The 56911-nt window shown below is 65.6% G+C and carries 53 protein-coding genes and 1 tRNA gene (2 of these 54 only partly in view); 34 read left to right on the forward strand and 20 right to left on the reverse strand.

What is annotated here, in order from left to right; genetic code table 11:
- The 8 genes from polA to cysK all read left to right on the forward strand — a co-directional run.
- On the forward strand, positions 1-1722 hold the 3' portion of the coding sequence (polA, locus tag FYJ91_RS13660; RefSeq protein ID WP_149522820.1) for a DNA polymerase I. Its footprint begins 1056 nt before the window's first position; 1722 of the gene's 2778 nt are visible here — the last part of the coding sequence; its start codon lies off the left edge, out of view; its stop codon occupies positions 1720-1722.
- A gap of 35 nt (positions 1723-1757) precedes the next feature.
- A complete protein-coding gene (locus FYJ91_RS13665) occupies positions 1758-3230 on the forward strand; it encodes a lipopolysaccharide biosynthesis protein (protein ID WP_181008544.1) in 1473 nt (490 codons plus the stop codon).
- Complete coding sequence (gene folK, locus FYJ91_RS13670; protein WP_149522822.1) at positions 3227-3709, forward strand: 2-amino-4-hydroxy-6-hydroxymethyldihydropteridine diphosphokinase; 483 nt, start codon at positions 3227-3229, stop codon at positions 3707-3709. Before FYJ91_RS13665 ends, folK begins: the two co-directional genes overlap by 4 nt.
- Positions 3710-3726: 17 nt before the next feature.
- Positions 3727-3802: transfer RNA gene (locus FYJ91_RS13675), tRNA-Lys, on the forward strand.
- A 346-nt stretch (positions 3803-4148) separates the two neighbouring features.
- A complete protein-coding gene (locus FYJ91_RS13680) occupies positions 4149-6434 on the forward strand; it encodes an ATP-dependent helicase (RefSeq protein WP_246152626.1) in 2286 nt (761 codons plus the stop codon).
- 67 nt (positions 6435-6501) lie between these two features.
- A complete protein-coding gene (locus FYJ91_RS13685; protein WP_149522824.1) occupies positions 6502-7863 on the forward strand; it encodes an MFS transporter in 1362 nt (453 codons plus the stop codon).
- An 80-nt stretch (positions 7864-7943) separates the two neighbouring features.
- Entirely contained in the window at positions 7944-9233 is a 1290-nt protein-coding gene (locus FYJ91_RS13690) for an MFS transporter (protein ID WP_149522825.1), read from the forward strand.
- Positions 9230-10147, forward strand: a complete 918-nt coding sequence (gene cysK / locus FYJ91_RS13695) for a cysteine synthase A (RefSeq protein ID WP_149522826.1) — start codon at positions 9230-9232, stop codon at positions 10145-10147. Before FYJ91_RS13690 ends, cysK begins: the two co-directional genes overlap by 4 nt.
- Here cysK and FYJ91_RS13700 read toward each other — a convergent pair whose 3' ends face one another.
- On the reverse strand, positions 10148-11071 hold the full coding sequence (locus FYJ91_RS13700) for a LysR family transcriptional regulator (RefSeq protein WP_149522827.1): 924 nt from the start codon (positions 11069-11071) through the stop codon (positions 10148-10150).
- Positions 11072-11180: 109 nt separating this feature from the next.
- Here FYJ91_RS13700 and FYJ91_RS13705 point away from each other — a divergent pair, with 109 nt between their 5' ends.
- The 3 genes from FYJ91_RS13705 (at position 11181) to FYJ91_RS13715 (ending at position 13353) form a co-directional block, all read left to right on the forward strand.
- The gene (locus FYJ91_RS13705) at positions 11181-11492 is read left to right on the forward strand and encodes a hypothetical protein (RefSeq protein ID WP_149522828.1); all 312 of its coding nucleotides are present in this window, start codon (positions 11181-11183) and stop codon (positions 11490-11492) included.
- A 23-nt stretch (positions 11493-11515) separates the two neighbouring features.
- A complete protein-coding gene (locus FYJ91_RS13710; protein WP_149522829.1) occupies positions 11516-12214 on the forward strand; it encodes a pirin family protein in 699 nt (232 codons plus the stop codon).
- Between the two features lie 218 nt (positions 12215-12432).
- Positions 12433-13353, forward strand: a complete 921-nt coding sequence (locus tag FYJ91_RS13715) for a pirin family protein (RefSeq protein ID WP_149522830.1) — start codon at positions 12433-12435, stop codon at positions 13351-13353.
- Between the two features lie 38 nt (positions 13354-13391).
- Here FYJ91_RS13715 and FYJ91_RS13720 read toward each other — a convergent pair whose 3' ends face one another.
- The 3 genes from FYJ91_RS13720 to FYJ91_RS13730 form a co-directional block, all read right to left on the reverse strand.
- Entirely contained in the window at positions 13392-14729 is a 1338-nt protein-coding gene (locus FYJ91_RS13720) for an MFS transporter (RefSeq protein ID WP_149522831.1), read from the reverse strand.
- 202 nt (positions 14730-14931) lie between these two features.
- Positions 14932-15384 carry a nuclear transport factor 2 family protein gene (locus FYJ91_RS13725; RefSeq protein WP_149522832.1) on the reverse strand — a complete coding sequence of 151 codons (453 nt, stop codon included), beginning with the start codon at positions 15382-15384 and terminating at the stop codon, positions 14932-14934.
- Positions 15385-15412: 28 nt separating this feature from the next.
- Complete coding sequence (locus tag FYJ91_RS13730) at positions 15413-16300, reverse strand: Coq4 family protein (protein WP_181008512.1); 888 nt, start codon at positions 16298-16300, stop codon at positions 15413-15415.
- Between the two features lie 202 nt (positions 16301-16502).
- Between FYJ91_RS13730 and FYJ91_RS13735 the strand changes: the two genes are divergently transcribed.
- The 4 genes from FYJ91_RS13735 (at position 16503) to FYJ91_RS13750 (ending at position 20392) form a co-directional block, all read left to right on the forward strand.
- Positions 16503-17357, forward strand: coding sequence for an SDR family NAD(P)-dependent oxidoreductase (locus FYJ91_RS13735; protein WP_149522834.1), 855 nt, complete (start codon positions 16503-16505; stop codon positions 17355-17357).
- Positions 17358-17464: 107 nt separating this feature from the next.
- Positions 17465-18319, forward strand: a complete 855-nt coding sequence (locus FYJ91_RS13740; protein ID WP_149522835.1) for a helix-turn-helix domain-containing protein — start codon at positions 17465-17467, stop codon at positions 18317-18319.
- A 128-nt stretch (positions 18320-18447) separates the two neighbouring features.
- Positions 18448-19608, forward strand: coding sequence for an LLM class flavin-dependent oxidoreductase (locus FYJ91_RS13745; RefSeq protein WP_149522836.1), 1161 nt, complete (start codon positions 18448-18450; stop codon positions 19606-19608).
- Between the two features lies 1 nt (position 19609).
- Positions 19610-20392 carry an SDR family NAD(P)-dependent oxidoreductase gene (locus tag FYJ91_RS13750; protein WP_149522837.1) on the forward strand — a complete coding sequence of 261 codons (783 nt, stop codon included), beginning with the start codon at positions 19610-19612 and terminating at the stop codon, positions 20390-20392.
- A gap of 138 nt (positions 20393-20530) precedes the next feature.
- On the opposite strand, the gene FYJ91_RS13755 is transcribed toward FYJ91_RS13750, so the two are convergent.
- Complete coding sequence (locus tag FYJ91_RS13755; RefSeq protein ID WP_149522838.1) at positions 20531-21097, reverse strand: HNH endonuclease; 567 nt, start codon at positions 21095-21097, stop codon at positions 20531-20533.
- Positions 21098-21269: 172 nt separating this feature from the next.
- Between FYJ91_RS13755 and gluQRS the strand changes: the two genes are divergently transcribed.
- The 3 genes from gluQRS (at position 21270) to pheT (ending at position 25753) form a co-directional block, all read left to right on the forward strand.
- The gene (gene gluQRS / locus FYJ91_RS13760) at positions 21270-22112 is read left to right on the forward strand and encodes a tRNA glutamyl-Q(34) synthetase GluQRS (RefSeq protein WP_149522839.1); all 843 of its coding nucleotides are present in this window, start codon (positions 21270-21272) and stop codon (positions 22110-22112) included.
- 177 nt (positions 22113-22289) lie between these two features.
- On the forward strand, positions 22290-23381 hold the full coding sequence (gene pheS, locus FYJ91_RS13765) for a phenylalanine--tRNA ligase subunit alpha (protein WP_149522840.1): 1092 nt from the start codon (positions 22290-22292) through the stop codon (positions 23379-23381).
- Positions 23378-25753 carry a phenylalanine--tRNA ligase subunit beta gene (pheT, locus tag FYJ91_RS13770; RefSeq protein WP_149522841.1) on the forward strand — a complete coding sequence of 792 codons (2376 nt, stop codon included), beginning with the start codon at positions 23378-23380 and terminating at the stop codon, positions 25751-25753. Before pheS ends, pheT begins: the two co-directional genes overlap by 4 nt.
- Before the next feature lie 15 nt (positions 25754-25768).
- On the opposite strand, the gene FYJ91_RS13775 is transcribed toward pheT, so the two are convergent.
- Positions 25769-26089 (reverse strand): DUF6481 family protein, encoded by a 321-nt coding sequence (locus FYJ91_RS13775; RefSeq protein ID WP_149522842.1) that lies wholly within the window; start codon positions 26087-26089, stop codon positions 25769-25771.
- A gap of 145 nt (positions 26090-26234) precedes the next feature.
- Here FYJ91_RS13775 and FYJ91_RS21035 point away from each other — a divergent pair, with 145 nt between their 5' ends.
- The 3 genes from FYJ91_RS21035 to FYJ91_RS13785 all read left to right on the forward strand — a co-directional run bounded on the left by FYJ91_RS21035 (position 26235) and on the right by FYJ91_RS13785 (position 28382).
- Positions 26235-26357 (forward strand): hypothetical protein, encoded by a 123-nt coding sequence (locus tag FYJ91_RS21035; protein ID WP_281290615.1) that lies wholly within the window; start codon positions 26235-26237, stop codon positions 26355-26357.
- Positions 26358-26366: 9 nt separating this feature from the next.
- A complete protein-coding gene (locus tag FYJ91_RS13780) occupies positions 26367-27071 on the forward strand; it encodes a spermidine synthase (protein WP_149522843.1) in 705 nt (234 codons plus the stop codon).
- A gap of 126 nt (positions 27072-27197) precedes the next feature.
- Complete coding sequence (locus tag FYJ91_RS13785) at positions 27198-28382, forward strand: aromatic ring-hydroxylating oxygenase subunit alpha (protein WP_149522844.1); 1185 nt, start codon at positions 27198-27200, stop codon at positions 28380-28382.
- Positions 28383-28391: 9 nt separating this feature from the next.
- On the opposite strand, the gene FYJ91_RS13790 is transcribed toward FYJ91_RS13785, so the two are convergent.
- Positions 28392-29588, reverse strand: coding sequence for a cytochrome P450 (locus FYJ91_RS13790; RefSeq protein WP_149522845.1), 1197 nt, complete (start codon positions 29586-29588; stop codon positions 28392-28394).
- Positions 29589-29775: 187 nt separating this feature from the next.
- Here FYJ91_RS13790 and FYJ91_RS13795 point away from each other — a divergent pair, with 187 nt between their 5' ends.
- Positions 29776-30204 (forward strand): hypothetical protein, encoded by a 429-nt coding sequence (locus tag FYJ91_RS13795; RefSeq protein ID WP_149522846.1) that lies wholly within the window; start codon positions 29776-29778, stop codon positions 30202-30204.
- A gap of 97 nt (positions 30205-30301) precedes the next feature.
- The gene (locus FYJ91_RS13800) at positions 30302-31000 is read left to right on the forward strand and encodes a Crp/Fnr family transcriptional regulator (protein WP_149522847.1); all 699 of its coding nucleotides are present in this window, start codon (positions 30302-30304) and stop codon (positions 30998-31000) included.
- Between the two features lie 49 nt (positions 31001-31049).
- On the opposite strand, the gene FYJ91_RS13805 is transcribed toward FYJ91_RS13800, so the two are convergent.
- On the reverse strand, positions 31050-31466 hold the full coding sequence (locus tag FYJ91_RS13805) for a hypothetical protein (protein ID WP_149522848.1): 417 nt from the start codon (positions 31464-31466) through the stop codon (positions 31050-31052).
- A gap of 104 nt (positions 31467-31570) precedes the next feature.
- On the opposite strand from FYJ91_RS13805, the gene FYJ91_RS13810 reads away from it, so the two are divergent.
- The gene (locus FYJ91_RS13810; protein WP_149522849.1) at positions 31571-32020 is read left to right on the forward strand and encodes an EF-hand domain-containing protein; all 450 of its coding nucleotides are present in this window, start codon (positions 31571-31573) and stop codon (positions 32018-32020) included.
- Here the strand turns inward: FYJ91_RS13810 and FYJ91_RS13815 are convergent, their stop codons facing one another.
- Entirely contained in the window at positions 32021-32449 is a 429-nt protein-coding gene (locus FYJ91_RS13815; protein ID WP_149522850.1) for an acyl-CoA thioesterase, read from the reverse strand.
- Positions 32450-32563: 114 nt separating this feature from the next.
- Between FYJ91_RS13815 and FYJ91_RS13820 the strand changes: the two genes are divergently transcribed.
- The 4 genes from FYJ91_RS13820 to FYJ91_RS13835 all read left to right on the forward strand — a co-directional run bounded on the left by FYJ91_RS13820 (position 32564) and on the right by FYJ91_RS13835 (position 37242).
- Entirely contained in the window at positions 32564-33391 is an 828-nt protein-coding gene (locus FYJ91_RS13820; protein WP_149522851.1) for a Type 1 glutamine amidotransferase-like domain-containing protein, read from the forward strand.
- A 4-nt stretch (positions 33392-33395) separates the two neighbouring features.
- Positions 33396-34697 carry an aminotransferase class V-fold PLP-dependent enzyme gene (locus tag FYJ91_RS13825; RefSeq protein ID WP_149522852.1) on the forward strand — a complete coding sequence of 434 codons (1302 nt, stop codon included), beginning with the start codon at positions 33396-33398 and terminating at the stop codon, positions 34695-34697.
- Between the two features lie 90 nt (positions 34698-34787).
- Complete coding sequence (locus FYJ91_RS13830; RefSeq protein WP_181008513.1) at positions 34788-35624, forward strand: DUF3667 domain-containing protein; 837 nt, start codon at positions 34788-34790, stop codon at positions 35622-35624.
- 19 nt (positions 35625-35643) lie between these two features.
- Positions 35644-37242, forward strand: a complete 1599-nt coding sequence (locus FYJ91_RS13835; RefSeq protein WP_149522854.1) for a TPM domain-containing protein — start codon at positions 35644-35646, stop codon at positions 37240-37242.
- Between the two features lie 147 nt (positions 37243-37389).
- Here FYJ91_RS13835 and prfB read toward each other — a convergent pair whose 3' ends face one another.
- Entirely contained in the window at positions 37390-38517 is a 1128-nt protein-coding gene (prfB, locus tag FYJ91_RS13840; protein WP_149522855.1) for a peptide chain release factor 2, read from the reverse strand.
- A gap of 120 nt (positions 38518-38637) precedes the next feature.
- Here prfB and FYJ91_RS13845 point away from each other — a divergent pair, with 120 nt between their 5' ends.
- Positions 38638-39123, forward strand: a complete 486-nt coding sequence (locus FYJ91_RS13845; RefSeq protein WP_149522856.1) for a hypothetical protein — start codon at positions 38638-38640, stop codon at positions 39121-39123.
- A 33-nt stretch (positions 39124-39156) separates the two neighbouring features.
- Here the strand turns inward: FYJ91_RS13845 and FYJ91_RS13850 are convergent, their stop codons facing one another.
- From FYJ91_RS13850 to FYJ91_RS13870, 5 genes are all read right to left on the reverse strand, one after another.
- Positions 39157-41631, reverse strand: a complete 2475-nt coding sequence (locus tag FYJ91_RS13850) for a penicillin-binding protein 1A (protein WP_149522857.1) — start codon at positions 41629-41631, stop codon at positions 39157-39159.
- Positions 41632-41696: 65 nt separating this feature from the next.
- Positions 41697-42437, reverse strand: a complete 741-nt coding sequence (locus FYJ91_RS13855) for a class I SAM-dependent methyltransferase (protein WP_149522858.1) — start codon at positions 42435-42437, stop codon at positions 41697-41699.
- Positions 42438-42474: 37 nt separating this feature from the next.
- Entirely contained in the window at positions 42475-43239 is a 765-nt protein-coding gene (locus FYJ91_RS13860) for a DsbA family protein (RefSeq protein WP_246152628.1), read from the reverse strand.
- Positions 43236-44615, reverse strand: coding sequence for a M48 family metalloprotease (locus FYJ91_RS13865; RefSeq protein ID WP_149522859.1), 1380 nt, complete (start codon positions 44613-44615; stop codon positions 43236-43238). Before FYJ91_RS13865 ends, FYJ91_RS13860 begins: the two co-directional genes overlap by 4 nt.
- Before the next feature lie 84 nt (positions 44616-44699).
- Positions 44700-47330 carry an Rne/Rng family ribonuclease gene (locus FYJ91_RS13870; RefSeq protein ID WP_149522860.1) on the reverse strand — a complete coding sequence of 877 codons (2631 nt, stop codon included), beginning with the start codon at positions 47328-47330 and terminating at the stop codon, positions 44700-44702.
- A gap of 455 nt (positions 47331-47785) precedes the next feature.
- Here FYJ91_RS13870 and FYJ91_RS13875 point away from each other — a divergent pair, with 455 nt between their 5' ends.
- From FYJ91_RS13875 to FYJ91_RS13895, 5 genes are all read left to right on the forward strand, one after another.
- Positions 47786-49027, forward strand: a complete 1242-nt coding sequence (locus FYJ91_RS13875; protein ID WP_246152629.1) for an N-acetylmuramoyl-L-alanine amidase — start codon at positions 47786-47788, stop codon at positions 49025-49027.
- Between the two features lie 134 nt (positions 49028-49161).
- Complete coding sequence (locus FYJ91_RS13880; RefSeq protein WP_149522861.1) at positions 49162-49377, forward strand: DUF5818 domain-containing protein; 216 nt, start codon at positions 49162-49164, stop codon at positions 49375-49377.
- Between the two features lie 65 nt (positions 49378-49442).
- Positions 49443-51254 (forward strand): ABCB family ABC transporter ATP-binding protein/permease, encoded by a 1812-nt coding sequence (locus tag FYJ91_RS13885; protein WP_149522862.1) that lies wholly within the window; start codon positions 49443-49445, stop codon positions 51252-51254.
- Between the two features lie 48 nt (positions 51255-51302).
- Positions 51303-53069 carry a DNA helicase RecQ gene (gene recQ / locus FYJ91_RS13890; RefSeq protein ID WP_149522863.1) on the forward strand — a complete coding sequence of 589 codons (1767 nt, stop codon included), beginning with the start codon at positions 51303-51305 and terminating at the stop codon, positions 53067-53069.
- A 14-nt stretch (positions 53070-53083) separates the two neighbouring features.
- A complete protein-coding gene (locus FYJ91_RS13895; RefSeq protein ID WP_149522864.1) occupies positions 53084-53500 on the forward strand; it encodes a protein tyrosine phosphatase family protein in 417 nt (138 codons plus the stop codon).
- Positions 53501-53533: 33 nt separating this feature from the next.
- Here FYJ91_RS13895 and FYJ91_RS13900 read toward each other — a convergent pair whose 3' ends face one another.
- The 5 genes from FYJ91_RS13900 to FYJ91_RS13920 form a co-directional block, all read right to left on the reverse strand.
- The gene (locus FYJ91_RS13900) at positions 53534-54229 is read right to left on the reverse strand and encodes an endonuclease/exonuclease/phosphatase family protein (RefSeq protein ID WP_149522865.1); all 696 of its coding nucleotides are present in this window, start codon (positions 54227-54229) and stop codon (positions 53534-53536) included.
- A gap of 107 nt (positions 54230-54336) precedes the next feature.
- Positions 54337-55686, reverse strand: coding sequence for an ammonium transporter (locus FYJ91_RS13905; protein WP_149522866.1), 1350 nt, complete (start codon positions 55684-55686; stop codon positions 54337-54339).
- Positions 55687-55699: 13 nt separating this feature from the next.
- Positions 55700-56038 (reverse strand): P-II family nitrogen regulator, encoded by a 339-nt coding sequence (locus FYJ91_RS13910; protein ID WP_149522867.1) that lies wholly within the window; start codon positions 56036-56038, stop codon positions 55700-55702.
- A 223-nt stretch (positions 56039-56261) separates the two neighbouring features.
- Entirely contained in the window at positions 56262-56810 is a 549-nt protein-coding gene (locus FYJ91_RS13915; protein WP_149522868.1) for a DUF924 family protein, read from the reverse strand.
- A protein-coding gene (locus FYJ91_RS13920; protein WP_149522869.1) for a patatin-like phospholipase family protein crosses the window boundary here: on the reverse strand, positions 56807-56911 show its 3' portion. It continues 732 nt past the right edge of the window; only the last 105 of its 837 coding nucleotides appear in the window; its start codon lies beyond the right edge, outside the window; it ends in the stop codon at positions 56807-56809. The genes FYJ91_RS13915 and FYJ91_RS13920 overlap by 4 nt, the downstream gene beginning before the upstream one ends.

Consider the following 56911-nt stretch of genomic DNA (forward strand, 5'->3'; position numbering starts at 1 on the left):
TCGACCGACCCGGTCCGTGCACGCCTGGTCGGCGTCAGCCTTGCCACCGCACCGGGCAAGGCCTGCTACATCCCGCTCGCGCATATCGGCGACGGGCTGCTATCCGAAACACCCCGGCAGATCGCCAAGGCGACCGCGATCGCGAAGCTGAAACCGCTGCTCGAAGATCCGTCGATCCTGAAGATCGGCCAGAACATGAAGTACGACATGGTCGTGTTGGCACGCGAGGGCATCGCGATCGCCCCCTATGACGATACGATGCTGCTCAGTTACGATCTCGACGCGGGTCTTGGCGGGCATGGCATGGACGATCTCGCGCAGCGCCACCTCGACCATGCCTGCATCGAATTCAAGACGGTGTGCGGCACCGGCAAGGCGCAGATCACCTTCGACAAGGTCACGCTCGAACGCGCGACCGAATATGCCGCCGAAGACGCCGACGTTACGTTGCGGCTGTGGCAGACACTCAAAGGCCGGCTGGCCCGCGAAGGCGCGACGCGGGTCTATGAACTGGTCGATCGCCCGCTCGTCCCCGTCCTCGCGCGGATGGAGCAGGCAGGCATCAAGGTCGATCGCGAGGAGCTCGCGCGTCTCTCCGCCGAATTTGCGGGCGAGGCCGCGCGGCTTGAGGGCGAGATCCACCAGGAGGCTGGCGGCCCCTTCACTGTCGGCAGCCCCAAGCAGTTGGGCGACGTGCTGTTCGACCGCATGGGCCTGAAGGGCGGGCGCAAGGGCAAGTCGGGGGTCTATTCGACCGACGTCAACGAACTGGAGCGGCTTGCGGGCGAAGGCGTGACGATCGCGCGGATGGTCCTCGACTGGCGCCAGCTCACCAAGCTGCGATCGACCTATACCGAAGCGCTGCAAGGGCAGATCAACCCGGCGACAGGCCGTGTCCACACCTGCTTCTCTATGGCGGTCGCGCAGACCGGCCGTCTGTCGTCGACTGATCCGAACCTGCAGAACATTCCGATCCGCACCGAAATGGGTCGCCGCATCCGCGACGCCTTCGTGGCCGAACCGGGCAAGGTCATCCTGTCGGCGGACTATTCGCAGATCGAACTGCGCCTCGCCGCACACATGGCCGACGTCCCCGCGCTCAAGGAAGCGTTCGCCAAGGGCGACGACATCCACTCGCTCACCGCGCAGGAGGTTTTCGGCGAAGTCACCCGCGATACCCGCGCGCGCGCCAAGACGATCAACTTCTCGATCCTCTACGGCATCTCCGCCTTCGGCCTCGCCAACCGGCTGGAGGTGCCGCGCGCCGAGGCGCAGGCGATGATCGAACGCTATTTCGCGCGCTTTCCCGGCATCAACCACTATATCGCCGCGACCCTTGCCGAAGTGCGCGAGAAGGGCTTCGTCACCACCCTGTTCGGCCGCAAGACCCATCTGCCGTGGATCCGATCGTCCAAGCAGGGCGAGCGCCAGTCGGCGGAACGCCAGGCGATCAACGCGCCGATCCAGGGCACGAGCGCCGACATCATCAAGCGCGCGATGCTGCGCATGGAGCCTGCGTTGGCGGCGGCGGGCCTGGCCGACGTGCGTATGCTTCTGCAGGTGCATGACGAACTGGTGTTCGAGCTTGCCCCCGATCAGGTCGAGGCCGCGAGCGTCGTGATCCGCGACGTGATGGCGGGCGCGTGCGAACCCTATGTGACGTTGTCGGTGCCGCTGGGCGTCGAAATCGGCACCGGGCCGAGCTGGGGCGCCGCGCATTGAGCCTGCCCCCCGAGATCGCCCCCGAAAAGGGCGAGATGCCAGTCAAATCCGGTGACGACATTCAGGCGCTCGCCAAGGGCGGACGCACCAATTTCTTCGGCTTCCTGCTGCGCCTTGCCGCGCGGCTGCCGTTCCTGTTCATCGCGGGCCGCTGGTACGGCGCCGACGCGCTGGGCCGCTTCGCTTATGCGATCATCATCGTCGAGTTCGTGGCGACGCTCGCGACGCTCGGCCTGAAACGCGGCCTGGCCGAACAATTGTCGGCGACCGATCGGCCGCACGTCCATGTCGTGTGGGATGCGCTGCTGCTCGGCGCGATCGCGTCGGCGATCACCGCGACCACGCTGGGCATGCTGCCCGAGCTGATGTTCCCCAACAGCGGGATCAACGGGCTCGAATGGCTTCTGCCGCTCACGATCTTCGCGCTCGCCTGGTCGGACATATCGCTGGCGGCGCTCGCCTATCGTCTCGATATCGGCGCGACGGTACGCGCGCGATCGATCATCGAGCCTTGGACGATCAGCATCGCCGCATTCGGCCTGGCTTTCTATTCGCTGCGCGACGGCCTGATCATCGCCTATGTCGTCTCGATGGGTGCGGCATTGATTGCGTCGATCATCCCGCTGATGCGCAGCTTCGGCTGGCCCCGCGGCTGGCGCCCGCGCCCTGCCGGGCTGCTCTACATCGTCAAGCGCAACGTGCCGCTGGCTGCCGCCGATGCGATCGAATGGGGATCGCGCCGGCTCGACATCGCGATCCTCGGCCTGTTCTTCTCGCCCGCGATCGTCGGCGTCTATTATGTCGCACAACAGGTCGCCTCGCTGCCGCAAAAGCTCAAGACCAGCTTCGATCCGATCCTGGGCCCGGTCATCACCCGCAATCTGGAAGCGGGCAACAAGGCGGCGGTGGCGCAGCAGGTGCGCCAGGTCGGCTTCTGGATCATCGCCGCGCAGGCGGGGATCGGCCTTGCGCTGGGCATCACCGGCGAGGGCGTGATGGGTCTGGTCGGCCCGAACTTCGTCGGCGGCGCGATGGCGCTCTCCTTCCTCCTGCTCGCCGAAGTGGTGGCGGCAACGGCGGCGGTGTCCGAATCGGCGCTGATCTATGTCGCGCGCCACATGAACCTGATGATCTCGCTCGGCATGATCGGCATCCAGATCGCGCTCAGCTTCGCCTTCGTGATGGTGATGCGCGACGAGCTTCATTTGCCGATCTTGTGGCAGGCGGCGGCGCCGGCGATGGCGCTGGCGGCAGCCCTCGGCATCGCATCGGTGATGAAGTCGACGTTGCTCTCACGGCTGCTCGGCGCGCCGGTTTCGGGCTGGCGCTGGCCGCTGATCTGGGCGGCGGTGGCGGGCGGTACGGTCGGCATCGTGGCGGTGCGGTTGCCCGAATGGGTCGAACTCGCCTTCGGTATCCCGCTGATCCTCGCGGCCTTCGGCGCGGTCATCTGGCGCTTCGGCTTCACCAAGGAAGACCGAACCCTGTTCCGCCTCAAGGAGGCATGACCTACCGATACGCGATCGCGCTCGGCTCCAACCGGCGCCACGGCCGCCACGGTTCGCCGGCAGCCGTGCTGCGCGCCGCAATCGCCGCGCTGGAGACCGAAGGGCTGAGGATCGTCGCGACCTCGCCGATCCTCGCAACCCCCGCACTCGGCCCCGCCGGCCGCGCCTTCGCCAACGCCGCGATCCTTGCCGAAACGCCGCTCGATCCCCCGGTGTTGCTCGCCCTCCTCAAGCGGATCGAGCGCAGCTTCGGCAGACGGCCGGGGCGGCGTTGGGGGCCGCGCGTCCTCGATCTCGATGTCATCCTCTGGTCGGGCGGAATATTCCGCACCCGCCGACTGTCGATTCCGCACCGGGAAACCGCGAAGCGCGCCTTCGTCCTGAAGCCGCTCGCCAGGATCGCCCCGCGCTGGCATCTCGGCGCGGGGCGCGTAGCACACGCCCTCGCACGCCTTGACCGCGCCCGCCCTCGCTCCTAGAGACCCCAGCCTTGGTCGAGCTCGTAGCTCAGTCGGTAGAGCAACGGACTTTTAATCTGTAGGTCATGGGTTCGAATCCCATCGAGCTCACCAAGCACCCGGCACCGTCCATTTCGGCACAGATTGTTATCGCACTGCAACGTGCGCGTAACGCAATTGTCTCGCGGCGCAGCGTTCAAACTTCGCACTGGCAAAAGTCACGGAAGTCTCACATTTGAGATGAGCCGTTGTGTCGTAGCGTTCAAAAAACAAATCTCCCCGGAGTGCAGGATGCTGACGATGTCCCCCGCCACCGCTGTCGCGCCGCAACTCGTTCTGAACGTGCGCCATGCAGCCGGTTTCGCTCTGTCGACCATGTTGTGGCTCGCGATCGGCGCCGCCTTCCTGTGATGCAAAGACGGGGTTGCCCGGCGCTGCTCCGTTCCCTACCTGTTCGCGGGTGACTGACAGCGTACCTGCCCCCGAACCCGGCTATATCCAGGGCCTGAACCCGCCCCAGCGTGAGGCGGTGCTCACCACCGAAGGCCCGGTCCTCGTTCTCGCAGGTGCCGGCACCGGAAAGACCGCCGCACTGACCGCCCGCCTCGCGCATCTCGTTGCCACGCGCCGTGCCTGGCCTTCGGAGATCCTGGCCGTCACCTTCACCAACAAGGCCGCGCGCGAAATGCGCGAGCGGGTGGGCCGGCTTCTCGGCGAAGCGGTCGAGGGCATGCCCTGGCTCGGCACCTTCCATTCGGTCGCGGCGCGGATGCTGCGGCGACATGCCGAACTGGTGGGCCTCACCCCTACCTTCACCATCCTCGACACCGACGATCAGCTGCGCCTGATCAAGCAGATCCTGGCCGCCGCCGATCTCGACGAGAAGCGCTGGCCCGCGCGCCAGTTCGCGGGCGTGATCGATCGCTGGAAGAATCGTGGCCTCACCCCGGCGGATATCGACGCGGGCGAATCCGAACAATTTGCCAACGGGCGCGGCGGCGAGCTTTACGAGCAATATCAGGATCGCCTGCGTGCGGTGAACGCCTGCGACTTCGGCGACCTGCTGCTCCACATGCTCACCATCCTGAAGACGCATCGCGACGTGCTGGAAAGCTATCAGGAACGCTTCCGCTATGTGATGGTCGACGAATATCAGGATACGAACAGCGCCCAATATCTGTGGCTCCGCCTGATCGCGCAGCGCCGCAAGAATATCTGCTGCGTCGGCGACGACGATCAGTCGATCTATTCGTGGCGCGGTGCCGAAGTCGCCAACATCCTGCGTTTCGAACGCGACTTTCCGGGCGCCGCGGTCATCCGCCTCGAACAGAATTACCGATCGACCCCACACATCCTGGCCGCCGCATCGGGCGTGATCGCGAACAATGGCGGGCGGCTGGGCAAGTCACTGTGGACCGAGGCGGCCGAGGGCGAGAAGGTGCGCGTCGTCGGTGTCTGGGATGGGCCCGAGGAAGCCCGCCGGGTCGGCGAGGAGATCGAGGCGCATCAGCGAAATGGCGGCGGGCTCGACGACGTCGCGATCCTCGTGCGTGCGCAGTTCCAGACGCGCGAGTTCGAAGACCGCTTCATCGCGATCGGCTTGCCCTATCGCATCGTCGGCGGCTTCCGCTTCTACGAGCGCGCCGAAATCCGCGACGCGCTCGCTTATCTGCGCGTCATCAGCCAGCCGGCCGACGACCTAGCCTTCGAACGCATCGTCAACACGCCGAAACGTGGGCTGGGTGACAAGGCGGTGTCGAAGCTGCACATGCTGGCGCGCGCCGAGGGAATCCCGCTGACGCTCGCCGCCGCGCGCATCTTGGGCACGGATGAACTGACCCCGCAGGCGCGCCGCGCGCTCGGCAACCTCGTCGGCGACATCGCGCGCTGGCGCGACCGGATGAACGACCTTCCCCATGCCGAACTGACCCGGCTGGTGCTGGAGGAATCGGGCTATACCGCGATGCTGCAGGCGGAAAAATCGACCGAGGCCGACGGTCGGCTCGAAAACCTTTCCGAACTGGCGCGCGCGATGGAGGAGTATGAAAACCTCCCCGCCTTCCTCGAACATGTCAGCCTGGTCATGGACAATGATGCCGATGCCGACGCGGCGAAGGTGACGATCATGACGATCCACGCCGCCAAGGGGCTGGAATATGGCACGGTTTTCCTGGTCGGTTGGGAGGAGGGCGTCTTCCCCTCGCAACGCGCCCTAGACGAAGGCGGCCTCGCCAGTCTCGAAGAGGAACGCCGCCTCGCTTATGTCGCGATCACGCGCGCGCGACGGAAATGCACGATCGTCCACGCCGCCAACCGCCGCATCTACGGGCAGTGGACCTCGTCGATCCCGTCGCGCTTCGTGGGCGAATTGCCCAAGGAGCATGTCGATGCCGAGACAACGATGTCGGGCGGCGAATCCTTGTGGCGTGCGCAATGGTCCGAACAGTCCGATCCGTTCGCGCATGTCGCCCGCGCGCAGGGGCGTGGCCCCGGCTGGCAGCGGGCGGCGGCGGTCGGGCCGATCCCCAAATCGCCGGGCGCCAGCGGCCGCGTCCTCGAATCGCGCGCTTCGGCGGTCAGCATCGCGCAGCCCTCACGCAAGGACATCGCGCTGGGCACCCGCGTCTTTCACACCAAGTTCGGCTATGGCGCGGTCGTCGAGATCGAAGGCAACAAGCTTGAGATCGATTTCGAGCAATCAGGACGCAAGCGTGTGCTGGACAGCTTCGTGAGCGTACCGGGCTGATTTCCGCGCGTCTGGGCAAAGTGCATACGCTTGCATGCTTGCCCTGTCCCTCTAAGGCTGGCCGCCCATGAACGAGGACGGCCTTCCCCAGCCCCGGCGCCTGCTCGCGATCATCGCATTGTCGATGGGCACCGCGCTGACGACGATCGACGGCGCGATCGCAACGGTCGCCCTGCCGACGATCGCGCGCGATCTGCATGTCGACGGATCGGCGGCGGTGCTGGTGGTCACGGTCTACCAGCTGACCCTGTTGATGACGATGCTGCCTTGCGCGGGGATCGGCGACCGGATCGGCCTGAAGCGCTTCTATCAATATGGGCAGTTGCTGTTCACCGTCTCGACGATCCTGTGCTTCTTCGCAAAGAGCCTGCCCTTCCTGCTGGTGGTGCGTGCGATGCAGGGGCTGGGGGCGGCCGCGACGCTCAGCATGATGGCGGCGACGATCCGCAACATCTATCCGTCCAGCCATCTCGGCCGCGGGCTGGGCGTCAACAGCGTGGTCGCATCGAGTTCGGCGGCGCTGGCGCCGACGCTGGGCGGCTTCATCCTGCTCTATGGCCAATGGCCCTGGGTGTTCGCCGCCGCAGTGCCCTTCGCGATCCTGTCGCTGATCCTCGGTCGCCACGCCCTTCCCGATGTTCCGCCGTCGGGGGGCAAGTTCGATCTGATCGGATCGGTCTATAACGTCATCGTCTTCGGGCTGCTGATCTTCGGCCTCGAGGGGCTGGTGCACGGCGATTCGCCGATCGTGTCGCTCGCGGTGATGGGCGCGGGCGCGCTGCTGGCGGTCCGCTTCGTCCAGCATGAACTGCGGGAGGAGCGGCCGATCCTGCCGGTCGATCTGTTTGCCAGCAAGCTGATATCGCTGTCGATCGCGGGCGCGCTGCTCGTCTTCATGGCGAATGTCAGCCTGACCCTGTCGATGCCCTTCCGTCTCCAGCATCTCTACGGCTTCACCCCGGCTCAGGTGGGCGCGGTGATGACGCCGATGCCACTGGCCCTGATGGTTATGGCGCCGATTTCGGCCACGCTCGCCGACAAGCTCAATGCCGGGATATTGGGCGCGAGCGGCATGTTCGTGTTCGTGATCGGCCTGTTGCTGATGGCCTTCCTGCCGATCCACCCGACCTCGTTCGATGTCGCCTGGCGGATGGCGGTATGCGGTGTCGGCGTCGCGCTATACCTTCCCACCAACGTCCGCCTCGTCATGGCAGCCACCCCGCGCGATCGCGCCGCGGCGGCTGGCGGACTGACATCCACGACGCGCATGACCGGGCAGACGCTGGGCGCGACGATGGTCGCCGCACTCCTTGCGCTCGGCATCGGTGACGGGCGCATCCCCGTCCTCATCGCGGCATGCTTTGCGATGATCGGCGGCCTGTTCAGCGTCGGCCGGATCAGGCTCGGCAAGCCCGGCCAATCTCTCTAATCTACCGATATAGTAGAATTATGGCCACGCGCCCAAGCGTGGGGTTGCGAGGGCGGGCTCGTCGCGCCTAGGACAATGCCATGTTCCGGTCGACCTCCCCCTTTTCGATTCCGGCCTTCCGCTATTATTGGTTAGGCCGCCTCGCATCGACACTCGCGCAGAACGGGATGGTCGTGATCATCGGCTGGCAGGCCTATGACATAGCCCGCCGCACGATGGCCCCGCGCGACGCCGCGCTCCAGCTCGGGTGGATTGGCGTCGCCCAGTTCCTGCCGCTGATGGCGCTGACGCTGATTACGGGGTGGACCGCCGATCGCGTCGACCGCCGCTTCATCGCGCGGCTGACCGCCTTCCTCGAAATCCTCTGCGCGGGATCGCTCGCCTGGATGGCATTCCAGGGCACGACGACCCTGCCCGCTTTGTTCACGGTCGCCGCGCTGCTGGGCGTCGCGCGCGCCTTCGCGGCGCCCGCGCTCCAGGCGCTCTCGCCCAACCTCGTCCCGCGCGCGATATTGCCCTCGGCGATCGCGATGAGCTCGATGGCGTGGCAGACGGGCGCGGTCCTCGGCCCCCCGCTCGGCGGCTTCCTCTACGCGTTGGGGCCGGCCGCGCCCTATATGTCGAGCACGATCCTGTTCGGCGTCACGCTGACGATGCTGCTGCTGATCGGCCCGGTGCCGCGCACCGCGCTCGATCGCGGGCGGCATCCGTGGGCGCAGATGATGGACGGCTTCTCCTATCTCGGGCGCAATCGGCTCGTGCTGGGCGCGATCTCGCTCGATCTGTTCGCGGTGCTGCTGGGTGGTGCCACCGCGATGCTGCCGGTCTATGCCAAGGACGTCCTTCACGTCGGATCGGAAGGATTGGGCGCCTTGCGCGCGGCCCCGGCCGTCGGCGCGGTGCTGACCGCGATCTGGCTCGGCCGCCGTCCGCTCAAGGTCAATGTCGGCCTCAAGCTTCTGATCGCGGTCGGCCTGTTCGGAATCGCGACGATCGCCTTCGGCTATTCGCGCATCCTGCCGCTGTCGCTCGTCTGCCTGGCGGCGCTGGGCGCGGCCGACATGGTGTCGGTCTATGTGCGCCAGACGTTGATCCAGCTCTATACGCCGGATTCGATGCGCGGCCGCGTCGGCGCGGTATCGACCCTGTTCGTCTCGGGATCGAATGAACTGGGTGAGGCGGAATCGGGCTTTCTCGCCGCCGCGATCGGCCCGGTGGCCGCGGTCGTCGCGGGCGGGGTCGGTACGATCATGGTCGCCGTCATCTGGGCGAAGCTGTTCCCGGAGATATTGCGCGCACGCACATTCGATCCGCCCCAGACGTTGGAAGACGCCCCCATCGACACACCAGCCACGGAGAAGGCCGCATGACCAAGGCAGCTTCGGTTCTCGAAACCATCGGCAACACGCCGCACATTCGCATCAACCGCCTGTTCGGCGATGCCGAAGTGTGGGTGAAATCCGAGCGATCCAACCCCGGCGGATCGATCAAGGATCGCATCGCGCTCGCGCTGATCGAGGATGCGGAGAAGAGCGGCAAGCTCCAGCCCGGCGGCACGATCATCGAGCCGACCAGCGGTAATACCGGCATCGGCCTCGCACTCGTCGCGGCGGTGAAGGGTTACAAGCTCGTCCTCGTCATGCCCGAGAGCATGTCGATCGAGCGCCGCCGCCTGATGCTGGCTTATGGCGCCACCTTCGATCTGACCCCCAAGGAAAAGGGCATGAAGGGCGCGATCGAACGCGCGCTGGAACTGCAGTCGCAGACCCCGGGATCGTGGATCCCGCAGCAGTTCGAAAATCCCGCGAACATCGACATCCATGTCCGCACGACGGCCGAGGAGATCTACGCCGATTTCAAGGACACGCCGATCGACATCATCATCACCGGCGTCGGCACCGGCGGCCACATCACCGGCGTCGCGCAGGTGCTGAAGGAGCGCTGGAGCAACCTCAAGGTGTTCGCGGTCGAACCGACCCTGTCGCCGGTCATCTCGGGCGGCCAGCCGGGTCCGCACCCGATCCAGGGCATCGGCGCAGGCTTCGTCCCCGCCAATCTCCACACCCAGTTGCTCGACGGCGTGATCCAGGTCGATCCGGCCGACGCCAAGGACTATGCGCGTCGTTCGGCGCGCGAGGAAGGTCTGCTGGTCGGCATCAGTTCGGGCGCTACGCTGGCGGCAATCGCGCAGAAGCTGCCCGATGCGCCGGGCAAGCGCATCCTCGGCTTCAACTACGATACCGGGGAGCGTTATCTGTCGGTGCCGGATTTCCTGCCCGAATAATCAGACCTTCGCGAACCCCACCCCGCCGTCCTCCGCGCTCGCCACGAACTGGTCGAGCAACCAGGAGGCGGCCGGGCCGGGCGGCGTGTCGCGGCGCCAGATTCCCGCGAAGCCATAGCTGCCGCCCGTCGAATCGGGCATCTGGAGGCGGACGAGCGTGCCCGCGACCAGATCGCCTTCGATCATGGGGAGCGGCATGTTTCCCCAGCCGATCCCCTCGCGCAGCAACTGATGCTTCGCGCCGAGATCGGCGAGCCGCCAGGTGCGCGGCGACGACACCGCGAAGTCGCGCCCTGCCGTCAGCGGCGAACGATCGGTCAGCACCAACTGGATATGATCGCGCCCCGCCCCCGGCGGCAGCGGGTGCTGGCGCGCCAGCGGATGATCGGGGGCCGCCACCGGCACCATCAGCACCGTGCCCGCCTCGACATGGTCGATCCCCTCCATCCCGAAGGACAGCGGCCCGCTGATCCCGACGACGGCTTCCTTGTCGAGCACCAGGGCCGCGATCGCGCCCAGCGCCTCGACGTGAAGACGCAACGTCACCGTAGGGAACTGCGCTGAGAAGGCGCGCAGCACGCGACCCAGCCGTTCGGACGGCAGCATGACATCGACGGCGATGCTCACCTCGGCTTCCAGCCCGTCGAGCAGCCCCTTCACCTTCGCGCGCAGCCCGTCGATCCCCTGCGACACCGCACGCGCCTCGGCCAGCACCGCGCGGCCCGCGACCGTCAGCTTCGGACGCCGCGTCCCCTCGCGATCGAACAGGCTGAGGCCGAGCTGCGCCTCCAGATTGGCGACGCCGTAGCTGATCACCGAAACCGCGCGGTTGAGCTTGCGCCCCGCCCCCGCGAAGCTCCCGGTTTCCACCACGGCGAGGAAGATTCGCAGCTGATCGAACGTCGGCATCCCCGGATTCGCCATCACGGCCCCCATTTCAACTTCATCGAATAGTTGGAACGATTTTATCCGTCTGATCCGAGAAGTCGAGAGTGGGTAGAAGCACCTCAACAGCAAGGATCAGGAGGACGAGATGGGACAGCAACTAGCAACGATGCCGATGCTCAGCACCGCCGAATGGCGCGCTGTCTCGGTGGCCTTCAACGATGCGGCGGATGTCCGCTGCGGGGTTTCGGGCCAGCCCGGCAAATTGTCGCGGATCTTTTCCGCGCTGACCGGGATCGAACCGAAGCGGCCGCTGGCCGATGCCCGGCTCGAGGCGCTGCGCGGCTTCGTCTGCCAGACCCGCACGACCCGCAAGGAAGCGGCTGAGCTGGTCCCAACCTTGATCGAGCAGGGTTTCAACCGCGCCCAAATCCAGGCGCTCGCCCTGCTCGCCGCCTGATCCGAACACGAGGAGTAAGAAAGATGATCGAACTGCGTCCCTTCAACAGCCTCGGCGGCGAAAATCATGGCTGGCTGAACGCCAAGCATCATTTCTCCTTCGCGGGCTATCATGACGCGGCCCGGATGGGCTGGGGCAATCTGCGTGTCTGGAACGACGACGTGATCGCAGCAAACACCGGCTTCCCGCCGCACCCGCACCGCGACATGGAGATCATCACCTATGTCCGCGAAGGCGCGATCAGCCACCAGGACAATCTGGGCAACAAGGGCCGCACCGAGGCCGGCGACGTTCAGGTGATGTCGGCCGGCACCGGCATCACCCACGCCGAATATAACCTCGAGGACGTCGAGAGCCGGATCTTCCAGATCTGGATCACGCCGACCCGCAGCGGCGAAAAACCCAGCTGGGGCGCAAAGCCCTTCCCCAAGGGTGATCGCGCCGGGCAGTTCGTGGTGCTCGCTTCGGGCTTCGCGAACGACAATGATGCGCTGCCGATCCGCACCGATGCCCGCGTGGTGGGTGCGACGATCAAGGCCGGCGAAACGGTCGAATATCGCCTCGGCAAGGACCGCCGCGGCTATCTCGTCCCCGCCACCGGCAAGATCGAGATCGACGGTGTCACCATCAACGCCCGTGACGGCGCCGCGATCAGCGAGATCGAGGTGCTGAAGGTGACCGCGATCGAGGACAGCGAGATCGTCCTCGTCGACGCGGCGTAAGTCCCCGAAGGCCGGGCGGCCTGCCCCTCCCCCGCCCCCGGCCCAGGCTGCCGGACCCGACGTCCCCCACAGGGGTCCGGCAGCCGCCCTTTCCCCCCACCCGAACGGAGCCGCAGGCTCCGCAAGGCCGAACGGCCGCCCGAGCTTATTGCGAGGAAGCCAAGCCGAGTGGATACTCGGCGCCCGGCGTTTGAGGGCTCAAACCAAAGGACTCATCAATGACCATCCGAACTTCCGATATCGACGGCGTCGACATGGTGATCCTGCCCCCGGTCCGCGACCTGGGCGACGGCTTCACGGTGCGCCGCGCTTTGCCCTCCGCGCATCGGCGGATGGTCGGCCCGTTCATCTTCTTCGATCAGATGGGTCCCGCGGCCTTCACCGGCGACGAAGGGCTGGACGTGCGCCCGCACCCGCATATCGGCCTGGCGACGATCACCTACCTGCTCGAAGGGGAGATCATGCACCGCGATTCGGTAGGCAGCGTTCAGCCGATCCGTCCGGGCGAGGTCAACTGGATGACGGCCGGATCGGGCATCGTCCATTCCGAACGCACGCCCGATGCGCTGCGCCCCACGGGCAGTCGCCTCGCTGGCCTGCAGACCTGGGTCGCACTGCCGACCGCGCATGAGGAAACAGATCCCAGCTTCGCGCATCACAAGGCCGATACGATCCCGGCGATCGAGGATGCGGGCACGAAGCTGACCCTGATCGTCGGCACGTCGGATGGGTTGAAGTCGCCCGTCAAAACCTTCTCCGACATGGTCTATGCCGACATCGTCCTCGCCCCCGGCGCCCGCTACCAGCTGAAGGGCGAGCATGTCGAACGCGCGGTCTATGTCGTGTCTGGCGAGGTCGAGGTAGTCGGCCAGTCGGGCAGCTTTGCGGCCAACGAACTGGTCGTGTTCAAACCCGACGCCGAGATCGTGCTGCGATCGACCGCAGGTGCCCGCCTGATGCTGATCGGCGGCGAGCCTTTCCCCGAGAAGCGCAACATCTACTGGAACTTCGTCTCGTCCTCACAGGACCGGATCGAGCAGGCGAAGGCTGACTGGCGCGGCCAGCGTTTCCCGAAGGTGCCTGCGGAGAGCGAGTTCATCCCGCTCCCCGAAGACCCCAAGCCCGTCCGTTATCCGTAACCTTAGATCCTCCTCCGGAGGGAGAGGATCTAGTTCGATCAATCTCCCGCCAGTGCCTGCCGCTCCGTCATCCGGCGGGCGGCAGGGATCGAGAGGATGAAGCAGAGCAGCGCCAGCGGCACCGAGACCGCGAAGACCGTGGTGAGGCCCGCGCCGACATGCTGCGGCCCGCCGAACACCTTCTCGGTAAACAGGGCGACCGAACTCGGCCCCGCCATCATGCCGACCATGTTGATTGCCAGCGTGTAGATGGCGATCGTACGGCTGTGGAAACGACGCGGGGCGACGATCTGCACCAGCGCGATCGCCGGCCCGGTAAACGGGATCGTCAGGTAGAACAGCGCCAGCCATACCAACAAAGCGTTCAGGGTATCCGCGAACAGGAAGGCGCCCAGCCCCGAAATCCCCGCCAGCGCCAACGCACCGATCAGGTAGCGCAGGTGCGCGTCGCGCACCCCGCGCGACACCATCCAGTCGACGAACCATCCGCCCGCGACGAAGCCGACGATGCCGAGCAGCTGGATCGACCCGATCGTCAGGCCGACCTTGCTGACATCGACCCCCATCGTGCGCGTCAGATAGGCCGGCAGCCACGCGCCCAGCGCATAGGAGATGATTCCGGCGAAGGAGATGGCGGTGAAGAAAGGCACGACGAACGCCCAGTTCTGGCCGATCCAGGGAAAGAAGCCCTGATCCACCTGCGCGTGGGTGGAAACGTGCGCGCGGCGCTTTTCGGGAACGATAAAGATCAGCGGGGCGATGAGCAGACCCGGCAGGCCCACGAGCATGAATACGACCTGCCATGTCGCAAACCCCGAAATTCCGCCGACATGATCGACCCAGGCAATGATCGGACCGCCGATGAGGAAAGCGATTGCCGATCCGGCAGCTGTTCCCATCGCAAGGATACCAAGCGCGAGGCCGAGCCTGCGGCGCGGGAACAATTCGCCGACAATAGCATAGGCGGCCGGGGTGAGAGCCGCCTCACCGATCCCCACCGCGAAACGCGCGACCGCCAATTGCCCGAAGCTGCCCGCGAAACCGCAGGCCGCCGTCGCGAGCGACCAGCCGCCGACGCCGAGAAAGATCACCCAACGGCGCGGAAAGCGATCCGCCGCCCAGCCCATCGGCACGCTGAACAGCGCATAGAAGAGGGCGAAGGCGAAACCGAGCAGCAGGCTCATCTGGATGTCATCGAGGCCCAGATCGGCTTTGATCGGATCGACCATCAGCGACATGATATTGCGATCGATGTAGGACAGGATCGTCATCATCAGCAGGATGCCAATCGCAATCCAGCTGATCGTCGTGACGATCGGTTCGGGCCGTCCGCTCTTGTCCGCTTCGTTCAGGTCGGTCGCTGCACCTTCGAGCACGATGATCTCCAATCAGGCCGCACCATCCGGCCGCTTCGCTTGTTAGACGCCATTTTCGCACAAGCGAAAACGAAAATGGCCCCGCCGCCCGAAGGCGACGGAGCCTAGCGTCCTCTGGAGAGAGGAACCCGTTACGCGAACAGGATCGCGTTCCCGGCCTCTCAATGTCGACACCATTTGATCGCGTTCCGGCTATCCGGGGTCAGCGCTTGTCGACGCGCGAGCGCTGCAGGTTGGTGAAGCTGATCTTCCAGCCCTTCTCCGTCTTGCGATAGCGGTCGTGATAATTACCCCAGCCGTGGAGATATTCGAAGCCGACGCCCTTGGCGCCTTCGTTCAGCCACAGCCGATCCTCCATCGGCCAGTTGCCGGTCGCTTCGGTCGGCGAGAGGATGTCGATCTCCGGATTATGGCCGTGATGCGCGGTCGTGTAGTCGGCCAGCGCGCGCAGGCAGTTCTTGCTGAAGGCGTCGGGATCGTGGACCACCGCGCCGCCGGTGTTCGGGCCGGTCGGGTTGCGCATATCGATTTCGCAATCCTCGTCGGCGAACACGCTGCGCAGCAGTTCCAGATCCTTGCTGTCGACCGCGCGCCAGTAACGCGCCTTGAGCGCCTTGATCTCCTCGATCGCCGCCAGCTTTTCGATCAGGTCCATTTGCATCTCTCCGTTGTCGTTTTCTGGTTCAGGCCGGGTTTGCGAGGTCGGGCCGCCCGATGCGCGTGAGTTCGTCCAGCGTCGGCTGGCGCTGCTCGATGAACACCTCGTCATCGTGCCAGCTGTCGATGTCCTCGGCGTTACGCACGCCCAGCATCTCCCGCGCCTCGGGCAGCGGAAGGTGCAAGGCATCCTCGTAGCGCGCCATGATGATCGAATCCGACGTGAGGCCGATCTTGATGCCCCGCTGCATCAGATCGAGCGTGGTCAGCCAGCTGGTCGGATAATGCAGCCCCGCGCGCATCACCATGCGGAAGCCGCCAAAGACGTAGAGTTCGGTCAGCTCCTTTGCCAGTTCGGCGCTCATGTGCTGATAGGTGTTCGACATCCGCACGAAATAGGGGAGCAGCTCGCCCAGCGAGTTGAACCCGCCGCCAGTGATCAGATGCTCGAAATCGTGCGTCAGGCCGAAGCGCTGGAAGATGAATTCGAAATCGCTGCACGGCAGTTTCACCGCGCGCCCGAAATTGACCTCATAGCCATATTTGACGAGGTAGGAGTGGAAGATGCCGCCAAGCGAATTGGGCGGAAACTTCGCGAAGTCCTCCTTCGTCATGCTGGGAAGGTGGCGTTCCTCGACCCAAGCCTTGAACTTCGGATTGATCTCCTTTTCGCGATCGATCAGCGCCTGCAGACGGGCGGGATCGCGGATCTTCATCAGCTCCTGGCTCAGCCCGAGCGTCGTATCGGGCGGCACTGGCTGATCCTGCCCGTTGCGGCGCAGATAATGGCTGGTCAGCCAGTCGCGGATCACCGGGCTGTTGAGATATTTCGACGAGCTGATCAGCAGGCTGCTCTCGGTCGTCTGTGGCGTGATGCCTTTGTGGAAATAGGAAACGTCGCGATCTTCGAGCATCTGGCCTCTCCTCATCCAGCCGCACTCATGGCGCGCGCCATGCCGTTCGCCTTATCCCGATTTGCATAGGCCGCGGCCGCCCGATCTTTGCCCGGACCTGCCAGAATGATGCGAAACCGCCACAGGCTCGGAAAAGGCGCGGGCGTGCTTGGCAGGTGGCAAAGTGCGCGAAAGACCTGAGCAACGTCAGACGGAGAGCGAGATGCAGATCAGCCTGGAGGGCAAGGTTGCCCTGATCACGGGCGGCGGCGCCGGGATCGGCAAGGCCACCGTCGAAGCCTTCGCCGCAATCGGCGCGCAGCTTGCGATCGCCGAGATCGATGCCGACAAATGCGCGGCCTTGGCGCAGCAATTTCCCGACGCGCTGGTCGAACCGTGCGACGTGCGCGATGTCGCCGCGGTCGAAGCCCTGCTGGACAAAGTCGCCGATCGCTTCGGTCGGCTCGACGTGCTGGTCAACAATGTCGGCCATCATCTGAGCATACGCTGCGACTTCGAGCACTCGACCGAAGATCAGTGGCAGGCGATGTACGACATCAACCTTCGCCAGATGATGATCGTCACCCGCGCCGCCATCCCCCTGATGAAAGCCGGAGGCCGCGGCGGCAGCATCATCAACGTCTCGTCGGTCGAGGGCTTTCGCGGTTTTCCGTACAATATCGTCTATACGACGTTCAAACATGCCGTGACCGGCTTCACCCGCGGTCTCGCGGTCGAGTTGTCGACCCACGCCATCCGCGTGAACCTGATCGCGCCCGAGACGACCGACAGCGAGCAGGTGCCGCTCGACAAGATCCTCGCTTCACCCGAGATGCGCGCGCAGGCCGACGGCACGATCCCGCTCGGCCGCTTCGGCACCCCGCAGGATCACGCCAACGCGGCGGTCTATCTGGCGACCGATCTGTCGAGCTGGGTGACCGGCCATTCGCTGTTCGTCGATGGCGGCGCGATGGCCGCCGGGGTGTTCCAGCGGACGCCCGACGGCCAATGGACCAACATGCCGATCGTTTCGGGGCGCTGCACCGCAGGCGTGACCGGTGCGAAGCAGCGATCTTGAAAAGAGATAGCGGATTTGAACGAGCGGCCGTTTTTCGCTAAATCACGTGACGCGAACCGTCGACAGAAGCGGCCGCAGCGAGTCGGCGTATTTGAGGACCGGGTTGGATGGCACTGATCGAAGCAGACATCGAAGTCGAAGGCATGCGGCTGCAATTGCTGCGTGAAAACTTTCCCGCGCCCAGCCATCACCACACCTGCGACACCGATCACACCGTCACCCTGTTCCTGCCGCCGGTGGGTTTTTCGGGCCAGATCCGCTTCGTCGATCGCAATGACGGGGAATATCGGCCGATCTCGCCGCTCTACTTCCGCGCGGCCGGCGTGGGGATCCATTCGGTCGGCACCGGTGGCGATGCGCGCTGGGTGCGCCTCAGCTTCAGCCACGATCATTTCGTCGAACTGCTCGATCATGAGGTCGACTGGACCTGGGCGAAGCTCGAGGCGGGCCTCACCTTGTCGGGTACCCCGGTCGAGCCGCTGATGATGCGGCTGGGCCGCGAGGCGATGGCGCCGGGCCTTGCCAGCAAGACGCTGATCCACGCTCTCGGCACCGCCGCGATCATCGAAGTCGCCCGTCTGCTCGACGGCAGCGAGGAACAACCGCGCAAGGGGCAGCTCAGCGCCGGCCAGCTCAATGTCATCCGCGAACGCGCCGCATCGCTCAGCGAACCCGCGCCCAGCCTCGCCGAACTCGCGCGGCTGTGCGGGATGAGCGAGCGCAACCTGCTGCGCCTGTTCAAGCAGACTACGGGGGAATCGGTCGCTGCCTTCGTGCGCAACATCCGCTGCGATCGCGCGCGCGAGCTGCTGGCGCAGACCGAATTGCCGCTCAAGGAAATCGCCTACCGGCTGGGCTTTGCGAGCCATTCGAGCTTCACGGCCGCCTTCCGTCGCGAAACCGGCATCAACCCCACAGACTTCCGCCGCGACCACGCCATCCGCCGCGCCCGGACGCACTAAAGCGGCCTTCCGTCGCCGCGATGGCGGCGGCACGAAAGCATGGCAGCTTTTCGACAGGTTCGGCGGCTGCGAACCCGTCCCCTTTGGCTATCCTCCCCGCGAACGCCGATTGAGCGGAGGAGGATGCCATGAAATTCTCGATGATCTTCGAAGCGCAGCTTTCGAACCCCACGCCCGAGCGCGAACATCAGCTGATCCACGATTGCATCGAACAGTGCGTCGTCGCCGAAGAGGTCGGCTTCGACGGCGTCTGGGCGGTCGAGCATCATGCGCTCAAGCGCTATTGCCACATGAGCGCGCCCGAGATCTTCCTGACCGCGGTCGCCGCGCGCACCAAGCGGATCCGGATCGGCCACGGCGTCGTCTGCATGCCCTTCGGCTACAACCATCCGGTGCGCGTTGCCGAGCGCGCGGCGATGCTCGACATCATCTCGAACGGCCGGCTCAATCTCGGCGCGGGCCGTGGCGGCACCTTGCAGGAGCGCACGCTCTGCCAGGTCGACGAAGAGCTGATGTACGCGCAGGTCGAAGAGGGCCTGAAAATCCAGTCGAACATCTGGCGCAAGGACAGCTTCGAGTGGGAAAGCGATCTGATCACGATCAAGCCCGCCCCCGGCATGCCCCCGCACGAGATCGTGCCCCGCCCCGTCCAGCTGCCGCACCCGCCCTTGTTCATGGCATGCACCAACCCCGAAACGGTGAAGCGTGCGGCCGAATATGGCGTCGGCGCCCTGATCTTCGGCTTCGGTGGCCTCGACAGCATCCGCGAACAGAAGGAAATGTATGACGAGGCGGCGAAGACCACCGACGGCAGCCGTTTCGTATCGACCGAGGTCAACCACTACATGTCGGCGCTCTGCCCGACCGTAGTGATGGACGACGCCGACGAAGCCCGCCGTGTCGGCGCGCGCGGTCAGCGATATTTCGCGGAATCGATCGGCCAGTGGGCGCGTCCCAACCAGCCGCTGCCCAACGAAGATACCGGGGGCGAGGACAATTACGCCTATATGAAGGATCATGTCGCCCGGATCCTCGATCAGGCGAAGCATGATCCGGTACTTGCCGCGCAAGCGACACTCGCGGTCAAAAGCTTCAACATCGACCACGCCTACGGCAACGCGCAGGACGCGATCGCCTATGTCGAGGAGATGGAGAAAGCCGGCGTCGACGAGGTGATGTGCCTGATCCAGATGGGCACGATCACCCAGGAACAATGCCTCAACACCATCCGCCAGTGGGGCGAACATGTCATCCCGCACTTCCGCGCCAAGAAGAAGGTAGCCGCCTGAAATGCACGACGCCGTCGACACCATATTGCCCACCGGTCCGCGCCTGGCGGGTCGCAAGATCCTGATCACCGGCGCGGCCTCGGGCATGGGCCGCGCGATCGCCGAACTGTTCGCGCATGAGGGCGCGGCGACGGCCCTGCTCGACGTGCAGGAAGGCCCGCTGAACGACATCGCCGGCAGGACCGGCGGCACCGCGATCAAGGTCGATCTGCTCAGCGAAACCGATGTCGTCGCGGCGGTTCATGCTGCCGAAAAGGCGCTCGGCGGGCTCGACGGCGTGGTCAACGCCGCCGGCATCCTGCGAACCCTGCCGCTTGCGGATACCAGCCCGGACATCTGGCGCCAGATCCACACGATCAACCTGTTCGCGCCCTACCTCATCGCCAACACCGCCCTGCCCGCACTGCGGCGCTCGGGCGCGGCGACGATCGTCAACATCGCCTCGATGGGCGGGATCGAGACGCCACCGATGATGGCGTCCTACGGCGCGTCCAAGGCGGGGCTGATCGGGCTGACGAAGGGGCAGGCGACCGAATGGTCCCCCGTCATCCGCGCCAACGCGATCTGCCCCGGCTCGATCAAGACGGCGATGACCGACGCGATCCCCGGCTACAATACCCCGGAGCAGATCGAGCGCCGCCGCGTCACGATCGGCATGGAGCGCCAGGGCACATCGCTCGAAATCGCCTATCTCGCGCTTTTCCTGACCAGCAGGGAATCGGGTTTTGTGAATGGCTCGATCTACGAGATCAACGGCGGCCGGACGTACGCGGGGAAAGCGTAGGATACATCCTCCCCCGCCAGGGGGAGGTGTCAGCGCAAGCTGACGGAGGGGGAGGGCGACGACTGACGGTAGGTCTCGCATCCTCCCCCTCCGTCGCCTCCCGGCGCCACCTCCCCCTGGCGGGGGAGGATTTAGGAGTTACGCCTCCAGTTCGATGTCCCAGTAGAGCCAGTCGCGCCAGCTCTGGTGGAGATAGTGCGGCGGGAAGCTGCGGCCATGTTCCTGCAACTGCCAGCTCGTCGGGCGGATCGGCTGTTCGTATAGCCGCATCTGCGCCTGCTTGGGCGTGCGCCCGCCTTTGCGCAGGTTGCACGGCGCGCAGGCGGTGGAGACATTCTCCCACGTCGTTCGCCCGCCCTGCGAGCGCGGGATGACATGATCGAAGGTCAGATCCGCACCCGATCCGCAATATTGGCAGGTGAAGCGATCGCGCAGGAACAGGTTGAAGCGCGTGAACGCCGGATGTTCGGACTGGCGCACATATTGGCGCAGCGCGATCACCGACGGCAGCTTCATCGCGAAGGTCGGGCTGTGGACCTCGCGCTCGTAATTGGAGACGATGTCGACGCGTTCCAGGAAGACCGCCTTGATCGCGGTCTGCCAGGACCAGACGCTCAGCGGATAATAGCTGAGCGGTGTGTAGTCGGCGTTCAGGACGAGCGCCGGACAACTGTCAGGATGACGAATGAGATCGGGGTGGTACATGAACGAACCAGAGCCTCCCGCACGCGATGGTCGAGCCCCGCCTGCCTGCCCTGACTTCCGTTCGCACACCGGAACGCCAACGCCTGTCGGCTGCGCCCTGTGATCACCCATTGGCTGCAATTGGTGACGGGGGCATGACAGCATTATCATTGACTCCCCGTCAAGAGTCCGCATCGCACAAATCGTGATTTCCCGATTCGCGCCGAGCCCCACCGGGCGCCTCCATCTGGGCCACGCTTTCTCCGCGCTTGCCGCGCATGATGCCGCGCGCGCTGCGGGCGGGCGCTTTCTGCTGCGGATCGAGGATATCGATACGACGCGCAGCCGGCCTGAACATGTCGCGGGTATTTTCGACGATCTGGCGTGGTTGGGCCTGACGTGGGACGAGCCGCCGCTGTTCCAGTCGCAACGCATGCCGCTCTACGGCAAGGCGCTATCCGATCTGAAGGCGTTGGGCGTCCTCTATCCGTGCTTCTGCACCCGTGCCGAGATCGCAGCCGAAGTCGCGGCGAGTGGCTTTGCGCCACATGGCCCCGACGGCCCGCTCTACCCGGGCACCTGCCGCGCCCTCACTCCCGACGATCGTGCCGCGCGCCTAAGCCGCGACGCGCATAGCTGGCGGCTCGATGTCGACGCCGCGCTCGCGCTGACCGGCCCGCTCGTCTGGCATGAGGGTGATCGCGCGATCCCCGCCGATCCGCGCATCCACGGCGATGTCGTCCTCGCCCGCAAGGATCTGGGCACCAGCTACCACCTCTCGGTTACGGTCGACGATGCCGCGCAAGGCATCACCGACGTCGTCCGCGGGGTCGATCTGTTCGATGCCACCCACGTCCACCGGCTGCTGCAGGCGCTCCTGAACCTCCCCACCCCGCTCTATCACCACCACCCCCTCCTCACCGCCCCGGATGGCGCGCGCCTCGCCAAGCGCCACGGCGCCCCGAGCCTCGCGTCGATGCGTGCGGAGGGTGTCGATCCGGTCACGCTTGTGGCCGATTTGCGGGCGCGACGCTGAATTTCCTCCGTTCGTGTCGAGCAAAGTCGAGACATGTTGGCTGGGCGCTCCTGAACGTGTCTCGACTCCGCTCGACACGAACGGTTTGGATTAGACCGCAGCATCACTTGATCCCGCACCGCTCCACCCGCTAACGGGTCCACGCCGGCCGGATCGCCGGCCTCCCAAGGGAATATCATGTCGGACGTAGAGCAGCTTCAATCGGGCCTCCTGGCCGAGATCGCCGAGGCCGGTGATCTGGGCGCGGTCGAGGCGATCCGCGTGAAGGCGCTCGGCAAGGCCGGCACCGTCACCGGGCTGCTCAAGACGCTGGGCGGCATGAGCCCCGAGGAGCGCCAGATCGCAGGCCCGCGCATCCACGGCGCGCGCGAGGCGATCACCGCCGCGCTGGCCGAGCGCAAGGGCACGCTCGAAACCGCCGCGCTCGACGCCCGCCTCGCCACCGAGAAGCTCGACATGACCCTGCCGGTCTCGACGGGTGCGCAAGGTTCGGTCCACCCGGTCAGCCAGGTGATGGACGAACTCGCCGAAATCTTCGCCGATCTCGGCTTCGCGGTCGCGACCGGCCCCGAGATCGAGGACGACTGGCACAATTTCACGGCGCTCAACATTCCGGAGACGCATCCGGCGCGCGCGATGCACGACACATTCTACTTCCCCGACGAACAGGCGCGGGATGGCAAGAAGATGCTCCTGCGCACCCACACGTCGCCGGTCCAGATCCGCACGATGATGAGCCAGCAGCCGCCGATCCGCATCATCGCGCCCGGCCGCACCTATCGTTCGGATTCGGATGCGACCCACACGCCGATGTTCCACCAGGTCGAAGGGCTCGTCATCGATCGCGGCATCCATATGGGCCACCTCAAGTGGACGCTGGAGACCTTCGTGAAGGCGTTCTTCGAGCGCGACGACATCGTCCTGCGCCTGCGCCCCAGCTTCTTCCCCTTCACCGAGCCTTCGGCCGAGGTCGATGTCGGCTATACGCGTGACAAGGATGGCCGCCGCATCATCGGCGGTGCCGAGCCCGACGGCTGGATGGAGATCCTGGGGTCCGGCATGGTCCACCCGCGCGTGATCGCGGCGTGCGGGCTCGATCCGGACGAATGGCAGGGCTTCGCCTTCGGCTGTGGCATCGATCGGCTCGCGATGCTCAAATATGGGATGGACGATTTGCGCCCCTTCTTCGACGGCGATCTGCGCTGGCTTAAGCATTACGGCTTCGCCGCGCTCGACGTACCCACGCTTTCGGCGGGAGTCGGCGCATGAAGTTCACCCTCGGCTGGCTCAAGGAGCACCTGGAAACCGAAGCGACGCTCGACGCGATCCTCGATGGGCTGACAAAGGTCGGTCTCGAGGTCGAAGGCGTAGAGGATCCCTCGGCGAAGCTCGGCATGTTCAAGGTCGCGCGCGTGCTGACGGCTGCGCCGCATCCGCAGGCGGACAAGCTGCAGGTTCTGTCGGTCGACGTCGGCGGCCCCGAGCCGCTCCAGGTCGTGTGCGGTGCGCCCAATGCGCGTGCGGGGCTGATCGGCGTGCTGGGGCAGCCGGGCGACTATGTCCCCGGTCTCGACGTCACGCTCAAGATCGCGGCGATCCGCGGAGTCGAATCGCGCGGCATGATGTGTTCGATGCGCGAGCTCGAACTGGGCGAAAGCCATGACGGGATCATCGAGCTTCCGGCCGATGCCCCGATCGGCACGCCCTTCATCGACTATGCCGGCCTCGCCGATCCGGTCATCGACATCTCCGTCACGCCGAACCGGCAGGATTGCATGGGCGTGCGCGGCATCGCGCGCGATCTTGCCGCCGCCGGCCTCGGCACGCTCAAGAACCTCGTCGTGCCGTCGATCAAGGGCAGCGGCGATTGCCCGATCGCGATCGAGATCGTCGATCCGGACGGCTGCCCCGCCTATTTCGGTCGCGTCGTGAAGGGCGTCGTCAACGGCGACAGCCCCGAATGGATGGCCAAGCGCCTCAAGGCGGTCGGCCAGCGCCCGATCTCCGCACTCGTCGACATCACCAACTACGTGATGTTCGATCTCGGCCGTCCGCTGCACGTCCATGATCTCGCCAAGCTCAGCGGCCCGATCACCGTCCGCAAGGCGAAGGCGGGCGAGACCGCGCTGGCGCTCAACGGCAAGAGCTATGCGCTCGACGAGACGATGACCGTCATCGCCGACGCGACCGGGGTCCACGATATCGGCGGCATCATGGGCGGCGAACATTCGGGGGCGACCGGCGCCACCAGCGACGTCCTGATAGAATGCGCCTATTTCACGCCCGAGGCGATCGCCCGCACGGGCCAGAAGCTCGGCCTGACCAGCGACGCGCGGGTCCGCTTCGAACGCGGGGTCGATCCGGCTTTCCTGGCGGATGGCCTCGCGATCGCGACCAAGCTCGTCACCGACATTTGCGGCGGCACGGCCACGTTGGCGATCGAGGCGGGCACCCCGCCGTCGGGCGGCAAGGCGCTGCGCTATGATCCCTCGCTCACCGAAAAGCTGGCGGGCCTCAAGGTCGCGCCCGAAAAGCAGCGCGCGATCCTCACCTCGCTCGGCTTCGGCATCGATGCGGTGTGGAACGTCTCGGTCCCCAGCTGGCGCCGCGACATCGACGGCACCGCCGATCTGGTCGAGGAAGTCATCCGCATCACCGGCATCGACGAAGTGCCATCCACCCCGCTGCCCCGCGCAGAGGGTGTCGCCAAGCCGACCGCGACGCCGCAGCAGGCGATCGAGCGCAAGGCGCGCCGCACGGCCGCAGCGCGCGGCCTGAACGAAGCCGTGACGTGGAGCTTCATTTCCGAGGCAGAAGCCGCCCCCTTCGGCGGCGGTGACTGGAGCCTCGCCAATCCGATCAGCGAAGACCTCAAGGTCATGCGCCCCTCGCTGCTGCCCGGCCTGATCGGCGCGGCGGGGCGCAACGCCGATCGCGGCGCGGACAGCATCCGCCTGTTCGAGATTGGCCGCCGCTATCTCGCCAACAGCGAGGGACTGACCCTCGGCCTGCTATTGGCCGGCGACAAGGCACCGCGCGACTGGCGCACCGGCAAGGCCCAGCCGTTCGACGCGCTCGACGCGAAGGCCGAGGCGATCGCGATCCTCGCCGCCGCCGGCGCGCCGGTCGATCGGTTGCAGGTGTTCGAAGCGGTATCGGCGGGGGTCTATCATCCCGGCCGATCGGCGACCTTGCGCCTCGGCCCCAAGACGATCCTCGCCGAATTCGGTGAGCTTCACCCCGCCGCCGCGCGCGCCTTCGATATCGATGGCACCGTGATCGCGGGTGAGATCTACCTCGATGCCATCCCCGCCAAGCGCGGCGGCAACGATCATATCCGCGTCGCTTATGCCCCGCCGCCACTCCAGCCGGTCCGCCGCGACTTCGCGTTCCTCGTCGCCGCCGACAAGCCCGCCGACGATCTGCTCCGCGCGGTCCGCGGCGCCGACAAGGTGACGATCGTCGACGCCAAGCTGTTCGACATCTTCACCGGCACAGGTGTTGCCGAGGGCGAGAAATCGGTGGCGATCGAAGTGACGCTGCAGCCCGCCGACAAGAGCTTCACCGACGCCGACCTGACCGCAATCTCGGACAAGGTCGTCGCGGCGGCAACCAAGGCGGGCGCGCGCCTGCGGGGCTGACGCCCCCGGCGCGTGTCAGCCCTTGCGCTGCTTGCGCGCGGCGTAGCGGGCGTCGCGGATCGCCTTGGCCTCTTCCTCGGTCAGCGCGGGGCGCGGTGGAGCCTTGCCAGCCGCCGCCTTCTCGGCGCGGGCGGCCTTGGCCTCTTCCTGTGCGATCTTCTTGGCAGCGCGCTTTTCGGCCTCTGCCTGTTCGCGTGCAGCCTGCGCGGCCTGGCGCGCGGCGACGGTCGCCTCGTCCATCACCGGCCGCGCCTTGAACTTGTCGAGCATGCGCTCCTTGGCCGCGCGGGCGGCTGCCGTGCGCTCGTTGAAGTCGGGGGCTTTGAAGCCTGGCATTGTTGGATATCCTTCGATTTGTGTCGCGTTGCCTATAATCGCGCCTTGCCACCGGAGCCAAAACATGAGCTTGGAAAAGGTGATCAACGCGTGACGGGTGCCAATCCGGCCGACAACGCCGTGATTTTTCTGACAGGACACCCCCATGGCCCAGCTGCGCACCGCCAACAAGCGGCATAAACGCGTCATCGCGATCTCCGCTGCCCGCGCCAAGGCGGACAAGGCTGCATCGTCGACGAGCGCCAAGCCCGCGAAGACGGCGGACTGACCCCCTGCGATGAGCACCAACTACGTCGAAGCCGACGCCGAGCGAGAGCGCCCGCACCTCGTCGATGTCGCCCCAATCCCGGGCGGCGGCGAATTGAAGCTCATGCGCCGCGGGGAGGATTATGCGATCCTCTTCTGCGGCGACGAGCTGATGGGCAGCCAGGTTCGCCATTCCGAAGAAGCGCTCGCCAGCATCGCTTGCGCCCGACTCGGCCCCGGCCCCAAGCGCGTCCTGGTCGGCGGGCTGGGAATGGGCTTCACGCTCGGCGCCGCGTTGAAGGCCCTGCCGGACGACGCCGAAGTCGTGGTAGCCGAACTGGTGCCAAAGGTGGTCGAATGGGCGGGCGGCACCCTGTCGCATCTGTTCGGCGACTATCTGGTCGATCCGCGCACGACATTGGAGCTTGCCGACGTGCACGACGTGATCGTGCGCGAGGTGGGCGGCTTCGACGCCATCCTGCTCGATGTCGATAACGGGCCGGACGGGATGATCTATCTCGCCAACGAACGGCTCTACTGCAACTGGGGCCTGCGCGCGGCGCGCGCGGCGCTCCGCCCCGGTGGCATCCTCGCGGTCTGGTCGGGCTATAGCGATCCCGATTTCACCGATCGGCTGGAAAAAGCCGGCTTCGAGACGCAGGCGATCAATATCCAGGCCTATTCCGACGAAGAGGATGAAGGTTACACGATCTGGATGGCGTCGCCGCGCCCCTGATCGATTGCGCCTTCGCGACCGCTCCTGATTGACGAACCGCGCGCTGTGTGAATACTCTTACGCCATATAAAAATGAACGGAGCGGCCGATCTGCTCGGCTCGCTACCCGACGGCGAGGAGAGACACATGCAGCGCGAGGCACGCATCAGGATCGCTCGAGAACTTCTCGACATGATCGACAACCACGTCATCCAGACCGCCGATGAACCGGCGGTCGAGCTCGATATCGGCCGCTTTACCGATCCGGTCCGGTTCGAGAAGGAAAAGCAGGAGCTGTTCCTCAACCGCACCCAGCTTCTCGCCTTCAGCGCCGACGTGCCCGAAGCGGGGAGCTATTACGCGACCGAGGTCGCCGGCCGCCCGATCCTGATCGTGCGCGGCAAGGACGAAAAGGTCCGCGCCTTCCTCAACGCCTGCCGCCATCGCGGCGTCCAGCTGGCCGAGGGCTGTGGCAAGGCCCGCGCGTTCGTCTGCCCCTATCATGCCTGGACCTTCGGGCTGGACGGCGCCCTGGTCGGTGTGCCCGGCCGGGTCGCGTTCGACGATCTGCTCGAGCATCGCGACCTGATCGAGCTGCAATGCGTCGAAACGATCGGCTTCATCCTCGTCAACCCGAACCCCGCCGCGCCCCCGATCGACGCCGACGAATTCTTCGGCCCGATGAAGGATCATCTCGCCGGCTATCATTACGAAAATCTGCATCTGGTCAGCGAGTTCAAGACGGTCGCGCGGATAAACTGGAAACATGCGGTCGACGGCGGGGTCGAGGGCTATCATGTCCCCTACCTCCACCCCGAGACGGTGGGCCCGATGACGCTGCCGCAATTCCTCCACCTCGACTGGGGCCTCCACCACACACTCGTCACCACCGGCCCCGACATCGTGAAACTCAAGGACATTCCCGAGGAGGAATGGCCCGAGCATCCCTATTTCTCCTGCTCGAACTCGGTATTCCCCAATTCGGTGGTGATCGCGGGCGAGGCGGTGGGCATTTTCCAGCGCAGCGACCCCGCCGACGAACCGGGCAAGTGCAACTACATCTTCCGCGTCTATGGCTGGGGGAAGAACCCCACGCCGGCGCAGGAGGCCAAGGACAAATATATCGCCGACATGCTGTTCAAGGTCGCGATGGACGAGGACATGAAGGTCCAGTCCAATTCGCAGATCATGATGGAAAACGGCGCGGTCCCATCGATCATCCTCGGCCGCCGTGAACAGAACGTCCTGCGCATGCACAAGAATTATGACCGTCTGATCGGCCACGATCCGGCCCTGGCCCTGGCCGAGCTTTACGGGCAGGCGGCGGAGTAAGCGGCGGGCCTAGTCGCAGGTTATGATCGCGTTGCGCAGTTCATAACCGGTGACGAGGCGGTTCCAGGCGATGTCGGGGGCCCGCTCCAGCTTCAGCCCCGGCGTCGCCAACAGCCGTTCAAGGAACAGGCATGTCTCGTACAGCGCCACCTGCGCACCGGGGCAGCGATGTTCGCCGTCGCCGAACGAAAGCCCGGCATTGCCATATTTGGCGCTGACTTTGCGGCCCGGTTCGGCGGCGTGCGGACATGCGCCGAATGCCGCTTCGTCCGAATTGGCGGCGCGCACGTCGATCGCGACAGCTTCGCCGGCCTTGATCGTCGCATCGGCCCCGTCGTCGGTCAGGTCGGCCTTCATGCGGCGGAACAGGAAACCCACCACGGGCTCCAGCCGCAGCAATTCTTCGAGCAGCGCGATCTTGCCGCCCTCGTCGGCCGACAGGAATGCCGTCCGCAACTCATCGCGTTCCAGCATGTGCCACGCCGCCATAACGATGAATTCGCGCGTCGTGGCCATGCCCGCGGCCCCATAGACCAGGCATTCGGTCAGGATCTCTCGCCCGGTATACCCCTCGTCGATCAGATGCGAGATGACGTCGTCCTGCCGCGCCTTCTTGCGCGCGCGGATCGCGGGCACGACATCGCGATAGTAAAAGGAGAACACCCGGATCTGCGAATGGACGATTCTCTTGATCGCCGCCCATTTGCCCGATGTTTTCTCGAAGCCGCCGCTGAAGAAGGCGTCCAGCCGCTTCGACAGGCCGCGAACGTCGTTGGTCTGGAGGCCGACGATATCGCCCGCTACCGCCACCGCGAGTTCGAGGCTGAGATCGTCCAGCCGCGCCCGTTTCTTCTTGCGGAAACCGCCAACCAGATCGTCACTCAGGCGGATCATCAGATCGCGATAGCGCGTCGTCACCACGCGCGGCGTGAAGAAGCGCGCGGTGGCGCTGCGCTGCACGCGATGGGCCTCACCCTCCAGATACAGGATCGGCTGGCGCATCGGCTTGCCGATCCGTCCGACCTGCTCGGCCAGGAAGCCCGCCTGGCTGGTATGGCCGCTGCGCAGAACGGCGCGCGCCTGGTCGAAAGTCGCGGTGGAAACGTCGGGGGCGATCGTCCCGCCCCCCGTCGCTAGCCGTGCCGATTTACGCTGATCGGGGCCGCCATGCATGGGGCACGCCTTCTCCGTGGTCGCCACCGACATCGAACGTCTCCCTATATGATTTAGCGTGGATCATAAAAATAAGGTCTCGCGGCAGGGCGTCAAGTTTGGCGGATTGCCGCGATTGTCGGCGCGCCGAGACACAATCGTTGGACCTTGGTCGAACCGGCGGAGGCGCGGGCGCGAATCTCTACGCGGCCTTAAGACTATTCCGGCCACGCCGCCGGACATGGCAACCGTGCTCATTCCCGATGAATCGCCGCTTTGCGCATCCTTCCGGGATGCGGGCGATATGCGCGATCTCTATCGCGTCTGGGCGGACGGCCCCGTCCTGCGGATCGATGCGCGCGGCCGTTGGCCCCTGCAGGTCGCCAAAGCCTATGACCGCGACATCCGCCGGATCATCGCCGCTTGTCGGCTCATCAGCCCTCATCTGCGCGTGATTGCCGATCGTAGCGAGATTCCCAGCTTCGATCCCGGCGGGCACGAACTGCTGCTGGCCACCTACTCGGAGGTGCTGCGCGAGGGCGACCGGGTCGCACTGGTCGTCGATTCGAGCGTTACCAAGGGCCACATCCGCCGCATCGCCGGGCGGGAGGAGACGCAAGCCTTCCTCTCGCTCTCGGCCGCTCGCACCTGGGTGCTCGCCTACGGTTGAGTTCGGCGCGCCGCGTCCGTCGACAATTCGACAACGGCTATATCTGGCACCACGGCCACAAATCCCCTATTTCCGCCCCGAAATCATCGGAGTGCCCATGTCGTCCGCCGCCCCCGTCCGTTGCGAAGGTTGCCCCGTCCGCGATCAGGCGGTGTGCGCCGCGCTGACCGATGAGGAGCGCGCGGCGCTCGCGCGGATTGGCGTGACGCGCGAGTTTGCGCGCGGGGAGACGATCTTCGCCGCCGGCGACGATAGTGTAGCGTGCGCTACATTAATCTCGGGCGCCGCCAAGCTGTCGGGCATCGATTCCGAGGGGACCGAGCGGATCGTCGCGATCGTCCACCCATCGGGCTTCCTCGGGCAATTGTTCGCAGCGCAGGTCGATCATCATGCTGTGGCGTTGACCGACAGCCGGCTGTGCCTGTTCCCGCGCGGCGGCTTCGAAGCGGTGATGGCCGAACATCCAGCATTGCTGCGCTCGATCCTCGATCGCACGCTCGCCGATCTGGCGGAGACCCGCGCGCTCGTCGATCTGATCGGGCGGCGGTCGTCGCGCGGTCGGGTTGCGGGTTTGATCCTGTTGTTCTCGCGGGCCGCGTCGGATGCGCCATGCCATTCGTCGCTCGCCTTCGAACTGCCGCTGACGCGGGGCGAGATGGCGGCATTGCTGGGCCTCACGATCGAAACGGTGAGCCGGCAGTTCAGCCAGCTCGAGGCTGATGGCCTCGTCGCGCGGATGGGACCGCGCGGGCTGATCGTAAGAGATCCCGCCGGGCTGGAAGCCGCGGCGGGATAAGGTTTAGCGACGCCGACCAGAGGAGAGGTTGCCGGCGCCGCTAGCTTGTTCAGAGGGTCAGTTTGATGACCAGGATCGCGGTGCTCCAAGCGACGATCAGGATCGGCAGCACCATCACCTGCGCGATCGCCTCGTGGCCCTTCAGGCGGCCGGTGGCACAGACGATGCCTTCGCGCATGAACTCGTCCCAGCTCTGGTGCCGCCCCCGCGCTTGAGGGGCGATCTTCGCCCACAGGCCCGGCACCAGGAACGCCATCGCGATGAAGGTGCCGAAGATCGCGAAGGGGATGAACAGTTCCGGGTTCATGAAGGCGGTGCCCATGAAACCCAGAAAGGCGAAATAGGCGCCGGCGGTGGCAAGATGCAGCACCGGCGGAAGATCGAACGTGCGGGGCGCATATTGCCCTGCGTAGCGCGCGACATGGGCGGTGGCGTGAAGCTGCGCCTGGGTCAGATGCCTGGTCATCGAGGTTCTCCTGAACTGATGATGCAGGTCTATGTGAAGCGACCGAGTCGCACTTTGACGGGCGTCAAAAGATGCGATTATCTGCCGCTAAGGGGGATCGGATCATGTGGAAGTTCCTGGGCGGTGCCGTCGCGGCGATGCTGGTGATGGGCGGCGGGCTGCTGATCTGGCAGGGGATGGGCGATCGGCCGCGTATCGCCGCTTCGGCGCCGTCCGCCTCCGCCGCCAATGCCGCCGAGCCGCTGACCACCCCACCCGCCGCCGACGAGGCGACGAAGGAGGAGCGCCGTTTCAACCGTTACGACAAGGATCGCGACGGCAAGGTTTCGACCGACGAATATCTGGCGAGCCGCCACAAGGCCTATGCCAAGCTCGACACCAATGGCGACGGCCGCCTGAGCTTCGAGGAGTGGGCGATCAGGACGACGACGAAGTTTGCCACCGCCGATGCCGACAAAACCGGCACGCTCGATGCGACCGAATTTGCGACCACGAAGGTCCTCCGCAAGACGCGCGCGCCCGCCCCCTGCAAGCCCGCCGACGCGGACGACTGATCAGACGATCAGCGCGCCTTCCAGCTTGGCGCGCACAGCATCGGGAAAGGGTGCCGATCCCCCATCGCGGGTCGTGACCAGCATCGTTTCGGCAAAGGCGGTATCGATCCCGTGCTGCGAAGCGATCTGGCCGAGCAGGAAGGAGGAGCGCCCGACTTCGAGCACGCCGGTGCGGATGTGGAGCGGGTGCCACTCCATCTCACCCGCGAATTCGAGTTGGACGCCGGCCACCACCGCGCTGCCGCCGCTCGCAACCCAATCGGCCAGCACATTCTCCCGATTGAATCGCGCGCGCGCCTCTTCGAAGATCACGGCGACCGCGACATTGTTGACGTGCGCCTGGATATCGAGATCGTCGAAGCGCACGGGGATGTCGATCGCGAACGGGAAAGTGCGCCCGATCAACCGGTTTCGATCCAGACGCTGCATGTGCCCCCCTCATTCTCTTCACCGCGCCGTAGCATCGTGGAAACCAGCGCGTCGACCCATTGTGCGCCGCAACGAAAAACGCCAGTCTGTTTCCTGGGAAGAAAAGGGGGACGTATGACCGAGCCGACCGACATCAGCCGCCGTGCTTTCGTGGGCGGAACCGCCATCGCGGCCGCCGCCACCACTCTCGCCACCGGCGCGCACGGAGCAACCCCGCCGCCTGCCCCCGCCGGCAAGAAGGTGCCGACGATCTTCGCAAGCGGCGGCGGCTTCTTCCCGCAGGCGTGGGAGCCATCGCTGACGCCCGAATATCTGCTCGGCCTGACCCCATCGAAGCGCCCCAAGGTCTGCTGGCTCGGCCCGGCATCGGGCGAGAGCGCCGCCAATTTCGAGACGTTCGCGCGCGGCATGGAGACGCATCCGTGCGAAGTGCGGCACTTCAACATCTACCAGCCCGAAACGCTCGACTTCGCCGATTATCTGATGGGCATGGACATCGTCTTCGTGGGCGGCGGATCGACCCGCAACATGATGACCCTGTGGCGCGACTGGGGGTTCGACAAGGCGCTGCGCCAGGCATGGGAAGCAGGCGTGGTGATGTCGGGCGGCAGCGCGGGGCTGATCTGCTGGTTCCAGTCGGGCCTGACCGACAGTTTTCCCAAGGTGCTGGCGCCCGTGACGGGCCTCGGCTTCCTGCCGGGTTCGACCAACCCGCACTATAATGTCCGGCCCGACCGCATCTCACAATATCGCAAGTTCATCGCCGACGGCTCGCTCGACAGCCCCGGCATCGCGCTGGAGAACGACTGCTCGGTCCTCTATCGCGGCACCGAGCTTGTCGAGATCGTCTCCAGCCGCAAGACCGCCAAAGCCTTCCGCCTCACCCGCACAGCGGCCGGCTATGACGAAGTGCCGCTGGCGGTGCGCTATCTGGGGGTGTGATCCGATGAGCTTCAAACCCGATCGCCGACAGTTGCTGAAGGGCGCCGCACTTGGCGGCCCTGCCCTTCTCGCCTCCGCCAGCGCCGTTGCAGCGCCGCAGCCGCCCGCACTGACGGCCCGCTCGATCCGCGTCGCAGATCTGGCCAGCCATTTCGACGTCGACCCCACGATCCACAATCTGGAAGCCGGTTATTGGAGCATCATGCCGCGCGTGGTGGCCGAAGCCTATGCGCGCCACACGATCGAGGTGAATCGATCCAACTCGATCTTCGCGCGCAACGTGCTGCCCGGCGAAGCCTGCCTTGCCAATGGCAGCCGCGATGCGCAGATGGCCATCGCGCGTCAGGTCGGCTGTTCGCCCGAAGAAATCTGCGTCACGCGCAGCGGTTCGGACGCGCTGCAACTGCTGATCGCCAATTATCGCGGGATCAAGGCCGGGGACGCGGTGATCTATTGCGATCTCGATTATGATGCGACGATCGGCGCGATGGAATGGCTGGGCACGCACAAGGGCGCGCGCGTCGTCAAATTCGCGATGCCCGAACCCGCGACCACCGCGAACATCCTGGCGGCCTATGACGATGTCCTGAAACGCAATCCCGACGCGAAACTGCTGCTCGTCACCCAAGTGTCCAATCGCACCGGGCTGGTGACGCCGGTGAAGGAGATCGTCACGATGGCGCGCGCTCGTGGGGTCGACACGATCGTCGACGCCGCGCACGGCATCGCGCTGCTCGATTTCCAACTTGCCGATCTGGGCGCGGATTTCGTCGCCTGGTCGGTCCACAAATGGACGTCTGCACCGCTCGGCACCGGCGCGATGTACATCCGCAGGAGCCGCCTCGCCGATATCGACATCGCCTATGAGAACCATCACCTGCCTGCCGACAACATCAACGCGCGCCTGCCCGCGGGGACGATCAATTTCGCCGCATTGTTGACGATTCCGATCGCGGTCGACTTTCACTTCGCGGTGGGCGCGACCGCGAAGGAAAGGCACATGCGCGCGCTGCGCGATCGCTGGGTCGATGCGGTGCGCGACGTGCCCAGCGTGACGATGGCGGTGCCGGACGATCCCGCGCGCTACTGCGCGATCACAAGCTTCCGGCTTAAGGGCATGGACAGCGACGATCGCGCGAAGGCCGTCCAGCAGCGGCTGTTCGACAAATATCGCATCCTCACGGTGTGGCGCACAGGCATCGCCAAGGGGCCGGTGATCCGGGTGACGCCGGGCCTCTACAGCACCGCCGCCGACGTCGACGCGCTCGCCACGGCGTTGCGCGCGGAGCATGCGATGTTCGGCTGATCGTCCGCAAGATCGACCCAGATGAAACCCGGCGACGATTGCCGGGTTTCTTTCGGTGAACTTACGACACACCAAGTCGAAGGAGAGCCGATGCTGATCTTCCGCCGGGCGATCGACATGGTCTTCGAGACCAAAGCGAGCGCACGCGCGGCGATTCCCGACGGCCCCGTCGACCCCGCCTGGTTCGGGGCGACGACCTGCCGCAACTGCGGCGCGACAATCGAAACTCCCTATTGCGGACAGTGCGGGCAGAAGGCAGCGGCGCGCTTCGCATGGCGCGATATCGGGCGCGAGGGGTGGGATCGGGTCCGCTGGTTCGAGTTTCAGCTGACCCGCACTCTCCGTCATCTCGTCACCGGCCCCGGACGCGTGGCACGCGAATATGTGATGGGCAGGCGAACCGCGCACATGCATCCGCTCAAGTTGCTGGTCGCGCTGGTCGCGGCACTCGTCCTGATGCTTGCCGCCAACCGCTATTTCGGCGTCTATGCCTTCCGCGACACCGATGTCGACCGGATGGCCGCGCGGGTGATGGCCTATGCCAACTGGTCCTTCTCGCTCGGCATCTTCGCGATCTTCCTGGGGTCGTGGATCGGGTTGCACGGGCGGCTCGGCTATAACTGGATCGAACATGCGGTGCTGGCGATCTATGCCCAGTGCCTGATCCTGGCGGTGATCATCGTGAACATGCTGCCGACCCTGGTCTGGCGCGATGCCGGGTTCGTGCTGACGCACAAGGCGGCGTCGCAGACCTATATGCCGATCGTAAAGCTGGCCATCGTCGCGATCGCCTATCGCCAGTTCTTCCTGATCGACCTCAAGCGCGATTGGCTGCGATGGCTGCTCGCCTGCCTGATCTACGCCGCCTTCGCCTGGGGGCTGCTGCGCCTCTACGCGATGGCGATCCTGTGGCTCGTGACCCGATAATCCAAAGAGGAGTGGCCTGATGCGACGGACCTGGATGCTATCGACGGCTTCGGCCGCTCTGCTGCTCGCCGGTTGCGATTCCAAGGATGGCCAGACCGCCGCCCAGATCACCGGCGGCGACAAGGTCGAGGCGATCGCCTCCACGCTGCAGGCCTGTTCCTATGACGGCGAACCCGTCAACGCCCAGCCCGCCTCGCTCAACGGCAATGCCCCCGCCGACTGTTCGACATCGGTCCGGAAGATCATGGGCTATACCGGCCTGCCCGCCAACTTCACCGTCGTGTCCGGCCCGGTGCCGAACGCCGCGGCGGTGATCATGCTCGATCAGAACCGGATTCCCCGCCGCGTGATCGCCTTCAACCCCAATTTCATGGCGATGGCGCAGCAAACGGCGAAGGGCAGCCAGTGGGGGCCGATGAGCATCATGGCGCACGAGATCGCGCACCACCTGTCGGGCCACACGATCGTCCCCGGCGGCAGCCGGCCCGAGATCGAGCTGGAGGCCGACAAATTCAGCGGCTTCGTGCTGCAGAAAATGGGTGCGCCCGTCGATGCCGCGACGCAGATGATCCTGGCGATGGGCACCAGTCACGGCACGCCCACCCATCCCGACAAGCAATCACGCGCCGACGCGATCCGGCAGGGCTGGAACGAGGCGCAGGCGCAGGGCGGCGGCGTGGCGACCGTCCAGCCTGCTGTGACGACCTCCACCGCTCTGCCAGCCGTGGTAACGCCCGCCGTCGCGACCGCGCCGGTCGCCCTGCCCAAGCCCGGATCGATCCCGTTCAAATATGGCCGCTTCGTCGTCGACGAGACCGGCAAGCTCGATCCGGCGCGCGTCAAGCCGATGGAGGACAAGCTGCGCGCGCTGGCGAAGGGTGTCGGTGTTGAGATGACCTTCCTTGTCGTCAACGATCTGAAGGGCATGTCGGCAGACGATTATGCCTGGGCGATGATGCGCCAGCTGCGCATCGGCAAGCTCGACGTCGGCAACGGCGCCGTCGTCGTCGTCGCCCCGCGCCAGCACCAGGCGGCTGTCGCCTACGGTCCCGGTCTGGCCAAGGAGGCCGAATTTTCCGATCCAAAGAAACAATTGCTCAGCTGGATCGACAATGGCTGGCGCTATTGCGACGATGCCGACGGCTGCAAGACGTGGACCGACAGCCTGTTCTCCGTCTTCAACGGCACATTGTTCAATGCCGAGCGGACCAAGTGGACGATCCAATATCCAACGCTCGGCGCGCTGATGAACCATTACAAGGCGGTCAACGACGATCGGCTGAAGACCAAGCGGCCGTTCAACGCCGAAACCGATCAGCCGCTGGGCAATCTGATCCGGATCAGCGGCAAGATCACCAGCCTGTCGCCCCCGGCCGGCGTCGGCCAGGTCAATCCCAAGCTGATCGGCGGGCCGCTGGGCTATACCGCCGTGAGCATGACGACCGACGACGGCCACGACCTCATCCTCTACGTCTCCCCCCGCCTCGCACCGCTGATGCCATCGGGCAAGATCAAGGACGGCGCCCGCTACACCGCAGTCGGCCGCCTCAACAGTACCGGCGACAAAGCGAGCGGACAGGCATCGAGCCTGTGGCTGTTCAGCTATGACGAGATTTAAGCCTCTATAGATTCTCCCCCGGCGGGGGAGGTGGCAGCCCGCAGGACTGACGGAGGGGTATCGGCCGGCAGCGCACCGCCCCAGCCTCGAATCCCGCTCCACCGGCTACGCCGGTTTCCCTCCCCCTCCGGGGGGAGGATTTAAGCGTCAGTCGACGTCCTCGACATCGACCTTCTCGCCCGTCACGCGCTGCGAAAGGGCGGCGGCCATGAACTTGTCGAGATCGCCATCGAGCACGTCGGACGGCGCGGTGGAGGTAACGCCGGTGCGCAGGTCCTTCACCATCTGATAGGGCTGCAGGACGTAGGATCGGATCTGGTGGCCCCAGCCGATTTCGGTCTTGGCCGCATAGCCCGCCATCGCCTCGCTCTCGCGCTTCTGAAGCTCCTGCTCGTACATGCGGGCTTTCAGCTGCTTCATCGCCTCGGCCTTGTTCTTGTGCTGCGAGCGCTGGTTCTGGCAGGCGACGATGATGCCGGTGGGGATGTGCGTGATGCGCACCGCCGAATCGGTGGTGTTGACGTGCTGACCACCCGCGCCCGATGCGCGATAGGTGTCGATCTTCAGATCCTTGTCGAGCACCTCGATATCGATGTCGTCGTCGACCTCGGGATAGACCCACACCGATGCGAAGCTGGTGTGCCGACGCGCCGCCGAATCGTAGGGTGAGATGCGGACGAGGCGGTGAACCCCACTCTCGGTCTTGGCATAGCCATAGGCATTCTCGCCCTTGACCAGCAAAGTCGCCGACTTGATCCCCGCCTGCTCGCCCGAATGATAATCGACCAGCTCGACCTTGAGCCCGCGCCGCTCGGCCCAGCGCGCATACATGCGCTGCAGCATGCCGGCCCAGTCCTGGCTCTCGGTGCCGCCCGCGCCGGCATTGACCTCGATATAGCTGTTATTGCCGTCGGCCTCGCCCGCCAGCAGCGCCGAGATCTTGTCCTTCTCCGCGCGGTCCGCCAGTGCCGCCAGCGCCTTTACGCCGTCGTCGACCAGCGCGTCGTCGCCCTCGGCCTCGGCCATGTCCATCAGCTCGACCGTGTCGTCGCGCTCGCTTTCGATCGATTTGACCGCGGTGACGGCCTCGTCGAGCCGGCGACGCTCGCGCATCACCTCCTGCGCGGCCTTGGCGTCGTCCCACAGCTTGGGGTCCTCGACGCGATTGTTGAGCTCGTCGAGGCGGCGGAGCGCGCGATCCCAGTCCAGGAAGCGGCGAACGAGCGCCAGCGCCTGGTTGATCTGATCGACATGGGCTTGCGCTTCGGCGCGCATATTCTGGTCTCCGGGCGTCTGGCCGGCATGTCTGCCGGGAAAGGCGCCTAGATAGAGATTTCAGGGCCGTGCGCCAGCCCCCTCCTTGACGGAAGCCCCCCGGCCTATAGCGTCCGGCCGATGATGCGCCGCGCAACCCTGTTGGCTTTCACCCTCTTGTCGGCCTGCACGCCGCAGCGGCCCGCGCCGCCGCGCGTGATGTTCGACGGGGTTCCCATCGCCGGGAGCCTGGCCGACGCGCACAAGGCCGGCTTCACCGCCTGTATCGCCGACAACGTGTCGATGCGGTGCCGCCGTCCCAATCTGATGATGCTGGGCCAGGGGCCGTATAGCGCTGCGATCGATCTGGTCGGCAGCGACGGGGGCGGTGGCTTCGATCGCCTGTCGATCTGGCACGACAGCGATCAGAATGCGGTGCTGTCGATCGGTGAGGTGCTGAAGCAGCATGGCTGGCACAGCTGCCTCAAAGGATCGGGCGGGCGCGGCGAAGTGGAGGATTATACCAGGCCCGGATCGCCGGTGCGGGTCTCGATCGAGATCAGCTATTGGGGCAAACGCCCGGTCAATATCATTCGCGAGGCGGGCGTGGCGAAACCGGCCTGCTGAACGATGCTCCCCCGCCAGGGGGAGGATAAAGGGTCAGTAAATCCCGCCCGTGCTCTGCAGGAACTCGCTGTCGCTGTTGGCGCGCGCGGTGACCTTCTTGTCGGCGGCGATTTCCTCGCGGCGGATCGTGCGGCGCGGTTCGCTTTCGGGCTTGAACGCTTCCCAGATCACCGACGAATAGAAGCTGTTGTCGGGCCAGGCACCGAACACGCGGCGGCCGGACTTGCGGTCGATCCGGATCATGCGGATGCCGGCAGGCGCCTGGAACGGGACGACCGGCATGTCCTTCATCGCCTTCGCCGCGAACGAGCGGAAAATCGGCGCCGCGATCGTGCCGCCCTGCGCATAGCCGCCCATCGACCGTGGGTTGTCGTAGCCCATGTAAAGCCCGCCCACCATGTCGGCGGAGCCCCCGACGAACCAGACGTTGGTCGGGCCGGACGAGGTGCCCGTCTTGCCGAACAGCGGCCGGCCGAGATCGCGCAGCGCGGTCGCGGTGCCGCGCTGGACAACGCCTTCCATGATGTGGAGCATCTGATACGCGGTCATCGCGTCGATCACCTGCTTCTGCCGGATCGGCGGGCGCGGCATCGCCTTGCCATTCCACCGCGGCATGTTGCAGCCTTCGCAGACGCGCTTGTCGGCGCGCCAGATCAGCTTGCCGTTGCGATCCTGCACATAGTCGATCAGCGTCGGTTGCAGCGAGCGTCCCTGATTGGCGAACATCGAATAAGCGTTGACCATCTTGATCACGGTCGTCTCACCCGCGCCCAGCGCATAGGCCAGATAGGGCGGATATTTGCCCACGCCCATCACGTCGGCGGTGTGGATCACCTTGTCCATGCCGATCTGGCTGGCGGTGCGCACGGTCATCAGGTTGCGCGATTGCTCGACGCCCCAGCGCATCGTCTGCTGCCCGGCATTGGCGCCCGAGAAATTCTTGAAGCATTTCTGGCCCAGCCGCGCCGACTGGAACACGCAGAACGGGCCATCGATGACGATCGAGGCCGGCGTCATCCCGTTGTCGAGCGCGGCGGCATAGACGAACGGCTTGAAGGTCGAACCGGGCTGCCGCTCGGCCTGTGTCGCGCGGTTGAACGAGCTGCCGCGCGCGTCCCATCCGCCCTGCATCGCCAGCACCTGCCCGGTATGCGGATTTTCGACGACCATGCCGCCCGAAATGCGCGGGATGCTCTTGAGCGCGTAATTCTCGCCATCGCCCTTCACGACGATCACGTCGCCCGCCTTCAGGAAATCGAAGGCGCGCCCACCGACACCGGCCTTCGGCATCGTCGCGCCCCAGCTGGGCAGCGTGCCCTTGCTGCCGTCCTCGAACCCGATCTCGGCGGTCGAACCGCTGCGGGAAAGGACGACGGCCGGCTTCCAGTTCGAATAGCCCGCGCCGATGTTGGCGTTCGACAGCGCGCGCGGCCAATCGTCGCCCGACACGTCGATCTTGGTCAGTCGCCCGTTCCAGCCACGGCCGGCTTCGAACCGCGACAGACCATCGCGCAGCGCGTTTTCCGCCGCATCCTGCACCGTGCCGTTATACGACGTGCGCACCCACAGCCCGCCCGCATAGACGCTGTTCACGCCATTGTCGGCATTCTCGCCGAACCTGTCGATCAGCTGGCGGCGCACCTCTTCCATATAATAGCCGGTGACGCTGGGCTTGAGCGCGTAGCGCGGGACGATCCCCAGCGGCGCATTCGCGGCCTCCACATGCTGCGCGGCGGTGATGAAGCCGTTTTCCTCCATCTGGCGCAGGACATAGTTGCGCCGGTCCATCGCGCGCTCGGCATGCCGTTCGACCGTATAGTTGGACGGCGCCTTCGGCAGGATCGCGAGATAGGCAATTTCGGGGAGTGTCAGGTCGGCGACGTCCTTCGCGAAATAGGCGCGCGAGGCGGACTGCACGCCATAAGCGTTCCGGCCGAGGAAAATCTGGTTGAGGTAGATTTCCAGGATCTGCTGCTTGGTCAGCGCGCCTTCGATGCGGAAGGCGAGGATCGCTTCGCGCACCTTGCGCGCGATCGAATAATCGTCGCCGACGATCAGGTTCTTCGCCACCTGCTGCGTGATCGTCGAACCGCCCCTGGCGCGGCGCCCCGAACCGAGCTTGGTCGTATAATCCCACACTGCGCCCGCAAGCCCGCCGAAATCGACGCCCGGATGGCTGAAGAAGGTCTTGTCCTCGGCCGACAGGAAGGCGTGGACGAGCATCGGCGGAAATTCGTCATAATTGAGCTGCACGCGCCGCTCGCGCGAGAAATCGGCGATCGGCTCGCCATCGATATCGCGGACGTTGGTCGGCAGCGGGGTCTGATAGGCGAGCAACGCGTCGGCCGAAGGAAGCCCGCGCGCGAACAGGAACCAGATCGCGACCCAGCCGATCAGCGCGGTCCACAACAGATAGCCGGTCCACCGCCAGCTGCGGACCCCCCACAGGAAACGCACCTGATCGCGCCAAACGGGCAACGGATTGCGAAGGGTCGGCAGGCGGCTCACGGGCTCGGCTCTAGCGAGGGACGGGGCTGCTGGGAAGGGTTCGAACGGCGATACCGCCGCGCCTATCACGCATCACTGGGCATGTCGGCCCCGTGCCAAGCTGACTCATAGTCGCCCTGTTGAGGCCACGACCGAAATGGCAAAATGGCCGCAATCTTGGTCGCAACATATACGAGATCGATAGCGTGGCTGGTGTGTCCGTATTCGTTACGGCTTCCCTCAGCACCGCGGTCAAACATTTGCACCAGCCTTTTCGTGCCGTCCAAACCGGCGAGAAAAACGCCGTTAACTTCAAAACCATTTCGCTGCTGGAAAACACGAAAAGGCAATTCGGGGCCAAATTGATAAAATCCATGCCCAAGCCAGTTATTGGATGGGGTGACCGATATTATTCGGCCGGAAACGGCAAGGAAGTTCATCATATTTGCCAAAGCCTGCGGTACGTTGAAAATATGCTCGAGCGATCCTCCGTCGAGCAATGTGTCAAACGTTTCGAAATACCGGCGCGGAATAGGATCGTTCATATCCCACAACAATGCAGCGCCTTCATAATCTGAATTATCACATGTGATCACTTCGGTAGCGCCGAGAGCAGGCAACAACGCTTCGTCGGCATACTGCGTGTCTGCGATAATTTTTCTATATGATTCGGTGATGCCTGCCTCTTCCAGCATCCGGTTGGCCTCAGCTTCTTCGTTCAGAGTAATATACAGGCCTTGGCGGCCAATCTGTATGGTCCGACCGAGCCCATCGCGACCAGCGCGCCCGCGGAGTAGTCCGTCTAGTGTTGGAAGGCCGATCCCCATATTTTTACTTCCCCGAAAATTTTGCTGCCAATTCGAGCTAACTCTTACGCGCCTTCGCCACCGCGGCCTTGAGCGCGTCATAGCCGACCGCGCCTTTCAGCACCTGGCCGCCAATCACGAAGGTCGGCGTCGCGATGCCGCTGTCATCGATCTCGCCGGCCAGCGTCAGGTTGTTTCGGATTTCGGCGGCGACCGAGGGGCTCGCCATATCCGTCCGGGCGCGGGCGACATCGACGCCGCTCGCCTTCAGCGCATCGATCACGCGGCCTTCGTCGGGCCGACCGGCCGCGAACATGCGACTGTGGAAGTCGCGATATTTGCCCTGCAGTGCAGCCGCGAGCGCGCCACGCGCGGCGACGTCGCTGCCCGGGCCAAGGATCGGAATCTCGCGCCAGACGAGCTTCACGTCCTTGTTGTCGGCAACCAGCCGGGCGACGTCGGCGATGCTCGCGCGGCAATAGCCGCAGGCATAATCGGAGAACATCGCGACGACGATCTTGCCGTCTTCCGCCCCCATCCATGCACCGGCGAACGGCTTTTCAAGCGCGGCCTTGTTGCGTTGATAGGCATCGGCCGACTGTTTGTCGCGCAGCCGTTCGATCGCCTCGGGGATGATCTCGGGATGGGCGAGGATATACTCGCGCACCACCGCCTCGATCGCCGCCTTGTCGCGCGCGGGCAGCGACGCGGCCGGGTTGCTCGACGGGGCGAGAGTCGCCGCAACCGCGATCGAAGCGGCAAGGCCGGCGGTTGCGGCGAAGATGGTCCAGCGGTGACGACGTAACATTTCGAGATCGATCAACGCCGTTTCCTGTCCTGGGCCGCCGATCGCGCGGAGAGCGCGATATCTTCCGCCCGGATATAGTCGGATGTGCCGCGCGGGATACCCTGCATCGCGGCCTCGGCGCTTGATTGCGCGAGCCGCTCCTGCCCGATCAGCGCATAACGCTCGGCGGTGGCGAGCCGCGCGCGGGGCTCGTCGCCCAGCCCCGCATAGACGCTGCCCAGCGTGTACCAGGCGAACGGATTCTCGCGGTCGCGCGACACCGAGACCTTGAGCACATCGCGCGCCTCCTTGAGATTTTCGCGATCCTCGGTCGCGAGCAGCGCGTGGCCGAGCAGGGCCGAGATCATCGGCGCATTGCGCGACCCGGCGACCGCCTGCCGCAGAGGCGCCAGCGCCTCCTTCGGCTTGCCCGATTCGAGCAGGATCTGGCCCTTGAGCTCGAGGAAATAGGGATCGTTGGGTTTGGCCGCGACCAGCTTGTCCGCCTCCTCGACCGCCTTGTCGGGATAGGCGCCACGGTGCCACGCATAGGCCCGCGCATAATGCGCGTAGATGCTCTGATCCTTCTCGGGATATTTGCGCAGCGCGGTCGTCGGATCGTCCATATAGCCGATCAGCTTGGCTTTCACGCGCTTGAACCCTTCCTCGAGCGCAGGATCGGTAGCCTTGTTGTAAGCGGCCGAGCGCATGATGTCGCCGCGCAGATTTTCCTCGCGATCGCCCGACATCGGGTGGGTCTGCATGAAGGGATCGACGGTGGCGTAGGTGGAGGCGTAGCGGAACTCCTCCTTGCGCAGCTTCTGGAAGAAACTGAGCATCCCCTTGCCCGAGATACCCGCCTTGTCGAGAAAGCCCGAACCGGCGGCATCCGCACTCGATTCCTGCGTGCGCGAGAAAGCGAGATATTTGCCGAGTGCGGCCTGCTGCCCCGCCATCATCGCGGCCATGCCGGCATCGCCCGCACCCGCCGCCATCGCGGCGGCGCCGACGAGCAACGAGAGCAGCGTGATGCCCGTCGCCGCCTTGGCACCCTCCGCACCGCGAATGACGTGACCGCCGGTGATGTGGCCCAGTTCGTGCGCGATGACGCCCTGGACCTCGTTGGTGGTATCGGCGGCTTCGATCAGCCCGCTGTGAATATAGACGACCTGCCCGCCCGCGACGAAGGCATTGATCGATTTGTCACCGATCAGGACGACGTCGACATTGGATGGCTGAAGGCCCGCCGCGGCGATGATCGGCGACGATATGTCCTTGAGCCAGGCTTCGGTCTCGGTATCGCGCAGCACGCTCTGCGCGGCGACCGGCTGGGCTGCGAGGCCGAGCGACACGAACGTCGCGACGGCGAAGCGAGCAAGTGGCTTACGCCAGGCGAACGAGAACAGCCCCATGCTACGCCCTTTCACCCACCCGCACTGAACAGGCGATGAAGCCGCGGCCGGGCGCCGCAAAGCTGCCCGGCCGCGTCATCATCGTCAGGCGCCGAAGGTCCGCTGCCACCAGCCGCGACGCGGCGGATCGTTGGGATCCTCCTCGGCAGCCGGTTCGACCGGGGCCGGAGCCTCGGGAGCCTGCTCCGCCGCAGTTTCGGGCACCGACGGCGCCTCGATCTCGACCGGAGCTTCGGCGGCAGTCGCCGCCTTGCGACGGGCGCGCTTCGGCTTGGCCGGAGCCTCCTCGGCAACGGGTGCGGCCTCGACGACCGGAACCGACGGTTCGACGATCTCGACCGGCGCGTCGGCCGCTACGGCCTTGCGACGGCCGCGCTTCGGCTTGGCGGGAGCTTCCTCGGCGGCAGGCTCGGCAGGTGCCTCGGCAGCGGGTTCGGCTGCCACCTCGACCACCGGCTCGGCCGTCTTGCGGGCACGCGGACGACGACGGCCCTTGGGCGCAGCCTCCTCTTCGACCACGACGGGCGCTTCGACGGCTTGGACGGGCTCAACGGCTTCGGGCTCGGCCGCGACCGGCTGACCTTCGACCGCTTCCGCTTCGCCCTCGGCAGGCGCATCGCCATTGCCACCGCGACGACGACCGCGACGACCACGACGACGACGACCACGGCGCTCGCCATTTTCTTCGCCCTCGGCGGCCGGCGCGGCTTCAAAGCCCTCGGCTTCGCCCTCTTCGCCTTCTTCGGCGTCGCCTTCGCCGGCTTCGGCCTCGACACCCTCGCCATTTGTCTCCTGATCGCGGCGACCGCCACGACGGCGACGGCGACGGCCACGACCGCGACCGCGGCCTTCGCGGCCTTCTTCGCGCTCGCCGGTCTCGGCGACTTCTTCCTCGTCCTCTTCCTCGATCTCGTCCTCGATGATCTCCTCATCATCATCTTCGTCGATGATGATCGGCAAGGCCGGGATCTTCGGTGCGTGCGTCGGGGGCGGGCCGCCGGCCTCGACCGTCATCCGCGCGCCTTCCAGCGTGCCGTCCGACAGGACTTCGATCAGGACGCCATAACGATCCTCGATCTCGCTGATCTCGGCGCGCTTGCGGTTGAGGACGTAGAGCGCAGCCTCCTGGCTGGCGCGCAGCAGCAGGCGCGAACCGCGACCACGCGCAGCCTCGTCCTCCAGCATGCGCAGTGCCGAAAGGCCCGCCGACGATGCGGTGCGGACCAGGCCGGTGCCTTCGCAATGCGGGCACTGGCGGGTCGATGCCTCGAGCACGCCGGTGCGCAGCCGCTGGCGGCTCATCTCGAACAGCCCGAAGCTGGAGATGCGGCCCACCTGGATGCGGGCGCGATCGTTCTTCAGCGCCTCCTTCATCGCCTTTTCGACCTTACGGACGTTGGAGCCATGCTCCATGTCGATGAAGTCGATGACGACGAGGCCGGCCATGTCGCGCAGACGCAACTGGCGCGCAATTTCGTGCGCGGCCTCCAGGTTGGTCGCGGTCGCGGTCTGCTCGATATTATGCTCGCGCGTCGAACGGCCGGAATTGATGTCGATCGACACCAGGGCCTCGGTCGGGTTGATCACCAGATAGCCGCCCGACTTCAACTGGACGAGCGGCTGGTACATCGCCGCCAGCTGATCCTCGACGCCAAACCGCTGGAACAGCGGCACCGCATCGGCATAGGCCACCATCTTCTTGGTGTGGCTGGGCATCAGCAGCTTCATGAAGGCGCGGGCCTGGCGATAGCCGTCCTCGCCCTCGACGATCACCTCGTCGATGTCCTTGTTGTAGATGTCGCGGATCGCGCGCTTGATCAGGTCGCTGTCGCCATAGATCAGCGCAGGCGCGCTCGATCCCAGCGTGTTTTCGCGGATCTCGTCCCACAGGCGGGCGAGATAATCGAAGTCGCGCTTGATCTCGGCCTTGGTGCGCTGGAGCCCGGCGGTGCGGACGATGCAGCCCATCGTGCGCGGCAGGTTCAGCTCGGCCATGATGGTCTTCAGGCGCTTGCGATCGGCCGCGTTCGAGATTTTGCGCGAGATGCCGCCGCCATGCGACGTGTTCGGCATCAGCACGCAGTAACGGCCGGCGAGCGACAAATAGGTCGTCAGCGCCGCGCCCTTGTTGCCGCGCTCTTCCTTCACGACCTGAACCAGCAGCACCTGACGGCGGCGGATCACGTCCTGAATCTTGTAGCGGCGGCGCAGGTTCATGCGCTTCTGGCGAAGATTCTCCACGGCTTCGTCGCTGCCGCCGGTCGACTGCGGCTTGGGCGCCGGACGGTCTTCGTCGTCCTCGCCCACGTCTTCGCGGGTCTCGTGGCCGCCATCGTCCTCATAACGTTCGACGTCGGTTTCGGACGGCTCCTCGCCGTCGTCATAATCCTCGTCCTCGCGGGCGCGCAGCGCCTCTTCCTCGGCGGCGTGCTCGGCCTCTTCGCGGAGCAGCGCCTCGCGATCCTCCTTGGGGATCTGATAATAATCGGGGTGGATTTCGCTGAAGGCGAGGAAGCCGTGGCGATTGCCGCCATAATCAACGAAGGCCGCCTGCAGCGACGGTTCGACGCGCGTTACCTTGGCGAGATAGATATTACCCTTGAGCTGCTTGCGTTCGGCAGACTCAAAGTCAAATTCCTCGATGCGGTTCCCCTTGACGACGGCCACGCGGGTTTCCTCCCGGTGGCGCGCGTCGATCAACATGCGGGTTGTCATTTAATGGTCTCCAGGCGCGCGGGCCGGCAAGGCCGCCCGTCGGCGCACAATGTGTAGAAAAAAGTGGATCGATGCGCGGAAGCGCCGCAACGGCGGCTCGCATCATCGAAGTGACGTGAAACAGATTCGCAGCCGTCGCAGGGTCATTTCCGACGCGGTGCGCCGGAATGAAGGCCTCGCCCCACGCGCCGACGCTGTCGCGTCGGTCGTGGCGGTAAGGCGAAAAATAACCCATGCGATCGTCAACCTATTGTGCGGACTACCGGAAAGGCACCCGCCACGGGCCGGCCGGGATATCGTGCCGCGCTTCACTGTGCGGCGTCCCGGGATCGGACAAACTGTGCTAGCACCCGATCCCAACGCCCGCAACCCAAAGCGAACTATGGACAAAGGCGGGGGCGAAAGGGTTAAAGGGCGAGCGGCTCCATAGACGGGCCGGGTTGCGGGACGGATAGTTGCCAAAATCGAAGATCGGACCTTCTGGCGCGCTCCTTCGGTTGCTCATCGGCCTGTTCGCGCTGTTGCTGGGCGCACCGACCATGGCGGGCGCCATCATCACCGGCGTCGACATCGCAACCGACCAGGTGATCGTCCGCTTCGACAAGCCGGTCGCCACCGCATCGGCCTTCGTCCTGAACGGCCCGCAGCGTATCGCGATCGACCTGCCCAACACCCGGATGGGCCGCGTCCAGGCATCCGGCGGCCTGATCGCCTCGATCCGCCACGGCCAGTACGACCCCACCACCGCGCGGATGGTGTTCGAACTGAAGGAACCTGCCGTCGTCACCGGCGCCGAGTTCTCGTCCGATCACCAGACGCTGACGATCAGTTTGAAGACCGTATCGGAAAACATCTTCACCAAAACGGTGCGCAAGGGCCGCCAGCTGTTTGGCATCGCCCCCAATGCGCAGGCCAAAGCGCCCAGCCAGCCGGGCGGCATCACCGTGCCGCTCGATCCGCCCCGGCCCCTCCCCGTCCCCACCGTCACCGGTGCGCGCGGCAGCAACCGCCCGCTCGTCGTGATCGACGCGGGACATGGCGGCCACGATCCGGGCTCCTCCTCTTCGGACGGATCGAAACAGGAGAAGGACGTCGCGCTCGCCATCGCCAAGGCGATCCGCGACGAACTCACCGCATCGGGCCGCGTCCGCGTGGCGCTGACCCGGTCGGACGACCGCTTCCTCGTGCTGGGCGAACGGCGCGAGATCGCGCGGCGTCTCAAGGCGGACCTGTTCATCTCGGTCCATTGCGACAGCGCGCCCAACAATGCCGCGCGCGGGGCGAGCATCTACACCTTGTCGGAAGTCGCGTCGGATCGCGTCGCGGCCCAGCTCGCCGCCAAGGAAAACCGCGCCGACGTCCTCAACGGCGTCGATCTGGGCGGCGAGAATAACGAAGTGTCCTCGATCCTGATCGACCTCGCCCAGCGCGAGACGATGAACATTTCCTCGGTCTTCGCCAACCTGCTGGCGCGCGAAATGTCCGAAGGGGTGAAGATGAAGGACAATCCGCACAAATTCGCGGGCCTGATCGTCCTCAAGGCGCCCGACGTGCCGTCGGTGCTGCTGGAAACCGGCTACATCTCGAATGACGAGGATCTGAAGCTGCTGCTCTCCTCCGGCTATCGCAAGGCGGTGGCCGAGGGCGTACGCAAGGCCGTGGAGATCCACTTCGCGCGGCGCCTCACCGGCCAGTAAGCCCCAACCGGCGTTGCAGCGCCGCAACACTCCCCAAGTTTCGGCAACCGCGGCTTGCCAGCCGGTTCACCGAGGGTCATCGTCCTTTCCCAGGAGGGGATGGCACTGAGAGCGAAAAGCTCGGGAGCTATCCGATGATGGACCGGACGATATCGCAATGCCGTGAGACTGGCCGGCTGATCCTGCAGGATAGCTGCTACGCGCTCCATTGCAGCAACGGCCGCCGCATGTGGCTGGAGATGGACCGCATCCCGCTCCACCTCGTCGAACAGGAAGTCTCGGTCGAAGGCGAACGCTACGGCCGCAACCTCATCGCCGTCCACACGATCGCACCACTCGGCAAGAACTGACATCAGCCTAGATCCGTGAACGAGAGCCGGTGACGAACGGCTCCGACCACCCTATCTAGCACCCAATGCCACCCGATCGCCCGTCAGACCTCGCCCGCCCCGAACAGGGCCTTGCGACCCTCCGCCGCTTTCTTCCCTATCTCTGGCCCAAGGACGAGCCGGGGATGAAGGCGCGGGTCGGCATCGCGATGCTGCTGGTGCTCGCGGCCAAGGCGGCGGTGCTGACCATGCCGTTCGCATACAAGGCCGCGGTCGACCGGATGGCGCCGGGGATGGAACCCGCGGTCGGCCTCGCGGTCGCGCTCGTCGTTGCTTATGCCGGCGCGCGCTTCGGCGGCGTGCTGTTCGACAATATCCGCAACGCGATCTTCGAGACGGTCGGGCAGGATGCCGGGCGGCGGCTGGCGGTGCAGGTGTTCCGCCACATCCACGCCTTGTCGCTGCGCTTCCACCTTGAGCGCCGATCGGGCGCGCTCACCAAGATCGTCGAGCGCGGCACCAAGAGCATCGATACGATGCTCTATTTCCTGCTGTTCAACATCGCGCCGACGATCATCGAGCTCGCCGCGGTGTGCGTGATCTTCTACGTCCGCTTCGGTCTCGGGCTGGTGCTGGCCACGCTCGTCTTCGTTGCCGCCTATATCGGCTTCACCCGCACCGTCACCGAATGGCGCACCCGCGTCCGCCGCGAGATGGTGGCGCACGATACGCAGGCGAGCGCGCGGGCGATGGATTCGCTGCTCAACTACGAAACCGTCAAATATTTCAGCGCCGAGGATCGCGAGACCGCCAATTACGGCAAGGCCGTCGCCGATTATGCAAAGGCTGCCACCAAGAACGAACGCTCGCTCGCGATCCTCAACGTCGGCCAGTCGCTGATCACCAACGTCATCATGGCCGGCGCGATGGGGTTCACGGTGTGGGGCTGGAGCCGGGGGCAGTTCACGACGGGCGACGTGGTGCTGGTCAACACGCTCCTGTCCCAGCTTTTCCGCCCGCTCGACATGCTGGGCATGGTCTATCGCGAAATCCGCCAGGGTTTGATCGACATGGAGGCGATGTTCCGACTCGTCGACACCCCCGCCGAGGTGAAGGACGTGCCCCACGCCCCGCCGATCGCCGTCACCGGCGGCGCGGTGCGGTTTGAGGACGTCCGCTTCGCCTACGATCCCGAACGGCAGATATTGAAGGGCATCGATCTGGACGTGAAGCCGGGCGCGACCCTCGCGGTCGTCGGCCATTCGGGCGCGGGCAAGTCCACCCTCGCGCGCCTGCTCTACCGCTTCTACGACGTGACCGGGGGCCGCATCACGATCGACGGGCAGGATATCGCCAAGGTCAGCCAGACGTCGCTGCGCGAGGCGATCGGCATCGTTCCGCAGGATACGGTGCTGTTCAACGACACGATCGGCTACAATATCGGCTATGGCCGCGAGGGCGCGACGCAGGATCAGATCGAGGGCGCCGCGAGAGGCGCCGCGATCCACGACTTCATCCTCTCGCTGCCGCAGGGTTATGCCACCCCGGTCGGCGAGCGCGGCCTGAAGCTTTCGGGCGGCGAGAAACAGCGCGTCGCCATCGCGCGCACTTTGCTGAAAGACCCGCCCGTCCTGATCCTCGACGAAGCGACCAGCGCGCTCGACAGCCGCACCGAGGCGGGCATCCAGACAACGCTGCGCGGGGTTGAGGCCGGGCGCACCACGATCGTCATCGCGCACCGCCTCTCCACCATCGTCCACGCCGACGAGATCGTCGTGCTGGACGCCGGACAGGTGATCGAACGCGGCACCCATGCCGGCCTGCTTTCCCAGAACGGCACCTATGCCGACCTGTGGCGCCGCCAGGCACACGAACGCGAACTGGAGGAAGCGTCCTAACGGGCGGGAAGGCTGGCCACGCCTTCCTCAACCCGCTAGTCGGACCCCATGCCCGCCCCCTTGGAAGCCCTGCGATCGACCTTCGGATACAACCAGTTCCGCGGCCGCCAGCAGGACGTGATCGATCGCGTGATGGCGGGGCAGCACACGCTGGCCGTGATGCCCACCGGCGCGGGCAAGTCGCTGACCTATCAGATCCCGGCCCTGTGCCGTGAGGGGACCGGCCTGGTCGTCTCCCCCCTGATCGCTTTGATGCACGATCAGGTGCGATCGGCCACCGCCGCCGGCATCCGCGCCGCCGCGCTCACCAGCGCCGACGACAATCGCGACGAGACGATGGACCGCTTCGTCCGCGGCGATCTCGACCTGCTCTATGTCGCGCCCGAGCGCGCATCGACCGAGGGCTTTCGCCGCCTCGTCCAGCGTGCGCGGCTCAGCCTGATCGCGATCGACGAGGCGCATTGCGTGTCCGAATGGGGCCACGACTTCCGCCCCGATTATCGGACGCTGCGCGGCTTCACCGAGATGCTGGGCGATATTCCCCGCCTGGCACTCACCGCCACCGCCGACAATCACACCCGCGCCGACATCCTCGCCCAGCTTCACATCCCCGAAGAGGGGCTGATCCTCGCCGGATTCGACCGCGCCAATCTGCGCTACAGCATCACGCCCCGCGACGGCATCGGGCGCCAGCTGGCCGAGGTGCTGGCCGAGAACAAGGGGTCGGGCGTCGTCTATGCCCCCACGCGCGACGCGACCGAGAAGCTGGCCGCGCAGCTCGCGAGCGCCGGCCGCGCCACCCGCGCTTATCATGCGGGCCTCGATCCGCAGGTCCGCGCCGCCAACCAGAAGGCGTTCGTGTCGAGCGAGGATATGGTGATGGTCGCCACCGTCGCGTTCGGCATGGGGATCGACAAGCCCGACGTCCGCTTCGTCGCCCATGCCGGCCTGCCCAAGTCGATCGAGGCTTATTATCAGGAAACCGGCCGCGCGGGCCGCGACGGCGATCCCGCGACCACCCACCTGTTCTGGGGTGCCGAGGATTTCGCGCGTGCGCGCCGTCGCATCGAAACCGATGTCGAGGAAAGCCGCCGGGGCGGCGAGCGCCAGCGATTGAACGCGATGGCGATGCTGGTCGAGGCACCGACCTGCCGCCGCGCGATCCTGCTGCGCCATTTCGGCGAGGAGCCGCCAGAACGGTGCGGCAACTGCGACAACTGCCTCACCCCGCCCTCATCCTTCGATGCCAGCGTGGTCGCGCAGAAATTGCTCTCCGCCGCCTTCCGCACCGAAATGCGCTATGGCGTCACCCACCTGTCCGACGTGCTGGCGGGCAAGGAAACCGACAAGATCCTGGCGGCGGGCCATCACCGGCTCTCGGTGTTCGGCATCGCCGACGAGGAGGAGTTGCGGCTGGTGAAGCCCGTCGCCCGCGCGCTCCTCGCCCGCGATGCGCTGCGCGCCGACGATTATGGCGGGCTGAGCTTCGGTCCCGCCGCCCGCCCGATCCTGAAGGGTGAAGAAGGGCTGGCGATCGTCCTGCCGCCCAAGCGCGAACGCCGCCGCAAGGATCGCACGACGGGGCAGGACTATCCGCCCGATCCGTTGTTCGACGCGCTGCGCATGCTGCGTCGCGACCTCGCGCGCGCGCAGGGCGTGCCGCCTTATGTCGTCTTCCTCGACGCGACGTTGCGCGAAATGGCCGGCCTGCGCCCCGAAACGCCGGGTGGCCTCGCGCAGATTTCGGGGGTAAGCGCCAAGAAACTCGACCAATATGGTGACGCCTTTCTCGACGTCATCCGCGCGCATAGCTGACGAAGGAGACCGCGATGTTCCGCAAGATCGACGACCGCATCTCGGTCTTTGGCCAGATCCGGCCCGAAGATGTCGCAACCGCCGCCGCGCAGGGCTTCACCACCATCGTCAACAACCGGCCCGAGGAAGAGGAGGCCGGTCAGCCAGCGGGCGACACGATCAAGGCCGCCGCGAAGGAGGCCGGCCTCGCTTATGTCGCGATCCCGATCACCCATGCCGGTTTCTCGATCCCGCAGGTCGATGCGATGCGCAAAGCGATCGCCAACGCGGATGGCCCGATCCTCGCCTTCTGCCGATCGGGCACGCGATCGACCCTGCTGTGGGCGCTCGCCTCGGCCGCCGACGGCGCCGATCCGGAAGAGGTCGCGCGCAAGGCCGCCGCTGCGGGCTACGACGTCTCGCCGGTGCGCCCGTTCATGGCGCCGCGCTAATCACCCCACACCGCTCGTGTCGTGCGGATTATATTAGGGCAACGTCACCCGCGCCCAGATCGGCAGATGATCGCTCGCCAGCCGGGCGCGCTCGGACACATGCACCCCACAGGCGACGACATGAACGTCGGTGCTGGTGACGATCCGGTCGAGGCAACCCACGGGCCTGCGGCTGTGATAGCTGCGGCCCGTCGCCGCGACGCGATGATCGACCATGAAGTCACGAATGCATCCGCCGTGGAGCGACCATTCGTTGAGGTCGCCCATCAGCACGGTCGGCATATGATGCCGCCGCGCCTTCACATGCGCGATAATCGCGCGCACCTGCCGTCGCCGCCATAGCCCCGACAGATCGAGGTGCATGCCGACGATGCGCAACTCCTTGCCCCCCACCCGGAGTTCCGCGAGCACGGCACCGCGCGGCTCGAGCGTCGGCAGGTGGATCGGTTCGAAATCGAGGATATCGACCGGCTTTTTCACCAGGATCGCATTGCCATGCCAGCCCAGGCCGCCCGGGCGGATGTCGAACGGCACCGGCCGATAGTCGCCATGCGCGGCGATCAGTTCGGGCGGCAGCGCGCTCTGGCGTGCGCCGAAGCGGCGATCGGCCTCCTGCAGCGCCACCACATCGGCATGCACTTCATGCAGAACATCGAGCACGCGCTGCGGCTGGCGCCGCCGGTCGGTGCCCAGGCCTTTGCGGATATTGTAGGAGGCGACGGTGATCATGATCCCGTCCTAAACAAAAAAAGGGCCGGTAGGTTGCCCCACCGGCCCGAGTGCGTTCGCAGGAGGAACGTCGTGAGGGGCCGCCGCTATGGGCGGCCCCAATTCGGTTAAGAGTTGTAGGCGCGCTCGCCATGCTCGCCGAGGTCGAGGCCTTCGACCTCGGTTTCGGCGCTGACGCGCAGGCCGGTCACCAGCTTGGCGATGAAGATCGCGATGGCGGTGCCGATCGCGGCCCACACGATGGTGGCGAGAACCGCGAGAACCTGAGTGACCAGCTGGCCGCCCATGTCGAAGTCGGCGCCGCCCGGGCCGCCGAGCGACGGGGCATAGACGATGCCGGTGCCGATCGCGCCGATCATGCCGCCGATGCCGTGGATACCGAAGGCGTCGAGCGAGTCGTCGTAACCCAGAGCCGGCTTCACCTTCGCGACGAAGATGTAGCAGACCAGCGAGGCGACGGCGCCGAGCACGATCGCGCCCATCGGGCCGGAGTTACCGGCCGCAGGCGTGACGGCGACGAGGCCGGCAATGACGCCCGAGCAGAAGCCCAGGGCCGACGGCTTGTGACCGAACAGCTTTTCGACGACCAGCCAGGCCAGAGCCGCCGAGGCGGTGGCGACGAAGGTGTTGATCATCGCAAGCGCGGCCGAACCGTTCGCTTCGAGAGCCGAGCCGGCGTTGAAGCCGAACCAGCCCACCCACAGCAGGCCGGTGCCGACGAACGTCAGCGTCAGCGAGTGCGGAGCCATGGCTTCCTTCGGATAGCCGATGCGCTTGCCGAGCATGATGCAGGCGACCAGCGCCGAGACGCCGGCGTTGATGTGCACCACGGTGCCGCCCGCGAAATCCAGCGCGCCCATTTCGAAGAAGAGGCCGCCGGCCGCCCACACCATGTGCGCGACGGGGAAATAAACGATGGTGAGCCAGATCAGGGCGAAGACGAGCACCGCCGAGAACTTGATCCGCTCAACGACCGAACCGAGGACCAGCGCGACCGTGATCGCGGCGAAGGTCATCTGGAAGGCGATGAACACATATTCGGGGATCACGACGCCGTCGGTGAAGGTGGCGCCGGTGCTGTCCGGGGTCACGCCCGCGAGGAACAGCTTGTCGAAGTTCGAGATGAAGGGCTTCAGCGATTCCGAAGCGTCGGGGCCGAAGGCCATCGTGTAGCCATAGACGACCCACACGATCATCGCGAGCGCAGCCGCGCCGCCGATCTGCGTCATCACCGAGAGCATGTTCTTCGAACGGGCGAGGCCGCCGTAGAACAGTTGCAGGCCCGGCAGGATCATCGCGAGAACGAGGACGGTCGAGACCATCATCCAGGCGGTGTCGCCCTTGTTCGGCACGGGCGCGGCGGCTTCGGCAGCCTCCTGTGCCCAGGCGGGCATCGCCGTCAGCGCGGTCACGGCAAGGGTGCCGAGTCCCGTCGCAATCTTGTTGGACAGTTTCATCTTTCCCCCTTCCTTAGAGCGCGACGTCGTCGGTCTCGCCGGTGCGGATCCGCACGGCCTGAGCGATGTCGAGAACGAAGATCTTGCCGTCGCCGATCGCGCCGGTGTTGGCCGACTGCTGCACAGCCTCCACGACGCGCCCGGCCAGATCGTCGGTCGTGGCGACCTCGATCTTGATCTTGGGCACCATGTTCGTGCTGTATTCGGCCCCACGGTAGATTTCCGTCTGACCCTTCTGCCGCCCGAAGCCCTTGACCTCGGTCACGGTCATGCCCTGCACACCCAGGCCGGACAGCGCTTCACGCACCTCGTCCAGCTTGAACGGCTTGATGATGGCAATGACGAGTTTCATTCCGCCTCCCTCTTTTCAGCCCGACATTGCTTCGCAACATCCGTGCCAAATGGGACAAGGCGTGGTTTCGTTGACTCCGGACTGTCACAAATCGGGCAGCGACACCCTGCGGGGCGCGAACTTCTGCCCGAAAGTTAATCCATGCCTGTTTTTTGAGCAGAAAATCGCCGCAGCGCAGCGCAAAAGGCGAGCAGATCGATAGCCGAAAGCAGCGCTATCCGCCTTACCAGGTTTCACCTTCTTCGATCGCCTCGGCCTCACCGGGGCGATCCTTGCGTCCAAGCGCGGCGTTGCGATGCGGAAATCGGCCGAAGCGCGCAATCATGTCGCGATGTTCGTTCGCGTAGCGAAGATGTTGGGCCTCGCCCAACTGCGTGAACAGCAACAGAGCGCGATCCTGATCGGCCATATCCTCGCTGTGCATGAACGGCAGATAGAGGAACGTCCGCTCATCGAGCGTCATCGATCGATCGAGCCGCTTGTCGATCGCCCCTTCCGCGATCGCGCGGGCCAGCAGGTCGGTGGAGAAGGCGTCGGCATGTCCCCGGAACATGTTGCGCGGGAACTGATCGAACAGGATCACGCCCGCGAGCGCATCCCGCGCCGACCCAAGGAAGCTGCCAGGCATGCGCGAGCCCCATTCGGCCCATATCTCGCCAAAGCGATCGACGATTGCGTCGTCGGTGTCCTGCGATCGTTCCCACCAGCGATCGGGGCCGATCTCCCGAAACCAGAAATCGAGGATCGCGTCGGTCGTCTCGTCTTCGATCACCGTAATGCCTTCGCCTTGGTCACGGGCCGCGCGGCGAGATCAAGGATCGCGGGCAGCGCCTCGAACACCGACTGGCGGCCGATCTCGATCAGCATGTCGGC

This window comes from Sphingomonas montanisoli (genome assembly GCF_008274695.1).
In the GTDB taxonomy this organism is placed as follows: domain Bacteria; phylum Pseudomonadota; class Alphaproteobacteria; order Sphingomonadales; family Sphingomonadaceae; genus Rhizorhabdus; species Rhizorhabdus montanisoli.

Excerpts from the sequence above, each read along its gene's own strand:
- FYJ91_RS21035 (WP_281290615.1), top strand. The coding sequence starts at position 26,235 with ATGGCCCAGCTGCGCACCGCCAACAAGCGGCATAAACGCGTCATCGCG.
- FYJ91_RS13740 (WP_149522835.1), top strand. The coding sequence starts at position 17,465 with ATGGCACTGATCGAAGCAGACATCGAAGTCGAAGGCATGCGGCTGCAA.
- FYJ91_RS13800 (WP_149522847.1), top strand. The coding sequence starts at position 30,302 with ATGTCGTCCGCCGCCCCCGTCCGTTGCGAAGGTTGCCCCGTCCGCGAT.
- FYJ91_RS13705 (WP_149522828.1), top strand. The coding sequence starts at position 11,181 with ATGGGACAGCAACTAGCAACGATGCCGATGCTCAGCACCGCCGAATGG.
- FYJ91_RS13700 (WP_149522827.1), bottom strand. The coding sequence starts at position 11,071 with ATGGCGAATCCGGGGATGCCGACGTTCGATCAGCTGCGAATCTTCCTC.
- recQ (WP_149522863.1), top strand. The coding sequence starts at position 51,303 with ATGCCCGCCCCCTTGGAAGCCCTGCGATCGACCTTCGGATACAACCAG.
- FYJ91_RS13855 (WP_149522858.1), bottom strand. The coding sequence starts at position 42,437 with ATGGGGATCGGCCTTCCAACACTAGACGGACTACTCCGCGGGCGCGCT.
- FYJ91_RS13750 (WP_149522837.1), top strand. The coding sequence starts at position 19,610 with ATGCACGACGCCGTCGACACCATATTGCCCACCGGTCCGCGCCTGGCG.
- FYJ91_RS13685 (WP_149522824.1), top strand. The coding sequence starts at position 6,502 with ATGAACGAGGACGGCCTTCCCCAGCCCCGGCGCCTGCTCGCGATCATC.
- FYJ91_RS13745 (WP_149522836.1), top strand. The coding sequence starts at position 18,448 with ATGAAATTCTCGATGATCTTCGAAGCGCAGCTTTCGAACCCCACGCCC.
- FYJ91_RS13755 (WP_149522838.1), bottom strand. The coding sequence starts at position 21,097 with ATGTACCACCCCGATCTCATTCGTCATCCTGACAGTTGTCCGGCGCTC.
- FYJ91_RS13795 (WP_149522846.1), top strand. The coding sequence starts at position 29,776 with ATGGCAACCGTGCTCATTCCCGATGAATCGCCGCTTTGCGCATCCTTC.
- FYJ91_RS13735 (WP_149522834.1), top strand. The coding sequence starts at position 16,503 with ATGCAGATCAGCCTGGAGGGCAAGGTTGCCCTGATCACGGGCGGCGGC.
- FYJ91_RS13665 (WP_181008544.1), top strand. The coding sequence starts at position 1,758 with ATGCCAGTCAAATCCGGTGACGACATTCAGGCGCTCGCCAAGGGCGGA.
- cysK (WP_149522826.1), top strand. The coding sequence starts at position 9,230 with ATGACCAAGGCAGCTTCGGTTCTCGAAACCATCGGCAACACGCCGCAC.
- FYJ91_RS13880 (WP_149522861.1), top strand. The coding sequence starts at position 49,162 with ATGATGGACCGGACGATATCGCAATGCCGTGAGACTGGCCGGCTGATC.
- FYJ91_RS13785 (WP_149522844.1), top strand. The coding sequence starts at position 27,198 with ATGCAGCGCGAGGCACGCATCAGGATCGCTCGAGAACTTCTCGACATG.
- FYJ91_RS13775 (WP_149522842.1), bottom strand. The coding sequence starts at position 26,089 with ATGCCAGGCTTCAAAGCCCCCGACTTCAACGAGCGCACGGCAGCCGCC.
- FYJ91_RS13690 (WP_149522825.1), top strand. The coding sequence starts at position 7,944 with ATGTTCCGGTCGACCTCCCCCTTTTCGATTCCGGCCTTCCGCTATTAT.
- FYJ91_RS13710 (WP_149522829.1), top strand. The coding sequence starts at position 11,516 with ATGATCGAACTGCGTCCCTTCAACAGCCTCGGCGGCGAAAATCATGGC.
- FYJ91_RS13780 (WP_149522843.1), top strand. The coding sequence starts at position 26,367 with ATGAGCACCAACTACGTCGAAGCCGACGCCGAGCGAGAGCGCCCGCAC.
- FYJ91_RS13885 (WP_149522862.1), top strand. The coding sequence starts at position 49,443 with ATGCCACCCGATCGCCCGTCAGACCTCGCCCGCCCCGAACAGGGCCTT.
- FYJ91_RS13905 (WP_149522866.1), bottom strand. The coding sequence starts at position 55,686 with ATGAAACTGTCCAACAAGATTGCGACGGGACTCGGCACCCTTGCCGTG.
- FYJ91_RS13830 (WP_181008513.1), top strand. The coding sequence starts at position 34,788 with ATGCTGATCTTCCGCCGGGCGATCGACATGGTCTTCGAGACCAAAGCG.
- pheT (WP_149522841.1), top strand. The coding sequence starts at position 23,378 with ATGAAGTTCACCCTCGGCTGGCTCAAGGAGCACCTGGAAACCGAAGCG.
- FYJ91_RS13895 (WP_149522864.1), top strand. The coding sequence starts at position 53,084 with ATGTTCCGCAAGATCGACGACCGCATCTCGGTCTTTGGCCAGATCCGG.
- FYJ91_RS13820 (WP_149522851.1), top strand. The coding sequence starts at position 32,564 with ATGACCGAGCCGACCGACATCAGCCGCCGTGCTTTCGTGGGCGGAACC.
- prfB (WP_149522855.1), bottom strand. The coding sequence starts at position 38,517 with ATGCGCGCCGAAGCGCAAGCCCATGTCGATCAGATCAACCAGGCGCTG.
- FYJ91_RS13725 (WP_149522832.1), bottom strand. The coding sequence starts at position 15,384 with ATGGACCTGATCGAAAAGCTGGCGGCGATCGAGGAGATCAAGGCGCTC.
- FYJ91_RS13730 (WP_181008512.1), bottom strand. The coding sequence starts at position 16,300 with ATGCTCGAAGATCGCGACGTTTCCTATTTCCACAAAGGCATCACGCCA.
- FYJ91_RS13910 (WP_149522867.1), bottom strand. The coding sequence starts at position 56,038 with ATGAAACTCGTCATTGCCATCATCAAGCCGTTCAAGCTGGACGAGGTG.
- FYJ91_RS13790 (WP_149522845.1), bottom strand. The coding sequence starts at position 29,588 with ATGTCGGTGGCGACCACGGAGAAGGCGTGCCCCATGCATGGCGGCCCC.
- FYJ91_RS13835 (WP_149522854.1), top strand. The coding sequence starts at position 35,644 with ATGCGACGGACCTGGATGCTATCGACGGCTTCGGCCGCTCTGCTGCTC.
- pheS (WP_149522840.1), top strand. The coding sequence starts at position 22,290 with ATGTCGGACGTAGAGCAGCTTCAATCGGGCCTCCTGGCCGAGATCGCC.
- FYJ91_RS13825 (WP_149522852.1), top strand. The coding sequence starts at position 33,396 with ATGAGCTTCAAACCCGATCGCCGACAGTTGCTGAAGGGCGCCGCACTT.
- FYJ91_RS13870 (WP_149522860.1), bottom strand. The coding sequence starts at position 47,330 with ATGACAACCCGCATGTTGATCGACGCGCGCCACCGGGAGGAAACCCGC.
- FYJ91_RS13900 (WP_149522865.1), bottom strand. The coding sequence starts at position 54,229 with ATGATCACCGTCGCCTCCTACAATATCCGCAAAGGCCTGGGCACCGAC.
- FYJ91_RS13715 (WP_149522830.1), top strand. The coding sequence starts at position 12,433 with ATGACCATCCGAACTTCCGATATCGACGGCGTCGACATGGTGATCCTG.
- FYJ91_RS13815 (WP_149522850.1), bottom strand. The coding sequence starts at position 32,449 with ATGCAGCGTCTGGATCGAAACCGGTTGATCGGGCGCACTTTCCCGTTC.
- FYJ91_RS13805 (WP_149522848.1), bottom strand. The coding sequence starts at position 31,466 with ATGACCAGGCATCTGACCCAGGCGCAGCTTCACGCCACCGCCCATGTC.
- FYJ91_RS13865 (WP_149522859.1), bottom strand. The coding sequence starts at position 44,615 with ATGGGGCTGTTCTCGTTCGCCTGGCGTAAGCCACTTGCTCGCTTCGCC.
- FYJ91_RS13845 (WP_149522856.1), top strand. The coding sequence starts at position 38,638 with ATGATGCGCCGCGCAACCCTGTTGGCTTTCACCCTCTTGTCGGCCTGC.
- folK (WP_149522822.1), top strand. The coding sequence starts at position 3,227 with ATGACCTACCGATACGCGATCGCGCTCGGCTCCAACCGGCGCCACGGC.
- FYJ91_RS13810 (WP_149522849.1), top strand. The coding sequence starts at position 31,571 with ATGTGGAAGTTCCTGGGCGGTGCCGTCGCGGCGATGCTGGTGATGGGC.